Raw genomic sequence first — 57,671 nt, forward strand, 5'->3', positions numbered from 1 at the left:
TGCCTGGGTCTTGGAGGAAATCTGCAGTCGTATACGCCTTCATGCTCTGCTCCAGTGTAAATACACCATGCGCACCAGCACCTCTAGCATGCACTACACGTTCTGGAATACGCTCACGGTCAAAATGGGCAATCTTCTCCAGCAGGTGATAATCCTCAAGTAATGTTGGCCCTCTCCTGCCTGCTGTACGGGAATTTTGATTGTCACCTACAGGTGCACCTTGATTGGTTGTCATACGTTCTGTCATCTTGTTTTCCTCCTCATGTTGGTCTCACGCTTGCTCTATGTGCTCTATGATTAAAATCATATTCAACATTTGATCGAATATACATTTAGACTTGATCTAACTGTTAAAATGATTCTAACATGCCTAGGTTGCAGCTTGCATGAGATTTGCATGAGCATAAGATGAGGGTCACATGGCTTTCGCATGAACGAACTTCATGATTGTAGAGGGCGTTCAAAAAAGGGCATTTTGGGGAGACGCCTTATAGGCAAAAAAAAGCGGACTAATCCGCTAGGCGGTAGCCCACTCCTCTTACCGTTACAATATATTTAGGGGAAGCTGCGTTATCGCCCAATTTTTTGCGCAAGCTTTTGATATGCACATCAACGACATTACTTCCTCCTGTAAAATCGGTCTCCCAAATATCGCTAAGCATCTCTTCACGGGAAATGACTGCGCCGTTGGCATCGATCAGCTTAAGCAATAGATCATACTCTGTCTTGGTGAGATGAATCCGATCATCATCCCGCTGCACGCTCATCCGCTCCCGATCCAGCCACAGATCCTTGAACCCGATCCGCTGCCCTTCCTTAGGCAAAAATCCACGCTTCGGCACGGCCGGGCTGTTACCGATCATCCGCTGTACTCGATATAAAGCTTCCTGCGGTCTCGCTGGCCAGACCAACAACTCTTCCTGTAGCATCGGCCCGCTAGCATTGCCAATCATTTTCTCCCCTACAAGGTACAAACATGGCGTTGTGTTCTCTGCTTCTCGATTCAAACGGCTGCTGATGCCAGCGAAGGCATCAATCGTCCCAGCAACAGATAGGTCATAGACGAGAAGATCAAAATCCAGCCGTTCATGCAAATCTGGTTCCCAGCGATGGAATACCAGCACATCGAAGCAACTATCCGTCAATGCTTTGACCAGCTCGTGAACCTGACCTGGCATAGGGCTAATGAGAATAACACGCCTTGTGATCGGACAAGCTTCTGCCAATGGAGCTGGATCCGTCAGAGCCGGCTTGACCCGAAGTGGCAAACGCCGACCAGACAGGTTGATTTTTACTTGATCCGTTTGTTTTTGCATTCCCCGCAGACACCTCCAAAGACCACATGGGCATGGTCAATTGCATATCCGGTTTCTTCAGCCACCTGCTTCATCCATTGTGCGGGGACCTCTGTCATAACCTCGTCCACCTTACCGCATACTTCACACATAATATGTTGATGGTCATCCATCCGGGCATCGTAGCGACTTGCCGTCTCACCGAGCTTAAGCTCCCGAATCAATTCTTTATCCGTTAAATATCGAAGTGAGTTATATACCGTACCATAGGCTAGATTATAACCTTGCTCTACAAGACGGTTCATCACGTCTGCCGCCGTAGGATGATCCTCTGAATGACGGACTACATCATACACGGCCTGTCGTTGTATAGTCAGATTTAGAGTTCTCACAAGCAATTCTCCTTTATTCATCCATTCTATAGAAAGGCACAGTCATATAAAATATAAATGCTGTGACACATAGAAACATTTTGATTTAGATTAAGTATAAATCTTAATGTATAATGAAGTCAACATGAGTAGGCGTTCAAGAATTAACGTATTTTCTATAATTCCCAGTACTCATATCCACTATTTGGGATAAAATGGTTCGCTACTCGCTACGTTTTCAGATAAAATATAACAATGTGTGTTAAGGGGGGATGCTCGTTGTTCAGCACGTTTTTTGTTAACCTTTGTATCATGATCACATTTATGTACGTGTCCGGGATTATGGCCAAATTCTATAGCATCCGTGTTCCCTTTCCATCCTTACGTGTGCAACTAATCGGGGGTATCCTGTTCGGTATATACGGTACAGTATTAATGAATTATTCCTTTAGCATAAATGAAAGTACGATTGTAGATCTAAGACATCTTGCGATCATAACGGCCGCCGTATATTTGGGTGGAATGGCTTCCTTCATCTCAGGGCTTGTGATCTCTATCCTGCGTGTAGTCATCTTCGGCCTATCCTCCTCTGCTATAGATGCAGCATTTGTCATGGTCCTTATTGGACTAGCTGGGGTATATTTCTCTTATGCTTCCTGGCCGAGATTAACCAAAATTTTAACGATGAATTTGTTTTCCATGGCATTAATTTTTATTATTCTAATGATGAACACCACAAGTATTAATGAATTTATGAAAATATATCCTGTGCAATTAACCATCTCATTCATCGGTGGAATCTTTATTTACTTTATTGCCGAATTTATTAATAAATCGAATGAATTGTTATTAACACTGGAACGAAGGGCTTCAACCGATCATCTAACGAGCTTGAATAACCGGCTTCAATTTGAAAAGTCACTCAAGTTCCAACTGAATTATGCTAGAGAACATCAAAAAAAACTGTCCCTGCTCGTCATTGACATCGATCGCTTCAAAAAAGTAAATGACACATTCGGCCATACCTCTGGTGATGCCGTTCTGAAGCAACTGGGACAGCTTCTCATTGAACATGCACGCCCTGTGGACATCGTCTCCCGTAACGGAGGCGAAGAATTTGCAATTTTGCTGGTCAATTGCGATCAACAGCAGGCTCTTGCGGTTGCCGAACGCATAAGGAAGGCTGTAGAGAGATATCTCTTTTCTCTCCCTGATGGAAACACAACACGTCTAACCGTTTCGATCGGCGTATCGGTATTTCCAGATAACTGCGACGATAAGGATGACGATGACTTCTTCGAACAGGCGGATCGCGGCTTGTACGAAGCCAAAAATACAGGACGAAATCGGGTATGTGTTATGAAAAAGCGGATACTTCCACTGCCTGTGCAACACAAGTTGTAATAAATGCAAGTTATACAAAATGAACTAAACCATATTACAATTACCACTCCGATGACAGAAAACCTTCAGCTCGCTCTTATCCCCAAATTCTTTCCAATCCCCTTCTCTAAGGGAAAATCCGGGGATAAAGGCGAACGCTTCGCTTAACGCCGTTTCGTAAAATGATTAAAAGGGATGTCCTCTCATCCGTCGATTCAGACGATAATGAGAGGACATCCCTTTGTTCATTTCATATAGATCAGCAGCTACTACGCTACCTCATATTAAGCCAGAATTTGCTCAATTTCTTCAACGATGGACGCATCCAGCTTCACACCGGAAGCTATGACGTTCTCCTTCACTTGTTCTGGACGACTCGCGCCCACAAGTGCACTAGACACATTTTTTTGACGTAGAATCCAGGCAAGTGCAAGTTGACCTACTTTCAGATCCAGCTTGTCAGCTACCTCGATCAGTTGGCGAACTTTACCGATTCGATCTGCATTGATCTTGCCTTCGTCCCAGCCGAGCTTGGCTGCACGGCTATTCTCAGGAATATCAGATACCGAGGTGTATTTCCCGGTCAATAAACCTTGGGCAAGCGGAGAATACACAACTTGTCCAATGCCTTTTTGTTCACCAAGTGGAATGATCTCCTTCTCGATGTATCGATCAAACATATTATATACCGGTTGGTTGACGACGATGTGATCCAATAATAGACGATCTGCTGTACCCAGCGCCGCCTCCATCTGAGCTGCTGTCCATTGGCTAACACCCACATACAGCACCTTGCCCTGACGCACCAGATCATCTAGCGCACGTAGTGTCTCTTCAATTGGCGTCTCTGTATGATAGCGGTGGCAATAATAGATGTCCACGTAATCGGCTCCAAGACGCTTCAAGCTCGCGTCACATTGCTCCATGATATGTTTGCGGGATAATCCCTGATCATTAGGGCCGTCGCCCATTTTACCAAACACTTTTGTTGCCAGAACATAGGAATCACGAGCATACGCTTTCAACGTCTGACCCAGCAGCTCCTCTGCCGCGCCACGCTCATACACGTTAGCTGTATCAAAAAAGTTAATACCTTCATCGAATGCGGTTTCAATCGATTTCACCGCATTTTCACGTTCCACATATCCTCCGTATGTCAGCCAGCTACCCAAGCTGATTTCGCTTACTTTCAGTCCGCTTCCACCTAATCTGCGATACTCCATTGATTGCACATCCTCCTTGTATAAGTCATTTATGATGACGTTCCCTTTCTATTGTAACGCAACTAACCAAGTTAAACGAATCATTTTGACCAAACTCCAAAAAAGGAAAAAGCGCACCTTATGAACAGATGCGCTGTAAATCCTATATATCGATCTCTAGTGCAAGATAACGCTCAACGCGTTCAATAGATCAGCCTGCCTCACAGGCTTCGTTAGAACGGCATCAAACACCTCTGCCTCTTGGGGGTTAATATGCATACCATAGGGCACGAGCACGATAATCGGCAGTGCGTGAGCACGAGATTTGAGGTTATGCACAAAATCGACTGCACCGCCCTCTACCAATCCCATATCAATTACCGCTACATCCGGGCTGAAGCCGTCTTCCATCCAACTGAATGCCTCCGCCGAGCCTGAGGTCATATGCACATCCATCTTCCATCTTCGCATCAAGGATGATACCCCCTGCAAAATGTCAGGGTCTTTGGCAAGCAATACCTGCGTTCCCTTCAATCGCTGCTGAATGCTGGTAAGCTGAGGTAGCTCCCAATGTCTGAGCAGTGGCAATCTAATCTGGAATTCCGTCTCGTCTTCCCCCAGGCTGTTAATCTGAATGCTTCCATTCATCAGTATCGCTAGATTCTGACTCACTGCTAACCCCAGATTCGTACCAACAACTCGCTGTGTGCTAATGCTCCCGTCTGAGGTATGAGGCACATTGCGCATCTTATCCGCAGGCATCATCTTGCCGCTATACTTCACATTCAACAAGAGCACAGCTTGGTTGCCTGTACTCTCTTCATCCATAGTGGCGGTGATCAGCACCGAACCTGTCCGTGTATAATCGATTGCGTATTGCAACACATGCGCCAGCAATTGTCCAATTTTGATCTCATCGCCCACAAATACTTGAGATACATTCATCTCCAGGTTCAAACCAATCTCAATGCCTTTGCTAATCGCCTGTCCAACATGAAGATATACCGTATTCTCAATCGTAGACACCAGATCAAATGGATCATCGTGTATAACCGTTTTGCCCGAATCATTGATGTTAAAGTTCATCATGTTGTTGAGTAAGGATAATAATATATTGCCACTTGTCTCAATCATGTTCACATATTCCAGATGCTCTTCGGGCATATCTGGCGTCCGCATAAGATCCGTCAACCCCAATATCCCGTTCAATGGATTGCGAATTTCGTGGCTCATTAGCGCAATCATCTGCGTCTTCGTCATCGCTTCGGACTCGGCACGTTCCTTCTCTGCCTGCAACTGTGCCTTAAGCTGTTCCGTATCATTCAGTTTCTGCTCCTGCACCAGCAGGCTATCTTCGAGATCAACGACGTATCCGAGAAACACAGCCATCGCTTTCAGCGTTTTCATATCCGTTTCACTTAGCTGGTAGTCCGGATTGTCCATCAGGCAGATCGTGCCGAATGCTTCACCCGAGCGCCGTATAATCGGAACACCAATGAAGAATCGACTTCCCAGGTCATCGGTCACATTCATAGAACGAGTTAACGGATGCTCTGCCGTATCGACGATGGTTAGCTCACTGCTTTTATCTCGCAAAACCAAACTACAGTAAGATGTCTCAAATGGAAGCTTGCTCCCCCTCGTGACCAACTGCTCATGGCGGTTAAATGCCTCAAGGATCACATTCGTCACACCATCATTGCTGGCGACAAAGATGGTATTCACCTGCAATATCCCACTTAATACGTCCACGATGTGGGTCGCAGCTTCCTGTATATTTTCATAAAAGCCCCTTGCAACACCTGTGGTTCCCATGACTCACCCCTCTTGTCTAAGCTGCGCTTCAAATTAGAATCAATCCATAAAGATATATGAGGGTAAAAAAACTCCTGATCCAGTTGTCACAACCTGTACATATATGTTTTAACACCACGAACATTCAGAAGAATCACGCAGGCGATTCACAATCGCTTCTCATTCTGGCAAGCTCCTGTTTCGCTGCATCTCCATGCTAGGAATGACCGGTGATAATCTACCATTACTCCTAAATTCTGTGTCCGTGAACGAGATGTTTTGGCGCGGTGTAGCATAAAAAGAAATTATACTCTTCGAATTCAACTTTGGAAACCTTTATCCACATTCTACAGGTATATCTCCTATTCAGCTACGATTACGATGTGATCATTATCACACCCAAAAATCCATATATAGTTTATAACTGGATAATGAAAAACTACATGTAGTATTTAATCAGACTTAACCAATATATACTCTCATTATAGGAGGAACCTTAAATGAATATGCTTGAATGTGCCTCTCCGCCAGCAAACGACCTACTATCTGACCTTGGCAGACGAATTATTGGAGCTGAGGATGCGGATACGTTAAGGGAGAATGCCAACCTGAATGGAGATTCATTTAGTGGGAAAATGAGCCGGCTCGGTTCGGAAACAGCGAAGTGGCATGCCGTTCGCCATGTCCTGCCTGAAGGGCTTGCACAAGCTGTAGAGCATGGAGACCTCTATGTTCATGACCTTGATCAGTATGGACTTGGCACAACCAACTGTATCTTCATTCCATTTGACCGACTGCTCGCATCTGGATTCAATACGGGAAACGGCTCCGTTCGTACCCCTCAGACAATCATGTCAGCAATGGCGTTGGTAGCGATCATTTTTCAGTCTCAACAAAATAGTCAATACGGCGGTGTATCTGCCAATAAAATAGATTGGGACCTTGCACCTTATGTGCGACGCTCATTCCGGAAGCATTATCGTAAAGGGCAACGACTCTTTGCAGAGCATGCTTACATTCAGGATGAACAACTCTATCTGGATAGTACGGAAGCCCAGGAGCAATGCCCACATGCCTATGATTTTGCCATGGATGAGACAATCCTGGAGACAGAACAAGCTGCTGAATCATTGATCCATAATCTCAATACCATGAGCAGTCGTGCTGGAGGACAAATTCCGTTCACATCACTTAATTACGGACTCTGTACATCAGCTGAAGGACGACTCGTGTCTCGCTCGTTGCTAGAAGCTACTATTCGTGGTTTAGGAAACGGGGAGACGCCCGTATTCCCACAGCATATTTTCCAGTGTAAACAAGGCATTAATCAAGCTTCTGGGGAGCCCAATTACGACCTATTCCAGCTTGCCGTCACCTGTTCTTCGCGCCGCATGTACCCTAACTTCGTTAATGTGGATGCTTCGTTCAATCTGCCGTTCTATCAACCAGATGATCCGGACACCATCATTGCTACGATGGGATGCCGCACACGTACACTAGCAGATCGGTTCGGACGTAATCGTCAGAGCGGAAAAGGTAATCTGTCCTTCAATACGATTAACCTGGTTAAACTGGGGATTCGGTTCGGCATCTGTCAGGGAAAACGCGCTGTAGCCGATCGGACAGGCTTCTATGCTGCCCTTCAATCGGTTATGGAACAAGCAGCTTCGGGTCTGCTGCATCGATATCAGATTCAGAAAGCACAGCCAGCCAAAGCCTCAGACTTTATGATGCGTGAGGGTGTGTGGGAAGGCGGCAAACAGTTAGATCCAGATGAACCGGTGGCTGATCTCTTGAAACATGGTACGTTATCGATTGGTTTCATCGGTCTTGCAGAGTGTATGACTGCTCTATATGGTCGACATCATGGTCAAGATCCGCATATTCATCAAGAAGCAGTACATGTCATTCGTACGATGCGTGAATTCTGCGACCGAATGAGTGAACTACATAATTTGAACATTACACTGTTCGCTACACCTGCGGAAGGTTTATCTGGTAAATTCACAACGATTGATCGTAAGCGATATGGTTCGATTGCAGGTGTTAACGACCGTGAATATTATACGAATTCGTTCCATGTGCCTGTATATTACAACCTGCCTGCTTACCGTAAAATTGAACTAGAGGCACCCTTCCATACGTTATGTAATGCTGGAGCAATCTCGTATGTTGAGCTTGATGGAAATGTGCGAGCCAACACGAAGGCTTTCCAGCGAATTGTGCAGTATGCATTAGCACAGGATATTGGTTACTTCTCCATTAACCACCCTATCGATCGCTGCCCGTCTTGCGGCTATGAAGGTGTCATTGGGGAGAGCTGCCCAAACTGTGGCATTCACGAGAACAACGTGCATTTCCAGCGTTTACGCCGAGTTACCGGTTATCTTACCGGGGATTACAAAGTACGATTCAATGGTGCCAAACAGGCTGAAGTTCGAGATCGGGTGAAACATAAGTGAACCTGCACGGTTACATCCCTGAATCCGTCAATGAAGGCCCTGGCTTGCGTGCAGTGTTGTTCATCAGTGGTTGTCGCCATGCCTGTCCCGGCTGTTTCAGCCCAGACTCATGGAGCTTTCGTGCAGGTGAGCCGTTTACGAAGGAGAAGCAGCAGCAAATTATGCATGAGGTTACAACTCATCCTCTGCTGGATGGCGTAACCTTATGTGGTGGCGATCCCTTTTTCTCAGCAGCCGATCTGATTCCTTGGGTTCAACAATTCCGAGCACTACGCCCTGATCTATCGGTCTGGGCATACACTGGATTTACGTATGAGGAACTGGTGCTGGAGCCGTCTCGGGCAGCACTAGCCGAATTATGTGACGTCATTATCGATGGGCGTTATGTCGCCGCTGAACGAGATGTTTCTTTAGTGTATCGTGGCAGCCGTAACCAACGCATCATTGATGTGAGAGCAACACAAATGAACCAAGAGATCGTTACCTTGCAGATGGATGCATCGTAACGATCTTTTCTTCTTTCATAAGCATACTTCATAAGTTTTTACGCAATATCCGTTCTGACCTACTATTCACTCTCTTAAGTGACGATATATAATATAGGCATGTATTAAATGTATTGCTTGTATTTCATTTCAAGTTATTTAGGAGGATCATTACATATGGATATTGTTCAAGCACTAATTGCGGTGATGCCCTATTTTCGAGTGGCTATGCGTCAAGATGTAACCCTTTCCATTATTGATCATGAGAAATTTTTGTATTTTTCTGCGGGAGAATCACTGAAGCAGCTGAAATACCAAGCTGGAGATCCTCTGCTGGAATCCAATGTGAATTTTCGAGATCTGAAGGGCGGTACAGAGAAAAGATGGGATCACTATCCCAAAGAGTTATTCGGAATCCCTTTTGACGTTGCTTTTATTCCAATTAAAGATACTCAAGGGAACATCCTGGCTCTGTTAAACATCCTGTATAGCATGGATGACCAAGATCAGCTTCAACAACTCATGGATGCCGCGGACAATCTTACCAACCAATTAATGGACAGCGTGCAACATGTAGCTGCACACTCGGAAGAACTCAGCGCCACGACCGAGGAGATTCTGACCAATTCCAAAGAAGCCGTGCAAAAATCAGGCAATGTCAATCAGGTTGCCAGCTTCATTCGCGAAATATCCGAGCAAACGAACCTGCTTGGCTTAAATGCAGCTATTGAAGCTGCGCGTGTAGGTGAGGCAGGTGCAGGGTTTGGAGTCGTTGCCAAGGAAATTCGCAAGCTGTCCGTAGATACCAAGGATGCAACTACTCGCATTGAGGAATCTCTTCTAGCTGTTCGGCAATCAATACAGGGGATGGAAAATGAGATTGGTGAAATTAGTGCGAGTTCGCAAGAACAGGCAGAGCTCGTTAACAATTTTATGACAACGATTGATGAGTTAAATTCCACCAATCAACAGCTCAAACAATTTATTGATAAGATTATTAAAACAGATACACAATAACAATTGATTATGGTGATTAAAGCTCACTGCCCATAGGCAATTTCAGAATGCTCCAACCACTGCGCACAGCAGGTATACACGTCTTACAAAAAAGAACCTTCGAGCCCACTAGACAAGTGGTTTCGAAGGTTCTTTGCATTAGAATATAAGGTCTTGAGCTGAATTATTGAATCTGAAAATGACTGAGACGTACCCCAGCCGATAACAGGATATATACATCCTGTACGCCTGTTGCACCTGTAAGCTCGGCTTTCACCGAAGACCATTGCTGAGCTCCACCTTGTGCCAGCTCAATACGTCCTGCCAGTGTACCGTCAGGGGCACCCAATCGAACCTCCACTACAGCACCCTCCTGTTCGGAGGATACACGAGCTTCCAGTTCAGTCGTTTCATTGCCGAGATCTGCATCCTTATACAGAACCCATCCCTGCTCTCCAAGCACGCGGATAGCAGCTCCACCTTCTTTGCTCTCATCCAGATCTACACTGAGGTACGCATCATAGTTCTCAGCCCGTGTGGAGACACTCAAGTTTCGGGCTGGAATTGTCTCACCCTCAACCGTTAGATCGGCAACAAGCTGAATATCAGAGGAGGATTTACCCACCATAATCGCATAGGTTCCAGACTCCACCACATAGCGATCCTGAGTCACGTCCCAGAAGGCCAACTCTTGTACCGGAAGCTTGAAGCTCACGTTAACCGTTGCACCGGCTTCAATATGAAGACGACGGAATCCTTTTAACGTTTTGAGTGGACGTTTCACACGAGATTTGCCTGCACGTACATACAATTGTACAACCTCATCGCTCGCAATTGTGCCCGTATTCGTGACATCCACTGTTACAGTAATATCATCTTCTGTTCCTACCTGTGCAGGAGTCAGCTCTAAATTGCTGTATTTGAACGCTGCATACGTCAAGCCATGACCGAACGGATACAATACATTTCCTTCAAAATATTGATACGTACGGCCCGATTGAATAATATCGTAGTCTTTAATATCTGTAAGTTGATCTGCCGATTGTACCCATGTCATGTTCAGACGACCCGCTGGAGCGTAATCAGCATACAATACATCCGCAAGCGCATTCCCCAGTTCCTGTCCTGCATGAGACGTGTACAATACGGCTGGGATGTTCTCTTGAACCCAATTGGAGGTAAACGGATAGCTACCCACAATGACAACAATCGTATTCGGATTAGCAGCATACACAGCTTCTACTAAGCGTTGTTGGGATTCTGCCAGATCCAGGCTTGGACGGTCAATCTCTTCCTTGCCGTTTACCAGCGGGTTGTTACCTACAAACACAATGGCCGTTTCCGCTTCCTTCGCTGCCGCAACTGCTTCTTCCACACCATCCACGACAACGTCCTTCTGGAATGTCTCGGTTGCACCAAAGGACTTCAGCTCTTCCGAAACGGCGAATGCATCGTTCCCATTGTTCGGTGCAGTTACCGTCTTGCCATTCCATGTCGTTAAGCCTACGCTGCCGTCAGCCTGTGGCAACAGATGGAATACTTCCTTCACGAACCAACCATATACTTCATTCGCAGATGCCGTTACCTTTTCTTCATCCGTCGTCACATATTTACCATTGCGTTCGGATTGCAGAGTATAGCTGCCAAAGCCCCAGTCCGTAACCTTAAGGGTATCTGCTTCTCCGGAAGCAATCAGTGGTGAATTCTCCCTTCTGCCAGACCAACCGCTTTGCCATTCGCTACTGAAGTCAGCGTAATGCGATCATTTCCATCCTGGAAGAGCACCTTGTCACTGCCCACTTTGCTCTGAATCGCCTCTAATGGTGAGACACTATATGGCATGGTGCCTGCATACCAATCCCGATATACGGTGCCGCCCAGTGTACCGATGACCGCCACTTTACCCGCTTTGGTTTTGTCGAGTGGCAACGTGCCGTTCTCATTTTTGAGCAATACAACCTGCTCTCTTGCTGCTCTCAGTGACAATGCTTTGGCTTTGTCTGTCATCATCGCTTCTTCCCAATGGAGGCATACGGATTGCCTTCCTCTGGATCGAACTCACCTAGACGGAAGCGGACACGGAAGGTGTTGAACAATGCACGGTCAATATCTTCCCATGCAAGAATGCCCTGCTCCAACCCTTCACGAAGAGCCTGCTTGGACAGATCAGCATCGTCGGTAATGCTATCGATCCCTGCTTTGACCGACTCTACAGTACCTGGTGTGTGAGAATCATAGTACTTATGATCATTCTTAATGCCCATCACATCGCCTGCATCGCTGACAACAAAACCATCCATTCCCCATTCACCCTTAACGACCTCATTCACATAAGGATGCAATAGCGCTGGCGTACCGTTGATGGAGTTATATGCAGTCATCATCGACTGCGCACCACCTTCTTTGAATGGCTTCTCAAACGCTTTCAGGTAATATTCACGCATATTACGTGGATCAATGCTGGACGAGCCACTGCCACGATCTACTTCATTGTTGTTCGCAAGGAAGTGCTTCAGCGTCGCAACCGCCTTGTAATACTTCGGATGGTCACCTTGAATCCCCTTAACCAGTGCTGTGGACAGCTCTCCTGTCAGTTCAGGGTCTTCACCGTAGGCTTCCTCATTCCGTCCCCAATGTGGATCACGCTCCATATCAACTGTCGGCGCCCATAGCGTAAGACCGTTCACTGCTGGATTGCGTTTATAAAATACCCGAGCCTCGTCCCCGATCACGGAGCCGATCTCTTTCATCAGATCGGTGTCCCATGTACATGCCAGCCCTACCGGTTGTGGGAACGATGTTGCTTCTCCCAGCCATGCCAGACCATGGGCAGCTTCCGTACCGTGTTTGTATGCAGCAACACCGAGTCGTTCTACCGCCGGCTGATACTGTAGCATGGATTCAATTTTCTCGTCTTCAGTCAGACGGGATACAAGGTCTTTCACGCGGGAGTCTAGTTCTAATGATGTATCTTGAAAAGGATATTTCGTTTGGTTAGTCATTGTATGGAATCTCCTTTGAATTCAAAATGATAGCGAATACATAATAAGTGAAAGCATACCTATTCAATTGTACCTAATGGATATGTATATGAACAATGAAGTCCTTATACATCATACGTTTCGTTACTCTTTCTCCACCATAAAATAAATCACCTAAAACGATTTCGATAATACTCTTATCATATAGCATGTGCTTCAAAAAAAATAGAGGTTACCACAGGAAAATATGAATATTCCTCGGAATGTCCGTCATGTATTGTTTTTTTCTCGCGTAGTGTGGCAATCATGGTAGAAGGTTGATTTACTGCGCCTTTACATCTAGAACCAATTGGATTCAAGAGAAGATACAGGAGGAATAGATATGAGTGATCAGCAACACCCCCGGTGGGACTGCCTCCCATTCCGGAATCACTATGGAGAGCTACGCACTCCTTCGATTCATATCCCAAACTGGAAGAAGATACGACAGCGGATGTAGCCATCATCGGTGCTGGAATTGCAGGCATCACAACAGCGTATTTGCTATCCCAAAAAGGGCTGCGCGTTGTGGTTCTTGAAGCAGGGAAGGTGCTGGATGGAACAACTGGACACACCACAGCGAAGGTATCTGCACAGCATGGTGTCATTTTCAACGAGTTAATGCAGCACTTCGGACACGAACAGGCACGTATGTACTATGAAGGTAATGCGGAGGCTGCACGCTGGATGCGTGAGCTGGTGAAGTCACACCAGATTGATTGTCAGTGGGCTGACGAGGATGCTTACGTGTATATTCAATCCGAAGAGAACTTGAAGAAGCTTGAGATTGAGCTGACTGCCTATGGGAAGCTGGGTATCCCTGGTCAATGGGTAGATCCACTCCCTATCGATGTTCCATCAAGAGCAGGCATCAAGATGCCTGGACAAGCTCGTTTTGATCCGCTAGCTTATCTGCATTTTCTACTAGACTCCGCTGTGAAAAATGGGGTTCGCATCTTCGAGCATACAACGGTAACGGATGTGGAAGAAGACGCTGCCCTGCATGTGAGAACCTATGGGAATGGCCCTTCGGTTACAGCGGAGCATGTCGTTGTTGCCTCTCATTTCCCGGTGTATGATCCTGGTTTTTATTTTACGAGACTTCATGCCGAGCGATCTTATGCTCTAGCCGTCGAGCCGCAGAAACCCTTTGCTGGCGGTATGTACATCTCTGATGATGAACCATCCCGTTCATTGCGTACCGTCCTGCATGAAGGAAAAGAACTGATTCTCTTTGGCGGAGAGAACCACAAAACCGGTCAAGGCATCTGTACGTTTGGTCATTATGAGAGGTTAGAGCGCTACGCCGCAGATACTTATGGCATTCGCAACATTCCGTTCCGCTGGTCTGCACAGGATCTCATCTCACTCGATAAGGTTCCTTACATCGGTCCAATCACCGGAAGACATGAACGTGTCTACGTAGCTACCGGTTTTGCCAAATGGGGGATGACCACAGGTACGATGGCCGGGCATCTGCTTGCCGATCGAATTACGGGTGTAGAGAATTCACATGCTGAGATATTCCATCCAGCAAGATTCAAGAGTGATCCAGGTATCAAGAATTTTATTGTGGAAAATGTTAATGTTGCCAAAGAATTAATCTCTGGCAAAGTAGGCATCGTGCACAAACATGTGAATGAGCTCGGCAACGATGAAGGCTCAGTTGTCCGTCATGATGGCAAACGTGCTGGAGCATACAAAGATACATCCGGAAAGCTCTTCCTGGTTGATACCACCTGCACCCACCTGGGGTGTGAAGTGGAATGGAATGAAGGCGAACGATCATGGGATTGCCCATGCCACGGTTCACGATTTAATTACGCAGGACAAGTCATTGAGGGACCTGCGGTCAAGGATCTCAAAGTGCTCGAAGCAACGGAATAAAACTGTATTAGGTTGGCTCTCAAAACTGGCTAAAGTATATCTATTACCGCCTTTTCACACCCTGCTGAGCCACTTTCCTTGATGTACTAGCAAAAATCAGTATGCAGACCTGGATGGAGTTCCGCCTTCAGACGGAGGCACTTTATCCAGGTTTTGCGTATACTGAGGTAATAGAATGTTTATACATAAATTTACAATTAGTATAATAGATTGGATTAGGTGATTTAGGTTCTACTATTTACATGAGAGCGGAAAGCATCAATCTGTGTTACAGAACTATTTTAAAATCACTACCTTGCATTATACAGTACTGAATGCTATTCTATATTCACAACTACTGAACAATACACACTAGTGATTGAATACGGAATGAAGGAGGAACCTGTGTGAATGTAAATATCCAGTTCAAAAAAGGAGTGTTGGAGCTATGCGTCCTGGTCCTAATCAACCGTCAGGATCGTTATGGCTACGAACTGGCTCAGGCGGTCTCCAAACATATTGAAGTGGCCGAAGGTGCACTTTACCCACTTCTACGCAGGCTTGTGAATGATGGCTACTGTACGACCTATTTGCAGGAATCAACGGAGGGACCTCCACGTAAGTACTATAAGTTGTCTGATGAAGGTCGTGTTTACATGGATACCCTCACCAAGGAATGGAATGAATTTGTGCGTAATGTCGCACATCTTATTGAGGATGGTAACTCGAATGAATAAACAACAATTTATGCAACTGATGGAGCTGCAGCTTAGCGCGATGGATCCGCAAGAACGAGCAGAGTTACTTGCTGACTACGAACAGCATTTTGAGCTTGGGCTTGTGGATGGACGAACGGAGGAGGACATTGCCCGCGAGCTTGGGCAACCAGAGGCAATCGCACGTGAGGCACTTGGTGACCGGTATGTCCTGGATACGATGATTACGGATCATGCCTATGGCGTTATGCCAACGAACATTTCTCCACCACAGAGTAGTACAACGGCACGTAATGTGTTCACTGGGATTGGACTCATTTTCCTGAATCTCATGTTAGGTCTCCCGCTTGGTTTACTCTTATGGTCCGTCTGGCTCACGGTTGCGGGATTCTCTCTTCTCGCCTTGACACCCATAGCAGCAGTGATTGATGTCCTATTCTTTGGAGAATATGTGCCTTCGAAGTTGTTCTTCTCCATTGCAGCATGTGGTATCGGCATTCTGTTTGCTATGTTAGCCAAATACCTTTTCAAAGCCTTCAGCTCCGTCACGGTTCAATACGTAAGATGGAACAAAAAACGATACAAGGGGAGTATAATGGATGACTACTAAAAAATGGTTCGTCACAGCCTTGTTATGTATTCTGATTGGTCTGGTTGGCGTATCGGTATACGGCGTTGAATTCGGTAATCAACGTGAAGACTATTCCAAACGATGGGACTTCAAGAATGATGAATTGCAGCGACTGCTGATCGACGCTAATCTCAATGCCAACATTCAATTCATAGTGAGTCCTGAATCTCAGGGCTATATTGAAGCAGATGGCAAATGGGATAAGGAAAGCATCGAAAGTCTGGAGAATGCTACATTATCCGGTGGTACGTTCAACCTCGTCAAACCCGATCGTGTCCGCATTGAATTTTTCAATTTCAATTGGAGCAACTCGAAGCCAACCATCACCGTTGCCATTCCTGAAGGGCATACATTAGATGAAGTGAAGCTTACCTCTGCCTCCACAGACTACAACCTAGCAGGGCTGCATGCCAACACACTGGATATTACGAATACATCTGGCGAAGTTCGATTGAAGGATATAACGGTTCCCCACATTGGGCTTAGTCTTACCTCTGGAGATATCTCTGGCTCAGGCATCAAAGGCGATATGAATGTGAAAATGACCTCAGGCAGCTTCAAGATGGACGCTGTCACTGGAAATGTCACCAGTGATCTGACATCTGGCGATTTTCAGATTAAAGAACTCGCAGGTGCAGCTAATGTAACGTTCACCTCAGGAACGGTAAGAATCGAGCAGACCACTGTAGCTCCGATTGATGTGTCAGGGCAATCTGGCGATATTACCATTAAAGCCGCACCTGAATTCGCAGGTTTCTATGATGTTAAGGTTACGTCGGGAGACATTAACATTCCCGAATCTCCGATGACCAGCACAGATGTAATCAAAGCAAGAGCAACTTCAGGCAGTATTAAGATCACGCAATAATGATGAAGGAAATATCCGAACCGTGGGTAATATAGTATAATCAAATGCTAGATCATTTTGAGGGAGGAATTACCCACATGGAACTTAAGAATAGAACAGCGATCATCACTGGCGCAGGTAAAGGGATTGGTCGTGCCATCGCAGAGGCACTTGCCAAAGAAGGTGTGCATCTTGGACTCATCGCTCGCACAGCTTCAGATTTGGAAGCCCTCCAAAAATCGCTTAGTCAAGAGTATGGTGTCAAAGTAACGAGTGCTATTGCTGATATCTCCGATCGTACACAGGCTGAGGCTGCTGTTGCTGCCATCGAGATGGAGCTTGGTGCTATCGATATTCTCATTAATAACGCAGGCATTGCTACCTTCGGTACGTTATTAGATATGGACCCAGAGGAATGGGAGCGTATCTTGCATGTCAACGTCATGGGTACATATTATGTAACACGCGCTGTACTGCCAAGTATGATTAAGGAGAGCAGCGGAAGCATTATCAATATCGCGTCTACGGCAGGTGAGCGCGGATTCGCTACAGGTTCAGCGTACTGTGCATCCAAGTTCGCCCTGCTGGGTATGACCGAGTCCCTCATGCAGGAAGTGCGCAAATCCAACATCCGCGTAACGGCGTTAACGCCAAGCACGGTAAATACAGAGCTTGCTACGAACGCAGGCCTGAAGGTTGGCGACGAAGATCGCATGATGCAAGCAGAAGATGTAGCTGAACTTGCTTTGGCCACGCTGAAGCTTTCGGATCGTGTGTTTGTTAAAGCTGCGGGCATCTGGACAACGAATCCGCAATAAGAAAACGACATAAGGTAAATCGCCTTATGTAAATGAAGCCGTCAGAGCTATTCTGGCGGCTTTTTTGTCTTGCTCTCGCTTGGTATTGTCTGCTCTCTCTGTCATCGTTCTGCACTATATCGGGCTACACGGCAAAGAGACTAGGTATTCCACAATTGATCCAAATCCAGTTCCTTCGATACGGCGATTAACACAACGGCTGGTTCATCTCCGATGTTGGTGACCTCATGTGGCACAATGGCATTCCAAGTGAAAGAATCACCTTCTTCAAGCAGCTCAACGTCCTCGCCCTGCTCTGCACGAATTTTGCCCTGTAGAATAAGATGGCTCTCTTCTCCCACATGTTTGCTAATACCTGTCGACGCTCCCGGCGGAAGTTCCACAATGGACAACCGCATGGCACCCTTGGCGGTGAGATGCTGCACCTTAATCTGCCCGCTACCCGCAGTGGTCTCTTGGCGTTCATGCTTGCGCACCACATTCATCCGTTGTTCTGGCGTCAGCAACAGATAAGGAAGTGGCACGTTGAGATAATCAGCTATACTTTCGAGCGTCGCGATTGATGGTGATGTTTTATTATTTTCCACATTGCTAATGAATCCTTTGGACAATCCTGTACCTTCACACAATTGCATAATCGTAATCTGTTTCTGTTTGCGGATCGTACGAATGGCTGAGCCAATATCCATATCTCTCCCCTCCTTTCTCTGTGAAAATGATCTATTCCGTACTGGTCTGAGCAAAAATAATTCGGTTACCAAATGGATCCGTTACAGTCATCTCCCTTGAATGCCAAGGCGTGTCCTCAATGCCCGGTCGGGCATATTTGTAGTTGGAGAGTTGAAGTTGCTGATGCAACGCTTGCACATCGTCCGTCTCTACTCGCAACGCCGCTCCGGGCGTACAATCCCCATGATGCTCCGATAGATGGATGATGATTGCATCACGCGAAATCTGCATATATAAGGGCATATCTGGCTCAAATCGATGCTCCCAATCCAATTGAAAACCGAGATAGTCGAGATAGAATTCTTTTGCCTTCTTTTCATCAAACATTCTTAGAATAGGCACAATACCCTTTAACATGCTTATCACGTCCTTGATCATTTTTTATAAATTCAATGAAATGTATGCGAGCAAATCCAATGTTTCCGACAGGAATAAGCTTCGTACGCGATCACTGATTTGGGTAGAAATCCATATTCAATACGGATCATGCCAGTAGACATGTCGTGTAATCAAGAGCTGCCTTTTGAACAACATCTATCATACAAAAAAAGTATTGACCTCACAATAAATGCATGATAAATTTTGTTCATAAATAAGAATAATTATTTCATATTGGTGAACTTTTTATCTTAAAAATAGATTCTACTCATTTCTTACCAAGGTGGTGTTTTTCAATGCAATCAGCATATATCCATGAAGTCCGTCTTCCTGCTCATTACAATGCAGATCAACAATATCCGGTCATCTTCGCTCTGCACGGCATGGGCTCGGATGAACAAGACATGCTCCGTTTGATGGAGCCCTTGCAGTCTGATTTTATTATCATTGCGGTGCGTGGGCCAATCGTTCAAGGCGGCGGTTATGCTTTTTTTCAGATCAAGAGCATTGGCAATCCGATCCGTGAATTATATGATGCGTCCGTTGAAGGACTACAGCAATTAATAGTTGAACTGTCCTCCAAGTATGCTATTGACCCTTCGAGACGTTATGTTGCCGGGTTCAGCCAAGGCGCTATTATGGCGATGACTCTTGCACTCGTGATGGGAGATGCTATCAAAGGCATTGTCGCGATGAGTGGTTATCTACCGCAATTTGTGAAAAGCGAGTACACGCTACAACCGAATCCAGCATTATCTGCGTTTATCTCCCATGGCGATCAGGATCATCTATTCCCACTGCAGCTGGGTGAAGATAATGCGAATTTCTTCCGTCAATATACCGATCACGTAACCTACGTACCTTATCACGGCGGTCATCATGTGACTCCCGAGCTATACCAGCAATTTCAACACTTCCTTCGGACAGATGCAAATCTGATGACCGAAGAACCGAAAGGACTGAAATCATAATGATGCCATCTCTATTTATTGCACACGGTGCCCCATCCCTTGCCTTAGAGGAAAATGCATACACTGAATTTTTGCAGCAACTCGGACATACGCTGCCTAGACCTAAAGCGATCGTGTTGTTCTCCGCTCACTGGGAAGCAACGACTCAACAAGTCTCTTCTGTTGCGGAGTATGAGACGATTTATGATTTTGGCGGATTCCAGCCTGAATTGTATCAGATCAAATACCCCGCTCAAGGACATGCTGAGACCACCGCAGAGGTAGAACGTCTATTCACGGAAGCTGGCATCCCGGTTCAGACAGATGATGTACGCGGCTTGGATCATGGGCATGGGTTGTGCTTCGTCTTCTCTTCCCTGATGCTGATATTCCTGTTGTCGCTTTGTCCGTGAACCGATACCTGACAGGGGAACAGCAGTATCAGGTAGGACAAGCCCTCGCTTCCTTGCGCGAACAAGATGTTCTTGTTATTGGCAGCGGCGGAACTGTGCATAATCTCCGTCGTCTAAACTGGGGCAGCAACGAAATAGACCCTTGGGCGCTTGAATTCGACAATTGGTTACAGGACAAATTGGAGAGCTGGGATACCGAGTCTCTGTTTGCCTACGATACACTTGCTCCTTCTGCGCAAGCAGCCGTGCCTACACCAGAACACTTCGTACCATTGCTACTTGCAATGGGCGCTGGGGATCGCAACAAGCAGGCGACCTTAATGTTCAAAGCCTATCAGCTGGGCAATTTAAGTCTGTCCTGTTGGAAGTTCGATTAATTCATTGGATCGAACATGATACGAATAAAATACAGCGTGAGTACAGGTATCTTCCCTGTTGCTCACGCTTTTTTGGGTTGTTAAGGGTGATAAAACCTGAGACCAACGTAGCATGTAGACAAGGACTCGCGATTCTTGTGAGACGTTCTGGATTATACCTATAATATGAGGTGAAATCAGACTAGGCTTACTTTGTACATCATTCACCGCTTGGTTCTCAATAGTTCACTGGAGGGATTGGCATGTCGGAACAACGTATATATGCATTGATGGACGAGCTTGATGCTATGTTAGATGAGAAAGTACAGGATGAGGAAAATCAGGAGCTACTCAGCGATTACCGTGAGTTGGACGGTGTCACAGACGAACAGCTGGATGCATTCGAGCAGGAATATGGTGTGCAGTTGCCCGCGGATTTCCGTGCATTTTACAAACGCAAAAATGGGAGCGGTTATGGCTTTCACATTCTATATCCTACCGATGCCGAAGGCAGCCAAGACACCGCATTTTATCTATTATCGTTAGAGAAGATTCACAGAGAGCAAGCCACAGTTGTAGAGAATACGTTGGAAGACTTCTACACTGCTGAGGAGATGAGCAAACTGGATGCCCGAATCAAGCCTTATCTGTTTCAAAAGAAATGGGTTACCTTCGGAATGCTGGGAGGCGGTTCACTATATCTAATGTTCGATTTCGATCCAACCGCAGAAGGGACATATGGACAGATCATTATGTACAAGCATGACCCCGACTTTATCTATTATGTGGCTGGCACATTCACAGAGCTTTTGGAGCAATCCAACAAGAATCTACGCGCCTTGGACGCGATTGAATACTGAAGGAATACTAAAGTTATACGCCAGTTCAAAACACGCCCCTCCTGTCTTCAAATGCTGATGCTTACCAGTTGATGATATGACCTTTTTTGCATAATGCTGGGATATGTAAAGACGGTTATAATAACATTTAGTGGGAATGCACATGCTATCCAGATCGGGACTGTCTTTCTACACCTATCACATATTTCTGGGAGGAACTTTCGAAGTGGCTGAACAACCGAAGTCTGAGAGCTTCATGTCTCTCGTCAAAAAAGGAAACACATCCTCTGCCGTAGCCATGGCGGGTAATGCAGTACTTGCTCTGTGCAAAGGAGGAGCCTTCCTATTCAGTGGTAGTGGTGCCATGTTCGCCTCGGCGATGCACTCTTTGGCCGACGCGATTAACCAGGGGTTTGTATTTGTCGGAAGTGTATTGTCCGAGAAAAAACCAACTCCACGATTCCCTACAGGATTCGGGCGTGTCATTAACATTTTCTGCATGATCGCCGTTATCGTGGTCACCATCATGGCCTATGAAACAATTCACGAGGGTATTCATTTGTTGCAGCATCCGGTTGGTCATACCGGTGGCTTGTGGATTAACATCGGTGTACTCGTATTAAACATCTTGATTGATGGAGCCATTCTGATCAAAGCGATGAAGGAAATCCTGAAAGAAGCCCGTGCACCCAAAGCATCAGGATTCGGACTGGTACCTGCCGCCATCAAAAACGTAGGCCGTGCTGCACCGCCAACCCGTCTCGTATTCTACGAAGATGTGGTGGCTGTACTTGGGGCGACACTTGCCCTGATCTCGGTTGTGGTCATTGCGCTGACCAATTTCGCACTGCTCGACGGCATCGTAACTACACTCATTGGTTGTCTCATGATCGCAGTAGCCTTCCGAGTCGGTTATGACAATATGATCGGACTCATCGGCGTAGCTGCTCCGCAGGATATTGAGGATAAAGTATCCCAGACCATTCTTGCAGATACCCATGTGGCCGATATCCAAATGATGCGCATCATTCAGGAAGGTCGCTACTATCATGTTGAGGGTCTGATTGAGTTAACTAAAGGTCTGTCCCTCGCCGATGCGGATGATATCAAATTCCGTATTCAGGAGAAACTGATGACCAACCCGGACATTGCCGATGCAGCGATCTCCATTATTGAGGATGACGGCGTCAATAGCTGGGGTAAGAAACATGCTGACATTTCAGCAAAATAGACTTGCTTACCTGTAGAATCTATTGGTAGAAGATCATATGGATGAGAACGCAGAACCTAGACTTAAGTCTAGGTTCTTTTTAACGCCAAGGACTGAGGTTATTCTTTTCCAATTCATGGTATGCTGTGTATATTGAAATGACAACGTTCGTAAAAACGAAGAGAAAGGGAGAACACTACGATGGCAAAACGTGCAATCTTTGCGCCTGTCCTCATCCTGCTAGGTGTGTACTTAATTCTGAACCAGGGAGGTTCAGTCGGTCCAGGGATGATCTTCGCCACATTCTGGCCTACATTATTCGTCATTCCACTGGGATTATTCTTTCACTGGCTCTACTTCTCCATGATCGGCCGAGGAGTTGGCTTGCTCGTTCCCGGCGGTATTTTGCTGACTGCGGGTATTGTGAGTCAAATCGCGATGCTGTTTGATAACTGGGGGACGATGTGGCCTGGCTTTATTCTTGCGGTAGCTGTGGGTCTGTTCGAATTGTATTGGTTCGGTGGCCGTAACAAATGGTTGTTGATTCCGATCAACATCCTAACCGTGCTCTTCTTGCTGTTCTTCGCGGTAATGTCGATTGGCTCGATGTTAAACAGCATGTCCTTCTTCCAGCCTTTTGTAGCGATTGTGCTGATTATGGGCGGGGCATGGCTCATCGTGGGTCGCAAAAAGCGCATGTAATGACGCAATATAATCTGATTGGTGGGATCACACAAGCCACTCCGAAACCAGAACAACTTACGATCGCTGTTATCCCCAGATTTTCTTGATTCCCCTTCTGTGAAGGGTAAAATCCGGGGATAAAGGCGAGCGCTCCGCTTCTCCAGTTTGTTCTGCCCTCTCCGTTAACGTGTGATCTTCAGTATCATCTTATATAGGGCACTTCCATTCGCTATTAGCTCTAGAAGTAGGGTAAGGAAAAAACGAAAGATCCCCTGAATCCATTAACGGATCAGGGGATCTTTCGTTTGGAGTGCTGCAGATGAGCGTTCTGCAACGTTTGTAAGGTGGCGTATGGATACTCGTCATACGTACGTCGACGAGATGCACCCCTTTTTAGTATTTTTCTAAATCTAACGAACCGTAGGCACGCTATTGACTGCATTTCACACCTTTTTGAGTTTTAATGAATCTCAGCGGCGTTATTTATGATAATTAGAGTTATTTTTGACGCTTTACCCTTGTATTTCGCGGAATAGCGTCGCTGAAGTTCGTTAGAATTTGTTATGCCTGTAAATCAGCCCAATAAGATGTGCTGGATTCGTTAGCGAACTAGCTATTTGCTATGCATTTTAAACTCCAGGAACAAGTCATTATAATGCGAGAGCATTTTTTTACCCAGATTATCGTACACCTCAAGCTTACCTGTCAGCGTCTCATCGGGATAAAAGCGTTCATCCTCGGTGATGTCCTCAGGCAATAGCGCTAATGCAGCGGCATTCGGTGTGGAATACCCCACGTACTCGGCATTACGAGCAGCATGATCGGGATCTAGCATGAAATTGATAAACTGATGCGCTCCCTCAATATTCCTTGCAGTGGTAGGAATGACCATGTTATCGAACCATAGATTCGAACCTTCCTCTGGCACCATATAGTCCAGTTTGTCGTTCTCATCCATAATCTCAGACGCGTCTCCAGACCAGACAAGCCCGACTGCTGCTTCCTCGTTGGCGAGCAACATTTTGATCTCATCTCCGACGATTGCTCTAACGTTAGGCGTTAACGTAGACAACTTCGCGAGTGCCTCTTGCAGGTGATCCTCATTAGTATCGTTCAGGGAATAACCCAGGCTGTTAAGCCCCATTCCCATGACTTCACGAGCACCGTCGAGTAAGAGAATCTGATTCTTCAGGCGAGGATCCCACAGATCGTTCCAGCTATCAAATGTCAGCCCATCGACCAGTTCCGGGTTAAATACAACACCTACCGTTCCCCAGAAATAAGGAATCGAGAACTTGTTGTCCTCGTCGAACGAAAGGTTCATGAACCGTGCGTCAATGTTCTTCAAATTAGGCAGTTTGCTATGATCTAGAGCCACGAGCAGGTTCTCTTCTTTCATTTTGCTAATCGCATACTCGGAAGGAATCGCCACATCGAACGTGGTGCCCCCTGCTCAATCTTGGTCAGCATCGCTTCATTAGAATCAAACGTCTGGTAGATAACCTTCATGCCTGTCTCTTCCTCAAACTCCGTCAGCAGATCTGGATCGATGTAATCGCCCCAGTTATAGATGGTCAGCGTATTTCCACCAGAATAGCCTTGGCTCTTGTTCAGATAAGACGTCAGGATCATCAAGGCAAAGGCCGCCACAAAGACAAGTGCAAATGTCCGTACCAGTTGCTTCATGGACGTAGCCCCTTCCAGCAGGTGTCCGTGCCGCACGGCGATTAATGAAGTAGTAGCCCACAACGAGCAGTACCGTCAGCAGGAACAACAGTGTAGACAAGGCGTTGATGGACAAGGATACACCTTGTCGTGCCCGTGAATAGATCTCTACGGAGAGCGTAGAGTAGCCGTTTCCTGTGACGAAGAAGGTTACGGCAAAATCATCTAGTGAATAGGTTAGTGCCATGAAAAATCCAGCAAATATGCCTGGCTTCACATACGGCAGTACCACACGCGTTAGAATCTGCCACGATCCTGCCCCGAGGTCACGCGCCGCATCCATCAAGGTTGGACTCATCTCCTGTAGCTTCGGCAGCACCATAATGACGACGATCGGTACACTGAATGCAATATGAGACAGCAGAACTGATGTAAAGCCCAGCTTAATACCAATCATCGTAAACAGAATCAGGAATGAAGCACCGATAATGACATCGGGACTTACAATTAGTACGTTATTCAGTGATAACAAGGTACTCTTTGTTCGTTTGCGGCGTACATGGTAGATGGCTAGCGCACCCGCCACACCCAGCATCGTGGATATAGCCGAGGATAACAGCGCAATAACAAAGGTATTCAAAACGATAATGAGCAGGCGTGTATCCGCAAATACTTCCCTATACCACTCCAATGTAAATCCTTCAAAGCTTCGCATATGGCCGCCACTATTAAAGGAATAGAAGATCAGGTACGCGATCGGTGCGTATAGGATGGCAAACACAACAGCCAGATAGACATTAGACAGTTTTCCGTTTTTTTCCATGACGCACCTCCTTATTCCCTGATCCAGTCAAAAACATAATGAGAGCCATCGCGATAATCAAAAAGACCGCAATGGTCGAGCCCATTCCCCAGTCTTGGGTAACGAGAAAATGTTGCTCAATCGCTGTCCCCAGCGTAATCACTCGGTTCCCCGCAATTAGGCGGGTAATCATGAACAGGGACAATGCCGGGATAAATACAGCCTGGCAGCCCGATTTCACACCGCTAAGTGTCAACGGGAAGATGACTCTGCGGAAGGTCAGCCAAGAAGAAGCACCCAGATCCCGCGCTGCATAGATCAGCGATGGATTCATCTCTTCCAGTGCATTGAAGATCGGCAAGATCATGAATGGAATGAAAATGTACACCGACACAAAGATAAAACTGAAATCGGTAAACAAGATCTGCTGTGACCCAATGCCGATAACCTCCAGCAAGGAATTGGTTAGACCATACGTGCCGAACAAACCGATGAAGGCGTAGGCTTTTAACAGCAGGTTAATCCAGCTTGGCAAAATAATGAGCAGCAGCCAGAGCTGCTTATGCTTCGTCCGAGTCAGCAGATACGCCGTCGGATATGAGATCAACAGTGAGAATACGGTAATGAGCAGTGCGTACCAGAATGAACTGAGCGTCATCTGCATATAGACCGGGGTGAAGAAGCGGGCATAATTGCCCAGCGTAAAGTTCCCCTCGACATCGAAGAAAGAGTAATAGACAACGAGCAGAACCGGGGCGACAACGAACAACACCATCCATAGCACATATGGAATTAGATACGCATTGCGTGCACTCGCCTTAGTCTGCATGAACAGCCTCTTGATACGCTTCTAGTCGTTTATCGAACTCTTCTTCCGTCTCGTTGAAACGCATAACGTGGATCGCTTCCGGGTCAAAATATAGACCGATTCGTGCACCTACGTCAGCTTTCTTCGTGGAATGCACTAACCATTCATTTCCAGCATCATCGTAAGTAGAGATCTCGTAGTGAACCCCGCGGAATAGCTGGGAGTCTACGTTGACCTTCATTTTCCCTTGCTCCTCGGTCGTGATCTCCAGATCCTCCGGACGAATCACAATCTCAACAGGCTCATCTTGTTGTAAGCCCTGATCCACACATTCATACTCTGCACCAGCAAACTCCACCACAAAATCCTGCTTCATCTTACCGGATACAATGTTAGACTCCCCGATGAAATCTGCGACAAAACGGTTGATCGGCTCATCATAGATGTCATTTGGTGTTCCGCTCTGCTGGATCACACCACCGTTCAGGACAAAGATCTCATCTGACATCGCGAGTGCTTCCTCCTGATCATGCGTGACAAAAATAAACGTGATCCCCAGCCGTTGCTGCAATTCACGCAGCTCATACTGCATTTCTGTACGAAGCTTCAGATCGAGTGCTGATAACGGCTCGTCCAGCAACAAGATTTCAGGTTCATTGACGATTGCACGAGCAATGGCAACACGTTGTCTCTGACCACCAGACATCTCACCTATTTCACGGTTTTCATAACCGGATAGGTTGACGAATTTGAGTGCTTCCAATACTTTGCTGCGAATTTCAGCCGTTTTCATTTTTTTGATGCGCAAACCAAAAGCGACGTTCTCAAACACATTCAGATGTGGGAATAATGCGTAATCTTGAAATACCGTGTTCACTTGCCGCTGATGGGCAGGCACACTGTTAATTAAGGCACCGTTAAAATAAATACTGCCCTGTGTTGGCGTTGCAAAGCCAGCAATCAGTCGCAATATGGTTGTTTTACCACAGCCTGACGGCCCTAGTAACGTATAAAATTTACCTCGCTCGATCTCAAAGCTAACTTGCTTCAATACAGCTTCATCCTGATCGTATTGCTGAGTTACCCGGTCAAACCGGATAATCGGTTGTTGATCTGACATGCCATTTCGCCCCCTTAAACTTGAGGTTTATCCTAAAGAACCTTATCCATTATACACAACTTTGATTCAGCCATGTTTCGAATAAGGTTAATGTAACTTATTTTTTTTCGTTTTAAAAGTCATTCCGTTAAATACTATATAAATTGAACTAAAGAATATTTACACTTGCCACTCCAATGACAGAACAACCTTACGATCGCTGTTATCCCCAGATTTTTTTGATTCCCTCTATAAGGGGAAAATCCGGGGATAGCTTATGCTTCCGATGTAGCTTTCTTGCAGAAAGCTTTCAGGCGACCGCTCCGCTTCTTCAGGTTATTTCTGTCCTCTCCGTTTCCGTGTAAATGTTTAGTTCAATTTATATAGATCCAAGACGTTCCTCTTCATCTATAAGTGTCGACATTTCAGATATCTGGCAAACATGTGAAGGGCAATAATGTAGGGATTTAAGTTCCTATTACAAATAAATATTGACCGCTGTAAAATTATAGTATTATATTTGATATAAATGGTTTTTAATACTAAATTATGGATTTATATATAAAGGCGGTGTCTTGCATGCAAACTAACACCATACGAACAGAAGTGTTGCAATACATACAAGATCATAATCTAACGCAAAGTGAGTTCTCGACACGGGCCAATATTAATTCAGGTTCGTTCAGTAGACTCATTAATCAAAATAAACCATTCTCCATGAGCCAGCTTGACGGTATCACGAAAGCTATGGGGCTGGGAGAGGATTATTTCTATTCTCGATTTGTAGGGGAATGTTTCACACTGACCGCTCCAGATTGGCGCAGATTACGTCCCTTCCTAATCCGTTGTGCAGAAGTGGGACGTCTGGATTGTACTGAACTGATCCTGAGTAACCTGTTGGATAACACGAATTATGGAAGTTTACTTTTTGAAGTTGCGGAGGAGTTGTTTCATAGGCAGTACAAAGACGCCGCCAAATTAATATATGAAAGTGTAAGTGTCATCGAGAAATATCAGCATTCTGAGCGTCTGGCTCTATGCCAATATCGTCTATTCTCCCTCTCAATAAGCGATAACCTGGCATTAAATCTGCGCGCCGCTACACGATTTGAACCCTACGCGAATCGCCTGGAGGAAACCGATCAACTGGAAGCTATCAAACATCTCTCTCACGTCTATGTTTCACTGCATGAATGGCATAAGGTCGACACACTTTCCGAAGAAATGTATCGTCTCGCTTCTATTCAATATGAACTATCACTCCATCCCAAACGCAAAACTTCGGAGTATAAGAAGCCTTTTCGACCTTTTTATTTCTATATGCTGTATGCACGCTTGCTTCAATCCGCAGTGTATGAGCAATATGAAGATTACGAGAAAGCAATGGAATATACCCTGCTATATACCAATGCAGACGAATGGATTCGAGATACTTCTGATGAAGCTCAATTAATTATTAGACAATTCAACGACTTTTCAACGGCTAACCAATACCTACTCCGATTATTTATGGGAGAACTGGACTATCTATCTAAATATGTCGAGTATATTGCATCGCAACCTGATGAAATTCCGCATGCACTCTGTAATATTGTGAGAGTTGCCAACAAGTTTAATATTAATATTGATGGTATTCTGGATCGCTTCCAAGATCATGTTCCATATAGGAAATATAATTGCGCATTTGGTGAATACAATGGACCTATTAAAGCGGATGAATATGCATCACTTTTAGTCAATCTAGCGAAATATTTCTTACAATATGATCGTGTCCTTGGGATCGATATTCTACTTGAGGGATTAGAATTTTCTGGTAGTATTAAAAGTGACTCTATAACGATTAAATGCCTTACTCTATTCAATCAATATAGAGAATTAGCAAACCATGAACAATTGAATAAATTTAATAATTTGAATAGTGAGGTGTATCTGTCACATGAAAAAAATTCTCTCAACGCTCATTCTAAGTAGTGTACTTCTTACTGTTGATGCCCCCATATCTGAAATAATAATGAAACTTATGATACATGGTGTTGGAGGAGGATGATAACCTCTATTTATTCCATTTTAATAACACTCCCAGTACATAAGGCGTCCACCAGGACGTCTTTTATTTTTTTGATTTTTCTTCTCTCCTGATCATTTGGCACATACAATGTCGTGAATATGTCTATTTATACGTACATGTCCCTCAGCTTTTTGCTGCATGATCTCTTGATCGAGAGAGGAGTCTTATTGGTGGATATCCGACGTAACCTCGTTTTGCTTATGCTCATTTGTTTTCTCAGTCAGATGGGCGGTTTCATGATCATCCCTCTGTTTCCTTTATTCATTGAAGAATTCGGGATGAGCGGATGGATGATGGGCATTATTTTTGCACTCTTTTATGTCGGGAAAGTGCTGGGTGGTATCCCCTCTGCCGCTGTATATCGCAAGCTGGGGGGCAAGAAGGCTCTGATCCTCATGCTCCTGATGCTCGCTGTCTGCATGGCGGGTTTTGCTGTCTCATCTACTGCTCTGCTCTTCGGTGTATTGCGGCTGCTTCAAGGAGTCGCCTCTACGGGTCTTACAGTAGTTGTACGATCCATCATCGGAGATGAAGGCAATGTAAGCAACCGGGGTTTATATAATGGCTACATTAGCAGCAGTGAAGGCGGCGGTATGGTTCTTGGCCCCGTCATTAGTGGCTGGTTAGCATTACACTGGCCTTTATCCGTCCCTTTTTGGCTGGTTACACTCTGTTGTCTTATGGCTATGGGTGCAGCATGGGGCATGAAGGGCAGGAGCACCACAAACCTGGGTATACAAGCAACACAAGATCTGAATACACATAACCCTTCCTCTCCTACTACAGATACACCCCCTATCCCCACCGGTGCTACTGCATTCATAAACCCTGATCTTGATCAAAGTAACCTCCCTGACACAGATAACTCGGCACTATCGCAGAGACAACAATTTATCGGGTATGCCACCGTTCACTTTCTTGAGATGAGTGCCTATGCTGTATTCCTAACCTACTTCGCTCTGTACGCGGCTCATATTATGCAGTGGAACCCACTCCAGACCAGTCTAGCCTTCACCGTTGCGGGTCTCTCCACACTGGCAGCAGCACCCTTTGCAGGCTATTTATCTGATCGAATGGGCGATCGTTTATTGTTATGTATGCTCGGTATGCTGATGATCGGCATTGAAGTGATTGTATTTCTGAGCACGGCATCTTATTTATGGGTATACGTGGGCATGTTAATTGGAGGCGTAGGCGGCGCATGTTATATGGATTCGTTCTTCGCACACGTCGGTGACCACATTCCAGAGAAGAATCGGAGTAACGTGATTGGAAAAATTGTGTCTGCTGCGGAGATCGGCTCCATCGTGTCTCCGATCATCGCTGCATTACTCGTGGAGTACAGCTCTCTATACGCCGTATTCGTGTTCAATCTGCTGTTGATTGCCGCCGCCATTGGGGTTCAAGCTGTCATGCGTAGCCGTTACCGAGTGCATCAAAGGTAGTCCTTCTTCTTCCTTTACTCATCATTGAAATATGTTGATTGGAGCAGCATTACTGTGCTCCGATTATTTATTTGCATTTTGCAAATAAATGCAGTAGATTGAATTCAATCAGATCAATTGTAACAACTACAATGACTATGAAGCCAAGGTGGCGATCTCCATGAATCAGACAATTTCAGAGCAACAAGTGAATGACGCTTTATTTTCATTTTTACAGAGCATTTATCTATTCGAACAGCGAGAGGTTGAACGATTCCACGTCGATTGGAATGAGGTGTATTTACTCCAGCTTCTAATTCGATACCCAGGTATGCGTATATCCGAGATTTCGAATCGAATGAGAGTGAAGGACTTTGTAACAAGCCGAATGGTGACCAAACTTGAAAAGGCAGGGCTGGCGAATCGAATCGCCTCCAAGACCGATAAACGAGTCGTTGAGGTGTTCATCACCTCCGAAGGCAGAGCCAAGATTATATCCATTGAGGATTTTAACTATTCAACGGTATCCTCCAGTCTTCACCACTTCACCCCTGAGCAGATCCATATGCTGCTGAACACCATTGGGCAGCTCGACACACTTCTGAATCTCAAGCCGGAAGGAGAGAAGCAGGATGACCACAACGACACTAAACGATAAGAAAATCATAGTTACCGGCGCCTCCTCCGGAATAGGGCTAGAAGTTGTAAAGCTGCTTCTCCAGCAAAATTGCACCATCGTTGCCGCAGCCAAAGAGATCGGCGGTCTAACGCCAGACGATGTTCAGTTATTTGCCTATGTCGGTGACCTGTCCACACAAGAAGGGATCGACCAGTTATTCGATTACGCCCTTGATGTCATGGGTGGCATTGATATTTTTATCGCGAACGCAGGCTTTGCTTATTATGAGCTGCTCGGCTCGCCAGACTGGCAACATATCTCCAACATCTTTAATATCAACACCTTCGGAGCGATCTACAGTGCACAGAAGATGAAGCAGCTTCTTGGGGATCATCCATATACCGTTATGTGCACAGCCAGTGGAATGGGAATTCTGCCACTACCGGGATATGCACTGTATAGTGCAACGAAGGCGGCGCTTCGTGGATTTGCCGAGGCATACCGATATGAGCTGAACACAGGCCAACACTTTCAAGTCATATATCCCATCTCCACCCGTACCGATTTCTTCAAAAATGCAGGTAATAGCCCTATGCCGTGGCCTTCACAAACGGCGGCAGCCGTCGCTTCTGCTCTGGTCAGAGGGTTAGGCTCAGGGAAAAGAGACATCTACCCTTCGTTCACTTTTCGTTTAATGAATACACTTAATCGCATTTTTCCATTTGTTTTACGTTTATACGCCAATCATGAAAATGCAAAATTACAACAGTGGGTTCAGCAGAAGCACAGAGAGGAGAAATTCAAATGAATCATTATCCAGCTCCCTGGCAGCTCCAGGGCTCAGGTTATATATTAATCTATCGTTTCACTAAGGAATTTGTAACGCAGCATGGGCGGGTGCCTGCTTTTCTAGAAGGTCAGTTCAGTGGGGGACTGGGAAGTGTGATGCTCGTGAATTACGAGTCTTCTGACGCCGGGCCGTATGGAGAGCTGCTCTTCATCCCAGGAAAGTTCCAGCACCAAGGTCGCAAACTTAATACGATTAGCAAAATATATGTATCCACGTCAGATAGTGTAGATAATGGCTGGGAGAACTGGGGCATTCCGAAGGAACTTGCCGCGTTCTCATTCCAGAAGCTGGCTTCTGGTAAAGAACACGTGCAAGTTAGCCAAGCCGGGGTATCCATTGCTGATCTAACCTTATCTGCATTTGGTCCGAGCTTCCCCGTTAACACACGACTACTACCGTTCCCACTCGTTCAGCAGCATCAACAGCAATGGTATTACACACAATTTTCCGGCAAAGGAAAAGGCAGACTCGCCAAGATTGACGAGCTATCCATCAATGCTGCATTGTTCCCTGACATCTCGCTCTGCAAGCCATGGGCGGTGCTTAAGGTTGATCCGTTTGCAATCACCTTCCCTGTTACCACCATCCAGAAGTAAGAAGCTGACAGCTCATTGAGGCATCTCCTACCTGCTGGATTGAGCCATAATACATCTTCAGTTCATTTCTCCTCAAAAAAAGAACCCGCTCGCACCAGATTAATGGGCGAACGGGCATTTCGGGGATCGATCTGAATCTGATGGTAACTGCTCATCCCTAGTCGATGCAGCAGCTCCATCCTGATTGTCTAACGTAGTCTCAGCATTAGCTCCAGCTAGATTTATCACTGGATCTTGACGAAAAAAGTTCGGTTTCACAATCTCATTTCGGTATGAGCTATGGAAAATATGCGTTGTCGCGGGAGAGACAGGCGGTATGAGCCATACCCAATCCCCGTCAGCTCTCGTCCAGCCTTCTCTTCCCGTTGCTCAAATAAAGCAAACTGTGAGGCCGCTGTGTGGTGATCTACGATGCTTACGCCAGCTTTCTTGAACGAATGTAGCACAGCAACATTCAGTTCAACGAGTGCCCGATCTTTCCACAGAGTCGTCTCACTGTTCGTGCTCAGGCCTAGCGCCTTCGCCACCACAGGTAGCATGTTGTATCGGAACGTATCTGCCAAGTTACGCGCACCGATCTCCGTTCCCATATACCAGCCGTTAAATGGTGCGGCGGGATAGGATATTCCCCCAATCTCCAGCCGCATGTCAGCAATCATCGGTACACCGTACCAACGCATACCAAGCTCAGCGATTTCAGGACGTTCTGGATGCTCAATAGTGACTTCTACGATATCCTCTTCAGGTACCGGATACCACTCTGGATGTCCATCCTGAGCTTGCATAATGATGGGGAGCACATCATACGCCGTACCAGCTCCCTGCCATCCAAGCTCCATTGCAGCACGAGTTAGCTCCAGAGAAGCGGGGTCACCTACGATACCTTCGGCAGTTTCATACCCTGCATAACGAATCAACTGATGATTCCAGATACGTACAGGTGCTCCGTGTGGTCCAGCTGGAGGAAGAATCGTGATCGTAGGTATAATTTTACCGCCATTGGAAGCCACCCGAATATGATGGAGCACGGCATCGGCAGCAGTTGCGACTGTATCTGCATGACGAGCGTCAATGATACGCAAGCTGTCCCAGAATAATCGTCCAATACAGCGATTGCTATTACGCCATGCCATTTTGCACCCTTGTTCCAGTTCTTCTAAAGTGTGCGTATATGTGCCCTTTTCCTCGATTTCATGTTGAACAGCATTAAGCCGGGTCTCCGCGTCTTCACGCGAATAACCCAGCTCATCGTAACATCTATATATAAAGTGTTCTGCTTCTTCCTTCAATTCTCTTAGGCCTGTCCGCATCGTTCATTCCACCATTCTATCCATCTTGAATGCCCTCATTATACGGTAAGCAAATTCAATTTGTAAGCGAACAGACAGTTTGTTCACGGACTCTACACATCGCTGTCAGGCTATAGGATAACCTTGCACCGTTTAGCAGTTTATTGGAGACAAGTTAGGATTACGCTGTAGGGTTTTGGTTTTAGGGATCACGACTTCAAAGAACCGTTATTTTCCCAGAAAAGCATTCAGCATCCATACTTCTTTGTCCAATCCAGCCGTGAAACCAATCAGCATGTCCTCAGTTGCTTTGTCATCTGCTGCACTCGCTGCTTGGATACCTTCGTTAATCACGTTCAACATCAGGCGCAGATCCGCAACAACAGCTTCAACCATACGTTCTGCAGTGAATTGCCCTTGAGCCTCTTCAATCGGAGACAAACGCAACTGTTCCGACATCGTCGCTACTGGGCGTCCACCGATGGTCAACAAACGCTCTGCTGCTTCATCCATATGAGCTGTAGCCAAATTGTACAGTTCTTCGAATTTGGCATGTAATGTGAAGAAGTGTGGTCCTTGAACATACCAGTGGAAATGATGCAATTTCGTGTACAGTACAGACCAGCCTGCGATCTGACGGTTAAGTACCTCGTGAAGTTCAGTTGTTTCAGTTACAAATGGGTTGGTTTTAGTTTGCATTGTGCTCATGGAATTAATCCCCTCTCGAATTCATTATTTTAAGTTAATGTGTAGTGAATATGGAATTACTTACGTTGTCGTTGTCACTTCTTTAATTTAGACTTAATCTAAATCTTGTTTTAATTATAACACCAGCTTACTCACTTGGCTAGGCTTTCGGCTATGTTATGAAATGAAGATTCTATGAAGGGAACTTCATCTTCTGAGCATTAAAAAAGCAGCCCATCGTATGTTATCGATTGGACTGCTGTATATCATTCAATTCATTTTACAACCTCAATAGATGGTATCTATAGAAAAGTTACACTGATATCTATCAGGAAATCTCAGACAAAAGAACACGTTTGATGTCCTCATACGTTTGCGCAACATGATGTGGTTGGTGATCTGATTCAGGCATGGCTTCACGATGATTAAACCAGATAACGCTCCATCCGGCATCCACTGCACCTACGACATCGTTACGCCATGAGTCTCCAATGTAGAAGCTGTTAGAGGGCGTTGTGCCTGTTAGCTCGTTTACATGTTCGAATAGTCGCCGATCTGGTTTGGCATAACCAATGGTGCCCGAGATGAAGATTCGTTCCTCTGGGATCAATCCAATTACATCTAATGCTTCCAGCTTGGTACGTTGGTGTGCTCCAGGTCCGTTCGTGATCAAGCCAACGACATGCCCCTCGGCTGACAGTCTCCGAATCAGATCGTACGCGCCTTCAAAAGGTAATATCCGAAACTGGCAGCTTAGATATTGCTGCTGCAATGCTTCTGCTTGTCCTGCTTGTAGTGACACACCGAACTCTTCTAAGGTCAGCTCGAACCGGCGACGACGCATCCGTTCCATAGCTGCCGGTTCCGGTACAGCGGACAATCCCTCCTGCTCCGATAACCAATCACTATAGTAGCGAAAGCGATGATATGCCTCGCTGTAGGGAAAATCGTCCGGTAGGCCAAGAATATCCTGAAGCGCCCCGCGTAATGGTTGTAGATGATCATATAACGTATCATCCACATCGAAAAATACAGCCTTCTTAGCATTCGAATTAGATGTCATCATTAAGACTCCCTCTCTCGTCTCTATATAATTGAGATAAACGTATGAAACAATATTCCTTCTATAATAAGCTACAGAACAGCGAACGAATTCATTAACATATTAGAATAATGTGGGAATACACTCCGTTGAATGTTATAATTAAGTTTCTATGAATACCTTATTTAACGACTCCAAGGAACCCTACAAGGAGGTATATTCATGAAATTTTTCTCATACCCGACTGAATATAAGCGTATTGTGTACCATCTGATTCTAAACTGTAGCCTTCTGCTCTTTGCCGCGGCAGTGATGGTCTACGCTTTTTATAATTTCCCTTCTGCTTCAACATTCAACTATGTACTCATTGCAATACCTATGGCAGGTAGTACCGTAAGATCAGTATACTATGTGATAAAGCTCAGGAAAATGAGATCTGCTCAGAGTTCTGCATCCGAACTATAATAATCATCCTATCATACAGGATCGTCAAAAAAAGGTAAGTACACGGTATTCTCTCTACCATGCACTTACCTTTTTGTATATTCCTCAGAACCCAGTTACTGAATTTCAAATGAATTTCAACTTCGATGCTGATGATTCCATTGGGTTTCTTTCTAATCAAAAGCGGATCTTTGAACAATCGCTATTGTACGATTAGTGGTACAACCTTACCTGCATTCACATCAATCAGCCCGTGATCGGTAATTTTGAGTGCTGGACTCACGGCAAGGGAATGGGTGCTAATCGACATAATCGGATTATAATGCACATAACCGAGCGATAACATGGCAGCCCGTAATTCCTTCACTTGATGGGATACAACAGCCAGCGGTTCCTCGGTCAGAATACCACCTACCGGAAGCTCCAGATGACTGAGCACTTTGCCATCCTCAACAACGCAGAATCCCCCTTGGCTCGAAATCACCTTGTTAGCTGCCATAATCATATCTTTGCGGTTACGTCCAACGACGAGAAGGTTGTGATTGTCGTGGGAATACGTTGTTGCGATGGCACCGCGTTTAATCGTATCTCCACCAATCAGACCATGTGCATGATTACCGTTCACCCCATAACGCTCAAAGGTGGCAATCTGTCCATATTCACTCTCTTCCCACAAGAGCTCATCTCCCGTTACCTGTATCTGCGCAATATGTTCTTCCACAAAGGTCGAGCCATCCTTCACCATCATAACCCGGCATGGGTACGAGGATTCACCCGCATGGTCTTCATTCGCCTTCGGCTTGTCTTCTGCCTGAAGAGCATCTACAACACTACCCGTACCTACTCCTGAACCACTAACTTTAGGATCGGATAAACGAATTGCAAAGTCCTCTTCATCAAGCGGCTGCAATTGCACACTATGGTAGAAATGAGCTGGGAACTGCCCAATGATCCGTTCTTGTGTATACGGTTCGTAATCATCGTAAGCCTTACGACCTTTTTTGTAGACCTGATCGACACGCAACATTTCAAGGTCGGACAACAGTACGTAGTCTGCTACCTTACCTGGTGCGATACTGCCACGATCCGTCATTTTCATCCGAGCTGCAGGAGTAGACGTTGCCGCGTAAATCGCATCTTCTGGGCGCATTCCCATACCAATCGCTTTACGTACAAGATGATCCAGATGTCCTCGCTCCACCAGACTATCAGGCATAACATCATCTGTTACAAAACAGAAATGCTCCTTCACATCATGCTGAATTAGATACTCCATCACTTCCGGTGTCATGGATTTCTCTTGGATTTCAATAAACATGCCCGCAGCAATACGAGCCTGTAATCCCTCAATACTCTGATGTGTATGATCCGAATCAACCCCAGCATAGATCAGTCGGTGCAGATCCAGACCTAATAGCTTCGGTGTATGCCCCTCAATGACAAGCTCCGGGTAGTTCTTCCGAATGTGGCGAAGAATCTGATTCGTTTTGCAGTCTGGGTCGCGAATGACATCCACATAGTTCATAATCTCACCCAGACAGATGATCTCTCCGGTTGCCAATAATGTATCCATATCTTCGATCTCGATGGAACCACCTGTCGTTTCCATTGGAGTCGCCGGCACAGAACTTGGGATCGCATAGAACATGTCCACCAACGTCTCCCGACTTGCCGCCATCATCTCCTGCACACCTTCCAGACCGAACACATTAGCCATCTCATGTGGCTCAGGCACAATGGAAGTCACCCCAGAGCGGATCAGTCCGTGTGAAAATGTAGCTGGCGTTACCATTGTACTCTCAATGTGCAGATGAATATCAATCAAGCCTGGAATCATATAACGACCACGTGCATCAATGACTTCATCGGCATTAATGAGCTCCGACCCGCCTGAACCGATATATAGGAATCGACCGTCCAATACAGCGACGTTATTTTTTTCGAACCTTTTATAATAACTGTTATACACATTTACATTCACAATTAGTTGATCTGCACGCATTGGCATAATCTCCTTCTTCACAAGCATCTCGGCGTGATCCGGATGAGCAGTCTACCTACAATGTGCTGCACTGCGCTTTTATCTACAGTTCCGCACTACGATGCACCTTGCCCTAACCGGATTCACCGCTAATATGCCTTCTTTGCTGCTTTACTTCCTGTTGCTGTCAATTACATTCAATGACTATTCCACTAACACAAGTTTATCCTGTGGGAAAATCAGACTCACTCGCTGTCCGCTAAGATAAGGCGTCTCCATCTCTTGGTTAGCTGTGAAGTCGCCAAGTTCCGTCTCAATGACATACTGGTAACTACGACCGAGGTACGTACTCACCTTCACGATGCCTGGCAATGCATTAGCGAGATCCGCGGATGTGTCTCCACTCACGATCAGATCATCCGGGCGAATCGCGCCTTTGCGAGCACCGGCACGAGCGGTACCCGGATGTGCAGTAGCATTAAACGTACGGCCTCCCGCATGCAACGTAATCATATCCCCTGCATCCGTGCGATCCGCAAATTCAATAAAGTTATGGAATCCGATAAATCGTGCTACAAACTCCGTTGCCGGATATTTAAAAATTGTCTCTGGGCGGTCGAGCTGCTCGACCACGCCTTTGTTCATGATCGCTACCTGATCGGAAATCGAGAAACACTCTTCCTGATCATGAGACACATAGAGCGTAGTGATGCCCAGCTCCTGCTGAATCCGGCGAATCTCGACCCGCATGTTGAGTCGCAGGTTAGCATCCAGATTACTGAGCGGTTCATCAAATAGAAGCAGATCCGGTTCAATCACCAGTGCGCGGGCAATCGCCACACGTTGACGCTGTCCACCGGACAGTTCCGTCGGGAAGCGTTTCTCGAATCCAATCAAGTTAACTACTTCAAGGATGCGCATCACACGTGAGGAGATATCCTTGTCCTTCACCTTGCGCATCCGCAGGCCGAAGGCCACATTATCATAGACAGACAGATGCGGGAACAGCGCATAGCTCTGAAATACAAATCCGAAGTTCCGCTTGTTCACCGGAACCTTCGTGTAATCCTTGCCGCCGAACATAAACTTGCCCTGTGATGCTTCCAGGAATCCGGCGATGAGGCGCAGCGTAGTTGTTTTGCCGCAACCGCTCGGTCCGAGCAGGGAGAGCAGCTTACCATTTTCCAGCTCCAACTGAAAATCCTTCAGGATTGTCTGCTTATCGTATGCCACGGATACGTGGTCTAGTGTCAGCAATGCCATAGCGTTCTGCGCCTCCAATTAACGTTTAGTAAAGTATGAAAATCCGCCCATGATCCGTTCGATCACGAACATTAAGAGTCCTGTCAGTACCATCAGCAGCACGGAAATGGCTGCAATCGTTGGGTCAAAATAATTCTCCACGTACGTCAGCATCTGAATCGGCAATGTACTCACACCTGGGCCAGTCATGAACACGGAAATATCCACGTTGTTGAACGATTCCAAGAAAGCAATAAGTACCGCCGCCAGAATACCGGAGCGTATGTTAGGCAGCACCACCTGAAAGAACGTTCTTAGACGTCCTGCACCCAGACTAAGTGCCGCTTCCTCCACTGCAAAATCAAAGCTCGACAGACTTGAAGCAATAACCCGAATAATAAACGGAAGCATAATAATCGTGTGTCCAATCAACAATCCCAGAACCATTGGAAGGTGATAAATCACGATCAGATATTTCATTAACGTGAAACCAAGCACGATCCCCGGAATCAATACCGGTGATAGGAATACGGCATTCAGCAATGATTTGCCTTTGAAATCGTAACGACTGAGTGCATACGCAGCCGGAATCCCTAGCGCCAGTGCCAGCAAGTTCCCCAGCAGGGAGATAATGATGGACGTCTGGAATGTGCGGAGGAAACCGCCTGTGTTAAAAATATTTTCGTACCAGCGGAAGGAGAATCCCTCCGGTGGGAATTTGAGTACCGTTCCCGGTTCAAACGAAGTGACCGATATGATCAGAAGCGGGCCCAGCAGAAAGATAAAGACCAGCAGACTGAACAGGCCCAGCCCGATATGTTTCTCCCGCATATGTCTACCCCTTCGGATTTAAAGTTTTGGCCATTTTGTTCATGACACCGACCACGACGAATGTAATCACAATCATAATCGCGGCAACAACCGAGGCCAGATACCAGTCGTTGAGAGTCATGGCGTTCTGATACAGGAACGTGGCAATTACACGCTGTTTCCCTCCAAGGAGGGCAGGTGTCGTATATGCCGTCAGACTGCCGACAAATACAAGCACGGCTCCGATGACAAGCCCTGGCACAGCCAGTGGGAACACAACCCGGCGGAATGCAGTGAAGCGGGATGCACCCAGGCTTTGTGCTGCTTTGAGCAGGTCACCATCAATGTTCTCCAGTACGCCGACCAGGGAAATAATCATGAGCGGCAAGAATAGATGTGTCAGACCAATCATCATCGCTGCCGGCGTGTACAAAATATCCAGCGGCTTGTCCACGATCCCCAAACCAACGAGCGCGTTGTTAATCAGCCCTTTACGTCCAAGGATAATCATCCAGCTGAACGAGCGCACAACCGGGCTCGTCAAGAGTGGGAAGATCGCCAGTGCCAGCAAAATGCCTTTGCGGCGCGGCGCTTTCCGAGAAATATAATAAGCTGTCGGGAATCCGAGCACCACGCAGACAATCGTGGTGACCACACTGACCTGCAGGGTGGTAAGCAATATTTTCAAAAAGTAAGGGTCTCTGAAAAAATGCATGTATCCTTCAAACGTGAAGGAGTTTTCCTGAAAAAAGGTCGACCCGATCGTCAGGACAATCGGAATGATCATGAATGCCGCCAAAAATATGAATCCCGGCAGCAATAGCCAGTAGATTACTGATTTTTTCATCGTTCTACTCCTGACATAAGAAAAATTTGAGTCATTCCAAAAACAAGTGTTGGTTATCTCCGCATCAGCCGTTCCGGATACGAATCGTTCTTCCGATCGCTGTTATCCTTGGATTTTCTTGATCTCCTTCTTCTTAGAAGGAAAAATCCAAGGATAAAGGCGAGCGCTTCGCTTCTCCAGAATCGATTTCGTCCCCTCCACTAAGCGGGATCAAGTTAAGAACTTATTTTAATATCGATCTTAACTTTCCTCTTTGGATAAAAATATTAACGAGTTCAAAAAATCCGGTTTTCAGTGCCGAGAAGATGGGATGAAGATAGAAATGGAGTAGCGGAGCGTAGGCAAAACTACGTGAGCAACTGACATTTCGGCTGAATCCCATCTTCGATGCTGAGATGCCGACAGGCATCCTTCGTAATCAAAAGCGGATTTTTTGAACAACCTCTAAATTTACGAATTTAATGCGTTGATAAACAGTTCTAGGAAGCTTTCCGCATCTACCGTTTCGCAGACGAGGGTGTTGGGCTGTTGTCCCAAACGGTTTTGGAAATCACACACCATCTGACCGTCACACAGACGGCTCGCGGTTTCGACATCCACGTAATACGACTTGCGTCCAACCAGTTCCGGAGCGAGTGCTACGCCAACAGCTAGTGGATCATGCAGCGCACATGCTCGTACACCATTCATTTGTTCGTAACGATTAATATAAATCTCCGTACTCTGAGCTACATATGCGCGTAGTACAGGATCTGTGAGGCGTTCAATGGTAGCTTCATTCAGCAACGTCTGGCGTGTAACATCTAGTCCTACTTGTGTGAGCTTCTCAATTCCTGCCTGCACAACGATACGTGCAGCCTCTGGATCGGCGTACGTATTGTACTCCGCTACCGGTGTCACGTTACCGTGCCCCCGTACAACACCACCCATGAAGATGACTTCCTTCAATAAAGAAGGCAGCTCCGGACATTTAATTAGCGCCAGCGCCAAATTCGTAAGTGGTGCCGTCATAATCAGGGTGAGTTCACCTGGGTATAGTTTAGCCTGCTCCACGATAAAGTCTGGGCCGAACCCTGGATCGGCCTGCTTGGACACTGCCGGATCAGGCAGCGCACCACCCAATCCGTCCTGTCCATGCACACGATGTTCATAATGAGACTTCCGAGTCAGCGGACTCGCTGCTCCAGCAATCACCGGAATGGCAGGCGCACCTGCCAGCTCCAGTATTTTGCACGTATTCTCCGTTGCCTGCGCTAGAGATACATTGCCGCAGACAGTCGTGATGCCGAGAATATCTAGCTTCCGGCTTTTGACAGCCAGTAGAATCGCCAGCGCATCATCAATACCTGTATCTACATCCAAGATGATGGGATTAGACGTTTTACTCATCTATGCTCTACTCCTTGTCGTTACGTTTGTTTTATTGGGCAATCTCACGATTCCAACGATCTGTCCAGCCTTTAGCTTGTTGGTTTACAAACTCCATATCCAGCTTGTTCAACTTCTCAACCACGTCTGCTCCGTATGTCACACCTTCAGCTTCTTCAGCATTCAGTTCTACTTTTGTGTTTACTGGAGAATCCACTTTGGCTTTAGCTGATTTCGCTTGAACGTCCTGACTGAGCTGCCAGTTGATGAACTCTTCAGCGAGTTCTTTGTTTTTGCTGCCTTTAACTACGTTGATCGTGTTCATAACGGCATAAGCACCCTCGCTAGGTGTTACAAACTTCGCATTAGGCACAGCTGCCTTCAAGTCTTTGAAGTACATTTCCATAATTGGACCGCCTGCAATCTCTTCTTGGGAGAACATGTTCACATACTCCGAAGTTTGCGTGTAGAATTTCACGACATTTCCGCTAAGCTCTTTCAGCTTCGTGAATGCGGCATCTTCATTAAACGTATCATTACCTGCAACACGGGATGCTGCATCGAGTACCATTGGGCCAGCGGTTGCTGTAATGTTCGGAATCGTCAGGTTATTTTCAAAAGCGGGATCCCATAGATCGCTCCAAGAAGTAACTTCTTTGGCAACCATGTCTGGGTTATACGCAATCCCCAATTGTCCAACGGTGTAAGCAGGGCCGTAATCTTCACCAAGTGGAGCTTGGGCAATCTCATAAATATCATTGATGTTCGGAATTTTGGAGCGGTCGATTTTCTCAAATAGGCCTTCGTCAATGCCTTGCTGTGCATAGTAGTCAGACAGATAGATCACATCTACGCTGGATGTACCCTGACGGATTTTGTTCAAGCGCTCAGCATTGTTGCCCACTTCCAGCACGATATCTACATTATGTTCTTTTTCAAATGGACCAAATACTTCTTGATTGAAGAAATCTTCCGAGAAACCCCATGTGGAGATAACCAGTTTCGTTGGAGCTGTTCCTCCATTGCCTGATCCGCCTGCTGCATCATCTGTGCTGCTGCCACAACCTGCAAGTAATACCGAAGTCATCGCTACTGTCGCCAAACCACTAATCCATTTTTTCATCATGATCTTAATCCCCCTGATATGTGTGATTTATAACGCAATTTATGAAGTTGAATTAGCTTGATAACACAATTAACGAAGAAATCAGAAAGGACCTGAAGAAGCAAAGCGTTCGTATTATCACCAGATTCCGCCTCCAGAAAGAGTATTCATAGGAATCAGGGGATAACGACGATCGAAAGGTTTTCTGTTTTCGGAGCATTTGTGTTATGACAGGGCTAATTCAACTTAAAAAAACAAAAAGAAAAGCATTCTTGTGTGAACAAGAACACTTTTCTTCGTAAACAAAGGAAAGCGACACCCGTAGCCGGTACATCATCGGTTTCTGCTTCAGAATCAATCCAAAGACAGACGCCATCGTATGAAATTGTCAGAATCCATATGAATCTCAGGTACAAAGGCAGTATGCATCAACAGGAAAACCCCACTAATCCATCTATGCTTGTTCCAAAATCACATTGGTAATGGCCCACTGCGTGGACGCATCATAATCCCTTAAAACAGCTTCAATTGGCAAACCCATGTGTTGCTCTAACTTCTCCCTGAATTTCTTCTTATATAAGACAGACATGCGGAAGTCCACTTCCAGCTTCAAGCCGGGGGCCTCCCCTTCCAGGGCGTCAGAGCGTGGCGAACGTCGGTGCTTCGCGAAGAAGGTTACAATATTCTGATCTACGGTCACTCTCAGGAGAGTTGTCCCGAAGCCGAACAGTTCCTTCGATATTTCATTATAGTATTGGCACATCTTTTTCTTGCTCTCATTACTGTCCAGCAGTTCCATGAACTCACCTACATCATTTACTACCGTACATTAAACGTATTAACACGTCTGATTATACATAAATGTTCTGTGTTGGGCAACCCAAAAGATGAACTTCACCTACAAATATCTCATAAAAGCGAACATTACATGAATTGAAACGTATTTATATCTGTACTTAACGTGATTGAACAAAGGATTGAACTGGTAAAAGTATACCCGCAGACTACGTTCTCTATCCATTACATTCGCTGCAGAAAGAACGATCATACTTACGATGGACATAAACTGTACAAGAACTAAATATGATCATAAATACAAACTTCATTTTCATAAATCCCTTGTAGAATTCAATGGAAGTCATGGACAAACTTCCACATTAACCCTTAAAATAAGACAAAATGTCTAAATAAATGAAATGGAGGCTTATATCATGAAATGCCCAGTATGTAATCATGAAAATGAAAATGCTAGCTTTTGCGAGAGGTGCGGATCGAACCTGACCGAGGTTGCTTCGACTTCTTCCCCTGCTGGCGCTTCACCAGATTACGAATCTGCTGCTGCATCGGAGTCCGAATATACGCGTTGGTCAAGTAAACAAGACTCTCCTAATCATGCACCTCAAGATTCCAGCTCGAATACATCAGCACCCATTCCAATTCGGCAACCGCAAGAACAAGCGCACACTACCGAAAATCAGGCATCCGGTGATCAACAGAACAATCAATGGAACAATATGATGCAAAATGAGAAAGTTCAGCAAGCCAAAGAAGTAAGCAAACAATATGCATCTTATTTCCTTAGCGTTCTTGTTCGTCCTTACCAAGCAATGAAGAGCGTTGGTGAACAGCACTCATTCAATGGATGGTTGACGATGGCTTTAATCGCAGTTTTATCCTCTACATACTTCTTAATTGCCTTTAGCTCTATGGAAATTCCCGGCATATTCATAAGTGGGTTCATCAGACCTCTCTTGCTTACAGCCATCATGCTAATTATTGCGGTAGCGTTAATGTATATCATTTTGAAAGTGGAGAAGCTTACGTTCCGTCCCAAAATTCTCGTAGCCCAGTACGGCGCATTATTGGTTCCAGCAGTGGCTGCACTCGTTCTGGCGAACGTGTTCACGATCATTTCCTTCTCCTTCTCACTGTATTTTGTCGCGATTGCTTACATCATCGTCATTGTAGGCATGAATGCGGTTGTGTTCCAATATCCATTGAATCGTTCCAAAGCCGCAATCGACAGCATCTATACGGTGCTCATTGCCAACATCGTGCTAGTCTATGTCGTATATCGTTTGCTCTTGGAGACATTGCTTAGCATCCTGAGCTTGTTCTACTCTTCGTTCTGGCGGATGTAGTCCTCTCCCTAGAGGTAATCGATGATCAATATGGCATTTCAAAAGGTTCTCTTGCTTCGGCAACGAGAGCCTTTTTGTTATAACTATAGAGCAACTATAGTGTGGAACAGGACATATGATGAACTTGAAACTTGAATTCACTTTGAAAAACATGTCATGTATATCGCACAAAGATTGCACGATCCACATGATTACACTATAATGTGTAGTGTAAATTTGATATGATTTTATTTACGTATTGGACATCTAAGGAAGATGCCCATCCACCTTTCGCTCTCGCATCTAATCTGCGGTACATCTCGGTGTACTGGATCGGAAATAGAGTGTGTAACGCCATTAACACTACGATATGTAGTGTTAATGAATGATGATTTTATTTTAACGAAGAAAGAAGAGGATACTTATGGATCCACATATGGATCACATGCAGATGAATCACGAGGCGGGTACATCCTACCTGTGGCTCATCATCGGCGCAGTCATTCTGTTGTTGTCTATCGTCGCCTACGTCTGGGCTTCACGCACGCAAGGTTCGATTGTCGCCCATATGAAGAAGGATGAGCGAGCCATCGTGAAAAGGAAAAGTCGAACCATTCGGATCACAGCGCACGCTATGCTCGGAGTATCCATCGTGGTGATCGCTCTCTTCTTCATGCAGGGTGCCTTTACCAAATACATTGTTGCAGATCTGAACGCCAATGCCACCATTGATGTGACGGATGATCCGTACTATGGAGCCAGCCATACGGAAGATCCGATCAACTATGAGATGACCATTCCAACCTCAGGGCCTCATAATCCACATGATATCAAGTTTGGGTTCTATACCGATTTCCCCGGTTATCCCTATCTGGTGCACAATCTGGAGCACGGGGATATCATTATTTATTATCGTGAAGATGCAACCGATCAGCTCAAGGATCACCTGAAGTACCTAACGAAGTTTCGTGAAGCAGGGGCAGGAATTCTTGCTGTCCCTAACAAGGACATTCCCGAAGGCAGCGAGGTCGTTGTGACCGCCTGGACGAAGACGATGAAACTCGCCACGTTTGACGATGCGAAGGTGGGTGCTTTTATTCAAAAATACATCAATCAAGGCCCCGAAAAGATCCCAGCCTCAATTCGCCAAGGCGGAGGAACGATGTAACATTTTACAGTTTGCATCTGATCAGGATAAACAAGCTCCCGAATGAACTGCATTCGGGGGCTAATTCTTTATCTATAAAATGCCGATATTTGAAGGTGTACGCCTATTTCATGGCACCTACCTTTTTGAACACGCATATGAAGCTGGCATATTGAATACAGCAATACACATACATATTCGTTTTATCCATGTTCAACCCAGCACAATGCACGTCTGATCCATATGTTGATAGTCGTTTCAATAGTGATCCATAGCTACAACCTTTACCGCTAAAAAGGGGGAGTAATACAACTAATGAACAGTTTGTTTATGCGTATCTTTTTGTTTTTTTCATGTCTCATGTTAGCGGCTGGAGCCGTGCTTGGTGTGACGATGTACCGTTCATCCGCTGAACTTGTTGAACAATCTATGGGAATGCAGGCTCAGGCGGTTGCCGAACGAGCTGCACAATCCATTGACGTGGCTCAATATGCACCACTCAGTACGGGACAGAATGAAACTGACTACTACGGAACCCTGCGCGAACAGCTTAGCCAGCTTCGTGAAGCCAATGGACTGAAGTATCTGTACACTCTTGGTAAACGGGAAGAGAACGGAACAGCCACGTATTATTACGTGGTCGACGGTGTGGCTGCTGACGTTTCGGAGGATGATTTTTCACCTTATGGATCAGTAGAAGAAACGCAATATGAAGGTATGCTGCAGGCTTTTGCCAATAACGAGTCTGTGCATGGGGAACTTACGCAGGACGAGTATGGAGCAACGATTACTGCCTATGTCCCAATTCACGGTACAAACGGGGAAGTGCTTGGTGTTGTGGGTGCGGATCTAGACTCCACAGCGGTCTATGACCTGATGACACGGAATCGTATGACGATGATCTGGACAGCACTTGTCATTGTCTTGCTCAGCGTATTACTTGTATATGGATTCGCTCATTACCTCACACGCCCTCTCGTCAGACTCAAGAAGATCATCGCCCAAGTAGGAAAAGGCGATCTAACGGTCGATGTGGAGTTAGGACGTAAGGATGAGGTTGGTCAGCTCGCTACCGAGTTTAAACATCTCGTCACCGATACCCGCAATGTGATGGCAGGTATTCGCAAAAGCTCCGATTCCTTGCTCAAAGCCGCCGAAGGTGTATCGGTTCACTCCAGAGCAACGGCCGAAGCCAGCCAGCGGATTGCCAAGCATACCGATCATACGGCTCAGGGAGCCACTGAACAGGTTGCCCGGGCGGGCGAAGTGACGATTGCGATGGAGGAAATTACACGTAGTATGCAGCATATCGCTCACTCCGCGTCGCTCGTTGCGGGTGTATCCCAGGAAACAACCCTTAATGCGGTGCAAGGACAAGCGAACATTAACACGGCGATTGATCGGATGGACAAAATCCATCAAGCGAACACGCAGATGTCCCTATCCACCTTGCAGCTGGAGCAGTACTCCAGCAAGATTGAATCTGTTGCTCTGCTGATGAAAGGCATTGCGTCCCAGACCAGTTTGCTTGCGCTCAATGCCAGCATTGAAGCTGCTCGTGCTGGAGAACATGGCAATGGATTCGCCGTGGTGGCTTCCGAAGTGCGTAAGCTCGCCACCGAATCTGAGCAGTCTTCCCTGCATGTGTCCGAGTTAATTGCAGAAATCACACACCAAACTCAAGTCTTGTCTGAGCATATGAGTGCAAGTACAACCGAAGTCCAATCAGGACTCGTCGTTGTACAGGAAGCAGGTCGTTCGTTCACTTCAATCCATTCTGGAATTGATACGATCAACGAACGTTTACATGAGGTGTCTGCTGCTTCAGAACAGCTCTCTGCGAGTGCAGAAGAAATTTCAGCCTCTGTCGAGAATATGGAGCACATCTCGCGTGAATCCTCATCCAGCATTCAAGAGGTGTCTGCCGCAACTGGCGGCCAATTGCAATCGATGGGTGAGATCAGCGCGTCAGCTGAGAGTCTACGTGTATTGTCCAGTGAATTGAACGGACTGATTGCCCGCTTCAAGATATAGAGCGGGACAACAAGCTTTGCATGAAGAGCTGCGCTTCCATGCGAAATAAGCCGCCCAGCAGAGAAAGGAATTCATTCCTCTCTGCTGGGCGGCTTATTGTATTTAATTAGATGGAGACTCGCCTATGGGCTGTCCGAATTAATAACGCTGCGGAGCAGCTTTTTTGCCCAGATCCGTCATGTAAGTAAAGAATGCTTCTGGATCGGTATCGTACACCAATTGTACTGGACGTCCGTCTGCCTGCTCTACAGTGCGACCTTGGCTAGGCCCATCCGGGATCACGATGCAGTTTACCGTTTTCTTCTTCACGATATCCTCGCGACCTACGGAAGCTGTTGTCAGTACATCCCACAGATAATACGTGGAGTTCGTCTCACTGTACACCAGTGGAGGACAACCTGCATAACAGTTACCCAAGAAATCCACACCCTCGAAGCGACGTTCTGCGGCCCAGCGGTTACGAACTGCTGGCGTGAGAGGTACTTTGTTCGTGCTTTCAAGTGCAACCAGATCAATCTGAATGCCGCTTTCCCATACACGATATGCTGCCTCTGGGTCCCAGAATACGTTCCATTCTGCTGTACCATCATGTTCTGGCTCTTCGACGTTACCTTTTTCAAACGTACCGCCCATCCACACCAGCTTGTCGATTTTCTCTTCAATGTCTGGTGCTTCATCCAGCGCACGCGCAAGATCAGTCAACGGTCCAGTGAACAGAAGCAATGTTTTGCCTTCGGTATTACGAACCTTTTCAATCAAGTGCTTATGTGCAGGAAGAGTGGATAATGGAGCTTCCATTTTGCCAGACTCGTTCAATACTGGAAGTGCATCTACATAGAAGGAGTGCAATCTCCATGCTGCCGGGAATGGGTTCTTCCCTCTGGAATTCGACTTGGACACTTCTACGGAATAGGTTCCGAAACGATCAATTATTTTGCGACTGGCATCCGTTGCTGGCTCCAGATATCCATCTGCCGGAATAACAGATACCCCGGTTACATTCACATTATCCATTTGCAGAAGCATGAACAGCGATACGAGGTCATCCACACCGCCGTCATGGTTAAAGTACACATTAAGTTGATTCGTCATGCTAGCTTTCATCCTTCCCCTGGTTGTCTCATTGTTGTTCATTACATTCGGCCATGCTAGACCAACGTTCACTCTATTATGTCCCAAAACTTGTGTGTACGTAAACCTTCCTGCCCAAAGAGAGCGCTTCTCGTCCTTAGATCTACCTCATATTTTACAGTTCCACCATTCCATCACAGATTAGGTGATAGAAACTGGACAACGTACCTATATCATCATTCAAAAAAACATGGACAGCGGTTAGATCGTAACCGCCATCCATGCTATATAACCGAGTCATAGGATAGAGATTAAACCTGCTTCTCTTCCTGTTTCTCCGCAATCGGAACGTATTTGCCTGGCCAAAATGCCCATTTTCCTAGCAATGTCGTAATTGCTGGTACCATGAATGGACGCACCAGGAACGTATCCAGCATTACACCTACAGCCGTAATAATCCCGAACTGCACTAATACCTGGATCGGCAATGTTGCTAGTACCGCAAACGTTCCTGCCAAGATCAGACCCGCAGAGGTGATGACCGATCCGGTCTCGCCTACACCTTCCTTAATGGCTTGGCGAAGCGGCATCGTTTTGCGTTTCTGCCAGATGCTTGAGATCATGAAGATGTTGTAGTCTTCACCCAGTGCCACAAGGAATACGAAGGAATACAGCGGAATCGCTCCTTGAATCGCATCGGCGCCAAGCCCGTAATGGATGATGAGCCACCCCAGTCCCAGTGCTGAGAAAAAGGATAGAACGACAGTTGCAATTAGATATGCTGTTGCGACTACAGAACGCAGGTAGAGCAGCAATAACAATGTAATCATGCCGATGACCACCGGAATAATGATCTTGGCATCTCGCTCTCCAGCTACTTCAATGTCATATTGCTCAGCCGTCTGACCATCAATCCATACGTGCGTATCTGCGTTTGATATTCCCGCATCTTTCAATGCCTGTTCGGCCGTTGCTCGAAGATCTGGAATGTGCTGCATTGCTTCCATCGAGTACGGATTCAGATTGAACTCTACATCATAGGCTGTAATGTTCGCATTCTCCGCACCCTGCTGTGCATAGCCAACTTTACTTACATAATCGAGTGCTTCAAGTTTGGATTGTAGATCCGTCTCCTGACCCTCGGCATCAATGATGACTTTCACCGGAGCCAATTCTCCTTGGGAGAACTGTTCTCCAATAACGGTGAAACCTTCACGAGAAGGAACATCTTCCGGGAAGGAAGATAACAGGTCATATGTGAATTTGATCTGTGTTGAGAATGTCGCTAGTCCACCTAGGAGCACCAGGGTTACGATCAGCACAGTCCACGGCTTCGTAACAACTGTACGCCCGATCCAGCTTTCTTTCACTTTGCGCGGAGCTGGAGCTGGTTTGCCTTTTTTCTTGGCACGTTCTACTTCCATCTCATGTGTACGCGGTACGAACGGGTAGAACGACCCCCGACCGAAGATAGCGAGCAGCGCTGGAACCAGCGTCAGACTTGCAATAAACATGATGAAGATGGACAAACTGAAAGGTACGGCAAAACGGTGATATGCCCCGTATTCAGCGAGTAACAGTACAAGCAATGCCGCAACGACAGTGAATCCGCTCATCGCAATGGCACCGGATGAACCCGTAATCGCCTGGAAGAGAGCTTTCTTTTTGTCCGGCTCATGGTAGAGAATTTGGCGGAATCTAGAGATCATGAACAGACAGTAATCCGTTCCCGCCCCGAACAAGAGTACCGTCATAATTGAAATGGACTGAGCATCAACGGTGATCCATCCTTGATCTGCCATGAATCCCAGAATCGGACTCGTCACCATATATGCGAACCCTACTGCGATAATTGGAATAATCGCGAGTACCGGGGAACGATAGATTAATAACAACAACACAAGTACGAGTATAACTGTAGCAATGAGCAGCGATACATCAGCAGAAGAGAATAATCCGCTGGCATCAATGGATATGCCGACTGGTCCTGTAACGCGTGCGCTGAGTGAACTTGCATCATCAACCGCTACTTCAAACGGGTTCACTCCGAAGATCTCTGCCGTTTTCTCCTGCAGTGCATCGATGCCTTTCTCCAGCTGCTCCGCATCGGCTCCTTCGTTGAAGAAGAGCGGCATAACAAGCGTGCTACCATCTTCGGACAGTTGTCCTTGAATTGCCTGTGGTGGCAATTGATACAGCGGTACTACCGCTTGCTGCTCTTCCACTGGGTCTTGATCCAGTCGCTCTGTCAGCGCTTGAATCTGCTTAATATGTTCATCCGTGAGTCCACCAGCCTGATGCCATACAATCAATGCTGGCAAGCCTTCCCCACCAGGGAATTCTCTCTGAGCTACTACAGCAGCTTGCACAGATGGTTTAGAATCGCTCAGATCCTGAGCATTATTCGTTTCCCGATCATTCACAGCCGGCCAAACTAAACCGAGTACTACCGCTATGATGATCCACACCAAAAGTGTTACCCACTTACTTCGTTTGCCAGCAACCCAGCGGCCGTAACCCGAACCTTCTTGCATTGTCTTCTCATCTCCCTATCCTGATATATATATAGATTGATCTAAACTATTTACACTAGCCACTTCGATGACAGAATAATGTTCCGATCGCTGTTATCCCCAGATTTTTTTGATTCCCTTCTCAAAAGGGAAAAATCCCGTGATAAAGGCGAACGCTTCGCTTCTTCAATTATTTCTGTCCTCTCCGTTCTGGTGTAAATATTAGCTCAATCTATATAGAACTTATTATAGAAATGAACCGTGGGTCATTGTATAATCGAATTAATTATATATACCGGAAGGTTAATTTTGCAATACTAAAATTATGAACAATTTTGAACAGTAATCTTTTACGTAAAGAGGTATCCACAATGAACTCTAAACAACGCACTTCCCGCTCACCTGGCAGACCGAAGGCTGGCTCTGATCAAGCATCAACGCAGTCGAAAATTCTGATGACGGCATCCAAGCTATTCATGGAACACGGATACGAACCTGTATCCCTACAACAGATCGCGTCCCAATGTCATGTGACCAAGGCATCTATCTATTACCACTTCTCCAGCAAACCTGAGCTTTTCACAACAGCCATTACCCGTATGATGGCTATGGCGATGCAGCAGACCGCACGACGGCTAGATGAGCCCGGATCGTTGCGGCAACGGCTTCAGAATGTAGCCGAGGTGAAGATGGAGCAATCTCATATTGATACAGAAACGATGATGCGCGAAGCCGAAACCTATCTAAACGAAGAGCAACTCACCCAGATCCGTGCGGCCGAGTTACAGATCTATGAGGTGCTGGCTGTACATTTCCAGCGCGAGATGGATAATGGTTACCTCCGCCCTGCGAACCCCATGCTGCTCGCTCATGCATTTACGTCCCTGCTCATGCTTGCGAATCGGGAAGATGTACGCAACATGCATGCCAGCATTGCAGCGCTTGCCCAGCAACTTGTCGGCCTATTTCTGGATGGCGCTGTTCAAGGGAACTAAGATCAAGGAGAGCTGCGCCATGCCTTCGCGAGTGCTTCAATCCCATGGTCAATTTGGGTGGCTTCAATACCCGCAAAACCAATGATAAATTCCTTTTTGCCATCCTTCGGACTGCTGGCTTCTCCCCATAGATACTCCGTGGAACTCACTTGTACACCCGTCTCAGCTGCTGCGCGTACCAATACTGGGGCTGTCTGAGATGACGTTATACGCAATACCAGATGAAAGCCTGCATTCTGTCCGCTAATCTCGGCTTGCTCGCCAAAATGTCTGCGAATGGATTGAACGAGGAGATCATGTTTTCGTTTATAGAGGTTTCGCATTTTGCGGATATGCTTGCCAAGCTCTCCTTCACGCATAAATACTTCTAACGTCCGCTGGATGAGCCGGGAAGCCGACTGTTCAAACAGGACATCTTGGTACATCTCCCGGAAACCATGCATCAATTCCATTGGAAGAACCATGTAGTGTATACATAAGGCAGGGGCAAGCACCTGGGAGAAACCGCCCATATAGATGACACGACTATCCTCGCGCAACCCTTGCATCGATGGTATCGGACGTCCATGGTATCGAAACTCGCCGTCATAATCATCCTCAATGATGTATGCTTGTTCACGCTCTGCCCAATCCAGCAATGCCAATCTTCGTGCAATCGGCATCGTCATGCCCATCGGGAATTGATGTGAGGGGGACACACCGACCAGCTTAACTCCAGAACGTTCCAATGCTGTGATATCCAGACCTTCCTCATCAAGTGAAATGGGCACAACCTGATAACCATAATGACGGAATGTGCCCGGCAGCAAGCGATAACCCGGACGTTCAACTCCAATCGAATGCATACCGCCTAGCTTAAATAGCGTTTGTACAAGCAGTGTCATTAACAAATGCTGCTCCGCACCCACCACTATCTGTTCTGGCGAACATCGCACACCCCTGAACTGTCCAAGATAGGTGGCAATCTCACAACGTAATCCCCATTCTCCTTGGGGATCACCATAAAACAACAGCTCATCCGCCTCTTCGCGCCAGATTCGATTCATATATTGCTGCCACTTCGCATACGGAAACAGACTAAAATCATTACGCGACATATGAAAGTCATACGCCATATTCTTGATTGGGCGAATTGCAGACTGATCCGTATCCGGATACTGGGGTTGCTCGGGTGTGATCCTATGATGCAGCTTGTTATCCATCGGAAGCTGAATCGCCCCGTAACCATCCATCAAAGCTCGTACACGAAAGCCTCTACGAGGCTGGCTGTACACATATCCTTCTGCAATCAATTGCTGATATGCCCATTCGACTGGAGTCGAACTGATTCCCAACATTTCGGCCAGTTTACGGATAGAAGGTAGCTTGGCATCCTCCGCCAATTCACCACGCATAATCTCCCGTTTGATATGATCTGAGAGTTGTACATAGACGGGTCTACTCGTGTTTTCCTCCAATGTCGGCATTTGCTTCATTAATCCTACACCTCGTCCCTCATCTGTCCTGCCCGAATTTTAATAACTGCACATTTTGCAGTATACAGTACTAGACTATAATCAGGGGAGCCAGTTTACAAATAGGAGGAATAACAATGTCCCAACCCACCCAATCAACTCAAACAACTCAAACATCTATACATATCCCACGTCTTCTAGAAAGTGAACGTATCTATCTGCGCCCATTCGAGCAGGCCGATGTGGATACCTATTTCCCCGGATTATTCAACAGCGAGGCTCGTCGGCTTACAGGAACACAGAATAGTTTTACACGTACACAAGTCGAACGTTATGTAGAGAATGCAGCCCAGGATGATTCCAGGCTCATGTTGTTGATTGCTTTACAAGAAACGGATCAAGTCATCGGTGACATCGCCCTGATGGACATGCATTCCAAAAATCGTAGTGCACATATTCGCATTGCCATCGACAACACGCAGTATCAAGGTAAAGGTTATGGGAGCGAAGCGATGCTGCTTATGCTCGATTATGGTTTTGGCATATGCAATCTGCATCGGATTGAGCTTGAGGTGTACGCTTTCAACGAACGCGCCATTCGTACATATGAGAAGCTTGGGTTCCAACGTGAAGGAATCAGCCGAGACGTACTATTCTACAACCATCAGTATCATGATGCGATTCGCATGAGCATGCTGGAAGGTGAATACCGAGAAAGGTACTGCGTAGATCAAGCTTAGATTAGCCCCCATGATGTGCAAAAGAAAGAAACCGGGATTCTAAAACTCATCTCCGGTCAGAAAAGTCAGATGACCCGCCAACACCGACAGTTCGGCGGGTGTCTTCATATATAATTCGCCATCTGTATCGGCCAGCATAGGCGTTGCAGTTTCCAGCTTCAAGCTGGTTGCCTTGAAATAACTGATGCTCTCATGCTGAGGCTGCCATTCTCCCTCTGGCTTATGAGCTAAGATCTCCCGTAGCAAAGGGATACCTGTATCATGGATAATGAGCACATCCAACTTACGATCCTGAAGGGAATCTGCTGCAAAAGGTAACGTGTTGGTGCCCAGAAAACGCCCGTTCGCAATATAGATCATAACCGCTTCACCCTGCATTTTCTCCCCGTCTGCCACTAATTGATAGCGGAATGGCTCTGCATGGCTTATCGTTTGTAAGGTGCTGATGAAGTAACTAATCTTGCCTAGTGCACCTTTTAATTGATCATTTATATTTTGTGATGTATCACTGATTAATCCGATTCCATAAAAGTTCGTAAATACTCGGTCATTGGCTCGTCCAAGATCAATAGACATCTGGTGTCCTTTCAACATTTCCTGTGCAGCTGTTTCCACATCTGGAGAAATACCTAGCGAACGCGCAAAATCATTACAGGTACCTCCTGGCAATATGCCAACAAGTGGAGGCTGTTTAAGGTCCGCCAATCCATTCACGCATTCATGAACCGTACCATCCCCGCCAAGAATAAATACTACATCGAACTGTTCCCCACGCTCCCGGCATAGTCGCTCACCTTCACCAGGCTCGTCCGTTCGAACAATAACAAGCTCGCGAACTGCTGGTGCTAGTATGCCTGATGCAATGCCTAATGAGTCAACTCGACTGGCTTTCCCCGCATGCTGATGATGAATTAACAAGGCTTTGTTAAACTCCATCGCTGTTTCCTCCATTCTAGCATGTGAACTTAGACTCTCGAAGAGAATAGACACATCCTATGCTTGTTAACCCTTTACCCGTTGTGATGAAAAATGTAACCACAGTTATACCATGCTTATCCTCAGAAAGGCCGCTGTTCATTTTGAAGAAAGCCTCTTATCCACGATGGATAAGGTTGACTATTTTTGCTATGCTCATGTATGAGAGCCATGTTTGTTCCACAACTTATTGGAAATAAGCTCTATAAGTGCATGTTCAAAAAGGTCGGTTTTCAGTACCGAGAAGATGGGATGAAGATAGAAATGGAGTAGCGGAGCGTAGATTAAGCTACGTGAGCAACGGACATTTCGGCTGAATCCCATATTCGAAGCTAAGATGCCGTCAGGCATCCTTCGTAATCAAAAGCGGACTTTTTGAACAACCTCTATAATTGTAGTCCTATAATTTACAGTGACAGAGGTACCATTCA

47 protein-coding genes and 4 pseudogenes (1 of these 51 running past the window's edge) are annotated in these 57,671 nt (G+C 46.2%); 25 read left to right on the forward strand and 26 right to left on the reverse strand.

Annotated elements, in window-relative coordinates; all coding sequences use genetic code 11:
• The 3 genes from DMB88_RS27875 to DMB88_RS27885 all read right to left on the reverse strand — a co-directional run.
• Positions 1 to 247, reverse strand: partial view of a catalase gene (locus DMB88_RS27875; protein ID WP_128103896.1) — the 5' end (the start) only. Its footprint begins 1,214 nt before the window's first position; the window shows 247 of its 1,461 coding nt (coding positions 1-247); the start codon lies at positions 245 to 247; its stop codon lies beyond the left edge, outside the window.
• Positions 248 to 509: 262 nt separating this feature from the next.
• On the reverse strand, positions 510 to 1,316 hold the full coding sequence (locus tag DMB88_RS27880) for a winged helix-turn-helix transcriptional regulator (RefSeq protein ID WP_128103897.1): 807 nt from the start codon (positions 1,314 to 1,316) through the stop codon (positions 510 to 512).
• The gene (locus DMB88_RS27885) at positions 1,292 to 1,687 is read right to left on the reverse strand and encodes a Fur family transcriptional regulator (protein WP_056701967.1); all 396 of its coding nucleotides are present in this window, start codon (positions 1,685 to 1,687) and stop codon (positions 1,292 to 1,294) included. Before DMB88_RS27885 ends, DMB88_RS27880 begins: the two co-directional genes overlap by 25 nt.
• Positions 1,688 to 1,945: 258 nt before the next feature.
• Between DMB88_RS27885 and DMB88_RS27890 the strand changes: the two genes are divergently transcribed.
• Complete coding sequence (locus DMB88_RS27890) at positions 1,946 to 3,070, forward strand: GGDEF domain-containing protein (protein WP_128103898.1); 1,125 nt, start codon at positions 1,946 to 1,948, stop codon at positions 3,068 to 3,070.
• Positions 3,071 to 3,333: 263 nt separating this feature from the next.
• Here the strand turns inward: DMB88_RS27890 and DMB88_RS27895 are convergent, their stop codons facing one another.
• The gene (locus DMB88_RS27895) at positions 3,334 to 4,272 is read right to left on the reverse strand and encodes an aldo/keto reductase family protein (protein WP_128103899.1); all 939 of its coding nucleotides are present in this window, start codon (positions 4,270 to 4,272) and stop codon (positions 3,334 to 3,336) included.
• 156 nt (positions 4,273 to 4,428) lie between these two features.
• Positions 4,429 to 6,066: a histidine kinase dimerization/phospho-acceptor domain-containing protein gene (locus DMB88_RS27900; RefSeq protein ID WP_128103900.1), complete on the reverse strand. Its 1,638-nt coding sequence runs from the start codon at positions 6,064 to 6,066 to the stop codon at positions 4,429 to 4,431.
• A gap of 479 nt (positions 6,067 to 6,545) precedes the next feature.
• On the opposite strand from DMB88_RS27900, the gene DMB88_RS27905 reads away from it, so the two are divergent.
• From DMB88_RS27905 to DMB88_RS31825, 3 genes are all read left to right on the forward strand, one after another.
• On the forward strand, positions 6,546 to 8,507 hold the full coding sequence (locus DMB88_RS27905) for an anaerobic ribonucleoside triphosphate reductase (RefSeq protein WP_128103901.1): 1,962 nt from the start codon (positions 6,546 to 6,548) through the stop codon (positions 8,505 to 8,507).
• Positions 8,504 to 9,013, forward strand: coding sequence for an anaerobic ribonucleoside-triphosphate reductase activating protein (nrdG, locus tag DMB88_RS27910; protein ID WP_128103902.1), 510 nt, complete (start codon positions 8,504 to 8,506; stop codon positions 9,011 to 9,013). Before DMB88_RS27905 ends, nrdG begins: the two co-directional genes overlap by 4 nt.
• A 156-nt stretch (positions 9,014 to 9,169) precedes the next feature.
• Positions 9,170 to 10,009 carry a methyl-accepting chemotaxis protein gene (locus tag DMB88_RS31825; protein WP_128103903.1) on the forward strand — a complete coding sequence of 280 codons (840 nt, stop codon included), beginning with the start codon at positions 9,170 to 9,172 and terminating at the stop codon, positions 10,007 to 10,009.
• Between the two features lie 163 nt (positions 10,010 to 10,172).
• On the opposite strand, the pseudogene DMB88_RS27920 reads toward DMB88_RS31825, so the two are convergent.
• Positions 10,173 to 12,990: pseudogene (locus DMB88_RS27920) on the reverse strand (glycoside hydrolase family 3 C-terminal domain-containing protein).
• 384 nt (positions 12,991 to 13,374) lie between these two features.
• Here DMB88_RS27920 and DMB88_RS27925 point away from each other — a divergent pair.
• From DMB88_RS27925 to DMB88_RS27945, 5 genes are all read left to right on the forward strand, one after another.
• A complete protein-coding gene (locus tag DMB88_RS27925; protein ID WP_128103904.1) occupies positions 13,375 to 14,895 on the forward strand; it encodes an FAD-dependent oxidoreductase in 1,521 nt (506 codons plus the stop codon).
• 386 nt (positions 14,896 to 15,281) lie between these two features.
• Positions 15,282 to 15,611 carry a PadR family transcriptional regulator gene (locus DMB88_RS27930; RefSeq protein WP_056701948.1) on the forward strand — a complete coding sequence of 110 codons (330 nt, stop codon included), beginning with the start codon at positions 15,282 to 15,284 and terminating at the stop codon, positions 15,609 to 15,611.
• On the forward strand, positions 15,604 to 16,200 hold the full coding sequence (locus tag DMB88_RS27935; RefSeq protein ID WP_164848806.1) for an HAAS signaling domain-containing protein: 597 nt from the start codon (positions 15,604 to 15,606) through the stop codon (positions 16,198 to 16,200). Before DMB88_RS27930 ends, DMB88_RS27935 begins: the two co-directional genes overlap by 8 nt.
• Positions 16,190 to 17,089: a DUF4097 family beta strand repeat-containing protein gene (locus tag DMB88_RS27940; protein ID WP_128103906.1), complete on the forward strand. Its 900-nt coding sequence runs from the start codon at positions 16,190 to 16,192 to the stop codon at positions 17,087 to 17,089. Before DMB88_RS27935 ends, DMB88_RS27940 begins: the two co-directional genes overlap by 11 nt.
• 77 nt (positions 17,090 to 17,166) lie before the next feature.
• The gene (locus tag DMB88_RS27945; protein ID WP_128103907.1) at positions 17,167 to 17,886 is read left to right on the forward strand and encodes a 3-ketoacyl-ACP reductase; all 720 of its coding nucleotides are present in this window, start codon (positions 17,167 to 17,169) and stop codon (positions 17,884 to 17,886) included.
• A 140-nt stretch (positions 17,887 to 18,026) separates the two neighbouring features.
• Here DMB88_RS27945 and DMB88_RS27950 read toward each other — a convergent pair whose 3' ends face one another.
• Entirely contained in the window at positions 18,027 to 18,575 is a 549-nt protein-coding gene (locus DMB88_RS27950) for a helix-turn-helix domain-containing protein (RefSeq protein WP_128103908.1), read from the reverse strand.
• 31 nt (positions 18,576 to 18,606) lie between these two features.
• Positions 18,607 to 18,972, reverse strand: a complete 366-nt coding sequence (locus DMB88_RS27955; protein ID WP_128103909.1) for a glyoxalase superfamily protein — start codon at positions 18,970 to 18,972, stop codon at positions 18,607 to 18,609.
• A 317-nt stretch (positions 18,973 to 19,289) separates the two neighbouring features.
• Here DMB88_RS27955 and DMB88_RS27960 point away from each other — a divergent pair, with 317 nt between their 5' ends.
• From DMB88_RS27960 to DMB88_RS27980, 5 genes and pseudogenes are all read left to right on the forward strand, one after another.
• Positions 19,290 to 19,964: an alpha/beta hydrolase gene (locus tag DMB88_RS27960; protein ID WP_128103910.1), complete on the forward strand. Its 675-nt coding sequence runs from the start codon at positions 19,290 to 19,292 to the stop codon at positions 19,962 to 19,964.
• Positions 19,964 to 20,733: pseudogene (locus DMB88_RS27965) on the forward strand (class III extradiol ring-cleavage dioxygenase). Before DMB88_RS27960 ends, DMB88_RS27965 begins: the two are co-directional and overlap by 1 nt.
• 242 nt (positions 20,734 to 20,975) lie before the next feature.
• Entirely contained in the window at positions 20,976 to 21,572 is a 597-nt protein-coding gene (locus DMB88_RS27970) for an SMI1/KNR4 family protein (RefSeq protein ID WP_128103911.1), read from the forward strand.
• A gap of 205 nt (positions 21,573 to 21,777) precedes the next feature.
• On the forward strand, positions 21,778 to 22,782 hold the full coding sequence (locus DMB88_RS27975; protein ID WP_128103912.1) for a cation diffusion facilitator family transporter: 1,005 nt from the start codon (positions 21,778 to 21,780) through the stop codon (positions 22,780 to 22,782).
• Between the two features lie 180 nt (positions 22,783 to 22,962).
• The gene (locus tag DMB88_RS27980) at positions 22,963 to 23,463 is read left to right on the forward strand and encodes a hypothetical protein (RefSeq protein ID WP_128103913.1); all 501 of its coding nucleotides are present in this window, start codon (positions 22,963 to 22,965) and stop codon (positions 23,461 to 23,463) included.
• Between the two features lie 595 nt (positions 23,464 to 24,058).
• On the opposite strand, the pseudogene DMB88_RS27985 reads toward DMB88_RS27980, so the two are convergent.
• The 4 genes and pseudogenes from DMB88_RS27985 to DMB88_RS28000 form a co-directional block, all read right to left on the reverse strand.
• Positions 24,059 to 25,077, reverse strand: a pseudogene (locus DMB88_RS27985) (ABC transporter substrate-binding protein).
• The gene (locus DMB88_RS27990; RefSeq protein ID WP_254438370.1) at positions 25,010 to 25,933 is read right to left on the reverse strand and encodes an ABC transporter permease; all 924 of its coding nucleotides are present in this window, start codon (positions 25,931 to 25,933) and stop codon (positions 25,010 to 25,012) included. The pseudogene DMB88_RS27985 and the gene DMB88_RS27990 overlap by 68 nt, the downstream one beginning before the upstream one ends.
• Positions 25,908 to 26,741 (reverse strand): ABC transporter permease, encoded by an 834-nt coding sequence (locus DMB88_RS27995; protein ID WP_128103914.1) that lies wholly within the window; start codon positions 26,739 to 26,741, stop codon positions 25,908 to 25,910. The genes DMB88_RS27990 and DMB88_RS27995 overlap by 26 nt, the downstream gene beginning before the upstream one ends.
• Positions 26,731 to 27,840, reverse strand: coding sequence for an ABC transporter ATP-binding protein (locus tag DMB88_RS28000; protein WP_128103915.1), 1,110 nt, complete (start codon positions 27,838 to 27,840; stop codon positions 26,731 to 26,733). The genes DMB88_RS27995 and DMB88_RS28000 overlap by 11 nt, the downstream gene beginning before the upstream one ends.
• A 558-nt stretch (positions 27,841 to 28,398) precedes the next feature.
• On the opposite strand from DMB88_RS28000, the gene DMB88_RS28005 reads away from it, so the two are divergent.
• The 5 genes from DMB88_RS28005 (at position 28,399) to DMB88_RS28025 (ending at position 33,376) form a co-directional block, all read left to right on the forward strand.
• Positions 28,399 to 29,790: a transcriptional regulator gene (locus DMB88_RS28005; RefSeq protein ID WP_128103916.1), complete on the forward strand. Its 1,392-nt coding sequence runs from the start codon at positions 28,399 to 28,401 to the stop codon at positions 29,788 to 29,790.
• A 267-nt stretch (positions 29,791 to 30,057) separates the two neighbouring features.
• The gene (locus tag DMB88_RS28010) at positions 30,058 to 31,332 is read left to right on the forward strand and encodes an MFS transporter (RefSeq protein WP_164848807.1); all 1,275 of its coding nucleotides are present in this window, start codon (positions 30,058 to 30,060) and stop codon (positions 31,330 to 31,332) included.
• Between the two features lie 160 nt (positions 31,333 to 31,492).
• Complete coding sequence (locus DMB88_RS28015; RefSeq protein WP_128103918.1) at positions 31,493 to 31,969, forward strand: MarR family winged helix-turn-helix transcriptional regulator; 477 nt, start codon at positions 31,493 to 31,495, stop codon at positions 31,967 to 31,969.
• Complete coding sequence (locus tag DMB88_RS28020) at positions 31,944 to 32,738, forward strand: SDR family NAD(P)-dependent oxidoreductase (protein WP_128103919.1); 795 nt, start codon at positions 31,944 to 31,946, stop codon at positions 32,736 to 32,738. The genes DMB88_RS28015 and DMB88_RS28020 overlap by 26 nt, the downstream gene beginning before the upstream one ends.
• Positions 32,735 to 33,376: an acetoacetate decarboxylase family protein gene (locus DMB88_RS28025; protein WP_128103920.1), complete on the forward strand. Its 642-nt coding sequence runs from the start codon at positions 32,735 to 32,737 to the stop codon at positions 33,374 to 33,376. The genes DMB88_RS28020 and DMB88_RS28025 overlap by 4 nt, the downstream gene beginning before the upstream one ends.
• Positions 33,377 to 33,475: 99 nt before the next feature.
• Here the strand turns inward: DMB88_RS28025 and DMB88_RS28030 are convergent.
• The 3 genes and pseudogenes from DMB88_RS28030 to DMB88_RS28040 all read right to left on the reverse strand — a co-directional run bounded on the left by DMB88_RS28030 (position 33,476) and on the right by DMB88_RS28040 (position 36,418).
• Positions 33,476 to 34,686: pseudogene (locus DMB88_RS28030) on the reverse strand (nitric oxide synthase oxygenase).
• A 207-nt stretch (positions 34,687 to 34,893) separates the two neighbouring features.
• Positions 34,894 to 35,373 (reverse strand): Dps family protein, encoded by a 480-nt coding sequence (locus DMB88_RS28035; protein WP_128103921.1) that lies wholly within the window; start codon positions 35,371 to 35,373, stop codon positions 34,894 to 34,896.
• A 307-nt stretch (positions 35,374 to 35,680) separates the two neighbouring features.
• Complete coding sequence (locus DMB88_RS28040; protein WP_128103922.1) at positions 35,681 to 36,418, reverse strand: HAD family hydrolase; 738 nt, start codon at positions 36,416 to 36,418, stop codon at positions 35,681 to 35,683.
• Between the two features lie 198 nt (positions 36,419 to 36,616).
• Here DMB88_RS28040 and DMB88_RS28045 point away from each other — a divergent pair, with 198 nt between their 5' ends.
• Positions 36,617 to 36,859: a hypothetical protein gene (locus DMB88_RS28045; protein WP_128103923.1), complete on the forward strand. Its 243-nt coding sequence runs from the start codon at positions 36,617 to 36,619 to the stop codon at positions 36,857 to 36,859.
• Between the two features lie 181 nt (positions 36,860 to 37,040).
• Here DMB88_RS28045 and DMB88_RS28050 read toward each other — a convergent pair whose 3' ends face one another.
• The 7 genes from DMB88_RS28050 to DMB88_RS28080 form a co-directional block, all read right to left on the reverse strand.
• Positions 37,041 to 38,840, reverse strand: coding sequence for an adenine deaminase C-terminal domain-containing protein (locus tag DMB88_RS28050; protein ID WP_128103924.1), 1,800 nt, complete (start codon positions 38,838 to 38,840; stop codon positions 37,041 to 37,043).
• A 183-nt stretch (positions 38,841 to 39,023) separates the two neighbouring features.
• Entirely contained in the window at positions 39,024 to 40,082 is a 1,059-nt protein-coding gene (locus DMB88_RS28055) for an ABC transporter ATP-binding protein (RefSeq protein ID WP_128103925.1), read from the reverse strand.
• Positions 40,083 to 40,100: 18 nt separating this feature from the next.
• Positions 40,101 to 40,892: an ABC transporter permease gene (locus DMB88_RS28060; protein WP_128103926.1), complete on the reverse strand. Its 792-nt coding sequence runs from the start codon at positions 40,890 to 40,892 to the stop codon at positions 40,101 to 40,103.
• A gap of 4 nt (positions 40,893 to 40,896) precedes the next feature.
• Positions 40,897 to 41,718: an ABC transporter permease gene (locus tag DMB88_RS28065; protein WP_056701902.1), complete on the reverse strand. Its 822-nt coding sequence runs from the start codon at positions 41,716 to 41,718 to the stop codon at positions 40,897 to 40,899.
• 450 nt (positions 41,719 to 42,168) lie between these two features.
• Positions 42,169 to 43,107 (reverse strand): nucleoside hydrolase, encoded by a 939-nt coding sequence (locus DMB88_RS28070; protein ID WP_128103927.1) that lies wholly within the window; start codon positions 43,105 to 43,107, stop codon positions 42,169 to 42,171.
• Between the two features lie 31 nt (positions 43,108 to 43,138).
• The gene (locus DMB88_RS28075) at positions 43,139 to 44,209 is read right to left on the reverse strand and encodes an ABC transporter substrate-binding protein (RefSeq protein WP_128104640.1); all 1,071 of its coding nucleotides are present in this window, start codon (positions 44,207 to 44,209) and stop codon (positions 43,139 to 43,141) included.
• Between the two features lie 436 nt (positions 44,210 to 44,645).
• The gene (locus DMB88_RS28080) at positions 44,646 to 44,990 is read right to left on the reverse strand and encodes a Na-translocating system protein MpsC family protein (RefSeq protein ID WP_056701897.1); all 345 of its coding nucleotides are present in this window, start codon (positions 44,988 to 44,990) and stop codon (positions 44,646 to 44,648) included.
• 412 nt (positions 44,991 to 45,402) lie between these two features.
• On the opposite strand from DMB88_RS28080, the gene DMB88_RS28085 reads away from it, so the two are divergent.
• The 3 genes from DMB88_RS28085 (at position 45,403) to DMB88_RS28095 (ending at position 49,492) form a co-directional block, all read left to right on the forward strand.
• A complete protein-coding gene (locus tag DMB88_RS28085; RefSeq protein WP_128103928.1) occupies positions 45,403 to 46,332 on the forward strand; it encodes a zinc ribbon domain-containing protein in 930 nt (309 codons plus the stop codon).
• Between the two features lie 403 nt (positions 46,333 to 46,735).
• Entirely contained in the window at positions 46,736 to 47,479 is a 744-nt protein-coding gene (locus DMB88_RS28090) for a DUF3105 domain-containing protein (protein WP_128103929.1), read from the forward strand.
• A gap of 294 nt (positions 47,480 to 47,773) precedes the next feature.
• Positions 47,774 to 49,492 (forward strand): methyl-accepting chemotaxis protein, encoded by a 1,719-nt coding sequence (locus DMB88_RS28095; RefSeq protein ID WP_128103930.1) that lies wholly within the window; start codon positions 47,774 to 47,776, stop codon positions 49,490 to 49,492.
• Between the two features lie 138 nt (positions 49,493 to 49,630).
• Here DMB88_RS28095 and DMB88_RS28100 read toward each other — a convergent pair whose 3' ends face one another.
• Both DMB88_RS28100 and DMB88_RS28105 read right to left on the reverse strand, forming a co-directional pair.
• The gene (locus DMB88_RS28100) at positions 49,631 to 50,584 is read right to left on the reverse strand and encodes a nucleoside hydrolase (protein WP_128103931.1); all 954 of its coding nucleotides are present in this window, start codon (positions 50,582 to 50,584) and stop codon (positions 49,631 to 49,633) included.
• A gap of 290 nt (positions 50,585 to 50,874) precedes the next feature.
• The gene (locus DMB88_RS28105) at positions 50,875 to 53,097 is read right to left on the reverse strand and encodes an MMPL family transporter (RefSeq protein ID WP_128103932.1); all 2,223 of its coding nucleotides are present in this window, start codon (positions 53,095 to 53,097) and stop codon (positions 50,875 to 50,877) included.
• Positions 53,098 to 53,447: 350 nt separating this feature from the next.
• Between DMB88_RS28105 and DMB88_RS28110 the strand changes: the two genes are divergently transcribed.
• The gene (locus tag DMB88_RS28110; RefSeq protein WP_128103933.1) at positions 53,448 to 54,071 is read left to right on the forward strand and encodes a TetR/AcrR family transcriptional regulator; all 624 of its coding nucleotides are present in this window, start codon (positions 53,448 to 53,450) and stop codon (positions 54,069 to 54,071) included.
• A gap of 2 nt (positions 54,072 to 54,073) precedes the next feature.
• Here DMB88_RS28110 and DMB88_RS28115 read toward each other — a convergent pair whose 3' ends face one another.
• The gene (locus tag DMB88_RS28115; protein ID WP_128103934.1) at positions 54,074 to 55,546 is read right to left on the reverse strand and encodes a MocR-like pyridoxine biosynthesis transcription factor PdxR; all 1,473 of its coding nucleotides are present in this window, start codon (positions 55,544 to 55,546) and stop codon (positions 54,074 to 54,076) included.
• 116 nt (positions 55,547 to 55,662) lie between these two features.
• Between DMB88_RS28115 and DMB88_RS28120 the strand changes: the two genes are divergently transcribed.
• Positions 55,663 to 56,265, forward strand: a complete 603-nt coding sequence (locus DMB88_RS28120; protein ID WP_128103935.1) for a GNAT family N-acetyltransferase — start codon at positions 55,663 to 55,665, stop codon at positions 56,263 to 56,265.
• A 39-nt stretch (positions 56,266 to 56,304) separates the two neighbouring features.
• Here the strand turns inward: DMB88_RS28120 and DMB88_RS28125 are convergent, their stop codons facing one another.
• Positions 56,305 to 57,201 (reverse strand): diacylglycerol/lipid kinase family protein, encoded by an 897-nt coding sequence (locus DMB88_RS28125; RefSeq protein ID WP_128103936.1) that lies wholly within the window; start codon positions 57,199 to 57,201, stop codon positions 56,305 to 56,307.
• Positions 57,202 to 57,671: the final 470 nt, after the last annotated feature.

The sequence above is a fragment of the Paenibacillus sp. DCT19 genome, assembly GCF_003268635.1.
In the GTDB taxonomy this organism is placed as follows: domain Bacteria; phylum Bacillota; class Bacilli; order Paenibacillales; family Paenibacillaceae; genus Paenibacillus.

Coding starts and splice junctions, on each gene's coding strand:
- DMB88_RS28080 (WP_056701897.1), bottom strand. CDS start 44,990: ATGGAACTGCTGGACAGTAATGAGAGCAAGAAAAAGATGTGCCAATAC.
- DMB88_RS27955 (WP_128103909.1), bottom strand. CDS start 18,972: ATGTTAAAGGGTATTGTGCCTATTCTAAGAATGTTTGATGAAAAGAAG.
- DMB88_RS28110 (WP_128103933.1), top strand. CDS start 53,448: ATGAACTCTAAACAACGCACTTCCCGCTCACCTGGCAGACCGAAGGCT.
- DMB88_RS28055 (WP_128103925.1), bottom strand. CDS start 40,082: ATGGCATTGCTGACACTAGACCACGTATCCGTGGCATACGATAAGCAG.
- DMB88_RS27945 (WP_128103907.1), top strand. CDS start 17,167: ATGGAACTTAAGAATAGAACAGCGATCATCACTGGCGCAGGTAAAGGG.
- DMB88_RS28020 (WP_128103919.1), top strand. CDS start 31,944: ATGACCACAACGACACTAAACGATAAGAAAATCATAGTTACCGGCGCC.
- DMB88_RS28090 (WP_128103929.1), top strand. CDS start 46,736: ATGGATCCACATATGGATCACATGCAGATGAATCACGAGGCGGGTACA.
- DMB88_RS28095 (WP_128103930.1), top strand. CDS start 47,774: ATGAACAGTTTGTTTATGCGTATCTTTTTGTTTTTTTCATGTCTCATG.
- DMB88_RS28050 (WP_128103924.1), bottom strand. CDS start 38,840: ATGCGTGCAGATCAACTAATTGTGAATGTAAATGTGTATAACAGTTAT.
- DMB88_RS27960 (WP_128103910.1), top strand. CDS start 19,290: ATGCAATCAGCATATATCCATGAAGTCCGTCTTCCTGCTCATTACAAT.
- DMB88_RS28040 (WP_128103922.1), bottom strand. CDS start 36,418: ATGATGACATCTAATTCGAATGCTAAGAAGGCTGTATTTTTCGATGTG.
- DMB88_RS27980 (WP_128103913.1), top strand. CDS start 22,963: ATGGCAAAACGTGCAATCTTTGCGCCTGTCCTCATCCTGCTAGGTGTG.
- DMB88_RS27950 (WP_128103908.1), bottom strand. CDS start 18,575: ATGGATATTGGCTCAGCCATTCGTACGATCCGCAAACAGAAACAGATT.
- DMB88_RS27990 (WP_254438370.1), bottom strand. CDS start 25,933: ATGGAAAAAAACGGAAAACTGTCTAATGTCTATCTGGCTGTTGTGTTT.
- DMB88_RS28115 (WP_128103934.1), bottom strand. CDS start 55,546: ATGAAGCAAATGCCGACATTGGAGGAAAACACGAGTAGACCCGTCTAT.
- DMB88_RS27935 (WP_164848806.1), top strand. CDS start 15,604: ATGAATAAACAACAATTTATGCAACTGATGGAGCTGCAGCTTAGCGCG.
- DMB88_RS28000 (WP_128103915.1), bottom strand. CDS start 27,840: ATGTCAGATCAACAACCGATTATCCGGTTTGACCGGGTAACTCAGCAA.
- DMB88_RS28015 (WP_128103918.1), top strand. CDS start 31,493: ATGAATCAGACAATTTCAGAGCAACAAGTGAATGACGCTTTATTTTCA.
- DMB88_RS28005 (WP_128103916.1), top strand. CDS start 28,399: ATGCAAACTAACACCATACGAACAGAAGTGTTGCAATACATACAAGAT.
- DMB88_RS28025 (WP_128103920.1), top strand. CDS start 32,735: ATGAATCATTATCCAGCTCCCTGGCAGCTCCAGGGCTCAGGTTATATA.
- DMB88_RS27895 (WP_128103899.1), bottom strand. CDS start 4,272: ATGGAGTATCGCAGATTAGGTGGAAGCGGACTGAAAGTAAGCGAAATC.
- DMB88_RS28085 (WP_128103928.1), top strand. CDS start 45,403: ATGAAATGCCCAGTATGTAATCATGAAAATGAAAATGCTAGCTTTTGC.
- DMB88_RS28035 (WP_128103921.1), bottom strand. CDS start 35,373: ATGAGCACAATGCAAACTAAAACCAACCCATTTGTAACTGAAACAACT.
- DMB88_RS31825 (WP_128103903.1), top strand. CDS start 9,170: ATGGATATTGTTCAAGCACTAATTGCGGTGATGCCCTATTTTCGAGTG.
- DMB88_RS28120 (WP_128103935.1), top strand. CDS start 55,663: ATGTCCCAACCCACCCAATCAACTCAAACAACTCAAACATCTATACAT.
- DMB88_RS28060 (WP_128103926.1), bottom strand. CDS start 40,892: ATGCGGGAGAAACATATCGGGCTGGGCCTGTTCAGTCTGCTGGTCTTT.
- DMB88_RS28075 (WP_128104640.1), bottom strand. CDS start 44,209: ATGAAAAAATGGATTAGTGGTTTGGCGACAGTAGCGATGACTTCGGTA.
- DMB88_RS27905 (WP_128103901.1), top strand. CDS start 6,546: ATGAATATGCTTGAATGTGCCTCTCCGCCAGCAAACGACCTACTATCT.
- DMB88_RS27995 (WP_128103914.1), bottom strand. CDS start 26,741: ATGCAGACTAAGGCGAGTGCACGCAATGCGTATCTAATTCCATATGTG.
- DMB88_RS27940 (WP_128103906.1), top strand. CDS start 16,190: ATGACTACTAAAAAATGGTTCGTCACAGCCTTGTTATGTATTCTGATT.
- DMB88_RS28100 (WP_128103931.1), bottom strand. CDS start 50,584: ATGACGAATCAACTTAATGTGTACTTTAACCATGACGGCGGTGTGGAT.
- DMB88_RS27970 (WP_128103911.1), top strand. CDS start 20,976: ATGTCGGAACAACGTATATATGCATTGATGGACGAGCTTGATGCTATG.
- DMB88_RS27900 (WP_128103900.1), bottom strand. CDS start 6,066: ATGGGAACCACAGGTGTTGCAAGGGGCTTTTATGAAAATATACAGGAA.
- DMB88_RS28045 (WP_128103923.1), top strand. CDS start 36,617: ATGAAATTTTTCTCATACCCGACTGAATATAAGCGTATTGTGTACCAT.
- DMB88_RS28065 (WP_056701902.1), bottom strand. CDS start 41,718: ATGAAAAAATCAGTAATCTACTGGCTATTGCTGCCGGGATTCATATTT.
- DMB88_RS28105 (WP_128103932.1), bottom strand. CDS start 53,097: ATGCAAGAAGGTTCGGGTTACGGCCGCTGGGTTGCTGGCAAACGAAGT.
- DMB88_RS28125 (WP_128103936.1), bottom strand. CDS start 57,201: ATGGAGTTTAACAAAGCCTTGTTAATTCATCATCAGCATGCGGGGAAA.
- DMB88_RS28070 (WP_128103927.1), bottom strand. CDS start 43,107: ATGAGTAAAACGTCTAATCCCATCATCTTGGATGTAGATACAGGTATT.
- DMB88_RS27880 (WP_128103897.1), bottom strand. CDS start 1,316: ATGCAAAAACAAACGGATCAAGTAAAAATCAACCTGTCTGGTCGGCGT.